Source organism: uncultured Ligilactobacillus sp. (genome assembly GCF_948826705.1).
GTDB lineage: Bacteria > Bacillota > Bacilli > Lactobacillales > Lactobacillaceae > Ligilactobacillus.
The window spans coordinates 1-54,557 of the sequence record NZ_CAQLEL010000039.1 but is presented as its reverse complement, the minus strand read 5'-3'; the positions used below and the strand labels follow the sequence as shown (position 1 = coordinate 54,557).

51 protein-coding genes and 1 riboswitch are annotated in these 54,557 nt (G+C 41.4%); of the genes, 8 read left to right on the top strand and 43 right to left on the bottom strand.

The genetic code is table 11. From position 1 onward, the window contains the following. Positions 1 to 481 precede the first annotated feature (481 nt). From Q9Q35_RS02430 to Q9Q35_RS02395, 8 genes are all read right to left on the bottom strand, one after another. Positions 482 to 1,102 (bottom strand): histidine phosphatase family protein, encoded by a 621-nt coding sequence (locus Q9Q35_RS02430; protein WP_304651972.1) that lies wholly within the window; start codon positions 1,100 to 1,102, stop codon positions 482 to 484. A gap of 174 nt (positions 1,103 to 1,276) precedes the next feature. After that, entirely contained in the window at positions 1,277 to 2,563 is a 1,287-nt protein-coding gene (gene serS / locus Q9Q35_RS02425; RefSeq protein ID WP_304651971.1) for a serine--tRNA ligase, read from the bottom strand. A gap of 300 nt (positions 2,564 to 2,863) precedes the next feature. Continuing rightward, on the bottom strand, positions 2,864 to 4,348 hold the full coding sequence (locus Q9Q35_RS02420) for an amino acid permease (protein ID WP_304651970.1): 1,485 nt from the start codon (positions 4,346 to 4,348) through the stop codon (positions 2,864 to 2,866). 115 nt (positions 4,349 to 4,463) lie between these two features. Continuing rightward, positions 4,464 to 4,641, bottom strand: a riboswitch (Lysine riboswitch). A 51-nt stretch (positions 4,642 to 4,692) separates the two neighbouring features. Further along, positions 4,693 to 5,415, bottom strand: a complete 723-nt coding sequence (gene budA / locus Q9Q35_RS02415) for an acetolactate decarboxylase (RefSeq protein ID WP_304651969.1) — start codon at positions 5,413 to 5,415, stop codon at positions 4,693 to 4,695. A 16-nt stretch (positions 5,416 to 5,431) separates the two neighbouring features. Next, the gene (gene alsS, locus Q9Q35_RS02410; protein WP_304651968.1) at positions 5,432 to 7,111 is read right to left on the bottom strand and encodes an acetolactate synthase AlsS; all 1,680 of its coding nucleotides are present in this window, start codon (positions 7,109 to 7,111) and stop codon (positions 5,432 to 5,434) included. Between the two features lie 154 nt (positions 7,112 to 7,265). Next, positions 7,266 to 7,796, bottom strand: coding sequence for an Rrf2 family transcriptional regulator (locus Q9Q35_RS02405; RefSeq protein WP_304651967.1), 531 nt, complete (start codon positions 7,794 to 7,796; stop codon positions 7,266 to 7,268). 11 nt (positions 7,797 to 7,807) lie between these two features. Continuing rightward, complete coding sequence (locus Q9Q35_RS02400; protein ID WP_304651966.1) at positions 7,808 to 8,311, bottom strand: GNAT family N-acetyltransferase; 504 nt, start codon at positions 8,309 to 8,311, stop codon at positions 7,808 to 7,810. Positions 8,312 to 8,375: 64 nt separating this feature from the next. Continuing rightward, positions 8,376 to 9,182: a zinc ribbon domain-containing protein gene (locus tag Q9Q35_RS02395; protein WP_304651965.1), complete on the bottom strand. Its 807-nt coding sequence runs from the start codon at positions 9,180 to 9,182 to the stop codon at positions 8,376 to 8,378. Between the two features lie 218 nt (positions 9,183 to 9,400). Here Q9Q35_RS02395 and Q9Q35_RS02390 point away from each other — a divergent pair, with 218 nt between their 5' ends. The 3 genes from Q9Q35_RS02390 to Q9Q35_RS02380 are packed head-to-tail and all read left to right on the top strand — an operon-like array spanning position 9,401 to position 11,751. Further along, on the top strand, positions 9,401 to 10,246 hold the full coding sequence (locus Q9Q35_RS02390) for a sulfite exporter TauE/SafE family protein (protein WP_304651964.1): 846 nt from the start codon (positions 9,401 to 9,403) through the stop codon (positions 10,244 to 10,246). Between the two features lies 1 nt (position 10,247). Then, positions 10,248 to 10,619, top strand: a complete 372-nt coding sequence (locus Q9Q35_RS02385; protein WP_304651963.1) for a DUF1634 domain-containing protein — start codon at positions 10,248 to 10,250, stop codon at positions 10,617 to 10,619. A 22-nt stretch (positions 10,620 to 10,641) separates the two neighbouring features. Beyond that, a complete protein-coding gene (locus Q9Q35_RS02380) occupies positions 10,642 to 11,751 on the top strand; it encodes an LCP family protein (protein WP_304651962.1) in 1,110 nt (369 codons plus the stop codon). 30 nt (positions 11,752 to 11,781) lie between these two features. Here the strand turns inward: Q9Q35_RS02380 and Q9Q35_RS02375 are convergent, their stop codons facing one another. The 5 genes from Q9Q35_RS02375 to Q9Q35_RS02355 all read right to left on the bottom strand — a co-directional run bounded on the left by Q9Q35_RS02375 (position 11,782) and on the right by Q9Q35_RS02355 (position 15,246). Continuing rightward, positions 11,782 to 12,963 (bottom strand): MFS transporter, encoded by a 1,182-nt coding sequence (locus Q9Q35_RS02375; protein WP_304651961.1) that lies wholly within the window; start codon positions 12,961 to 12,963, stop codon positions 11,782 to 11,784. 88 nt (positions 12,964 to 13,051) lie between these two features. Further along, entirely contained in the window at positions 13,052 to 13,252 is a 201-nt protein-coding gene (locus Q9Q35_RS02370; RefSeq protein WP_004050761.1) for a cold-shock protein, read from the bottom strand. Between the two features lie 172 nt (positions 13,253 to 13,424). Continuing rightward, the gene (locus Q9Q35_RS02365; RefSeq protein ID WP_304651960.1) at positions 13,425 to 14,072 is read right to left on the bottom strand and encodes a metal-dependent transcriptional regulator; all 648 of its coding nucleotides are present in this window, start codon (positions 14,070 to 14,072) and stop codon (positions 13,425 to 13,427) included. A gap of 90 nt (positions 14,073 to 14,162) precedes the next feature. Then, complete coding sequence (locus tag Q9Q35_RS02360) at positions 14,163 to 15,053, bottom strand: RluA family pseudouridine synthase (protein ID WP_304651959.1); 891 nt, start codon at positions 15,051 to 15,053, stop codon at positions 14,163 to 14,165. A 13-nt stretch (positions 15,054 to 15,066) separates the two neighbouring features. Beyond that, positions 15,067 to 15,246: a hypothetical protein gene (locus Q9Q35_RS02355; protein ID WP_304651958.1), complete on the bottom strand. Its 180-nt coding sequence runs from the start codon at positions 15,244 to 15,246 to the stop codon at positions 15,067 to 15,069. Between the two features lie 151 nt (positions 15,247 to 15,397). Here Q9Q35_RS02355 and Q9Q35_RS02350 point away from each other — a divergent pair, with 151 nt between their 5' ends. Continuing rightward, the gene (locus Q9Q35_RS02350) at positions 15,398 to 16,039 is read left to right on the top strand and encodes a phosphatase PAP2 family protein (protein ID WP_304651957.1); all 642 of its coding nucleotides are present in this window, start codon (positions 15,398 to 15,400) and stop codon (positions 16,037 to 16,039) included. A 30-nt stretch (positions 16,040 to 16,069) separates the two neighbouring features. On the opposite strand, the gene Q9Q35_RS02345 is transcribed toward Q9Q35_RS02350, so the two are convergent. From Q9Q35_RS02345 to Q9Q35_RS02275, 15 genes are all read right to left on the bottom strand, one after another. Next, positions 16,070 to 17,656 carry an APC family permease gene (locus Q9Q35_RS02345; RefSeq protein WP_304651956.1) on the bottom strand — a complete coding sequence of 529 codons (1,587 nt, stop codon included), beginning with the start codon at positions 17,654 to 17,656 and terminating at the stop codon, positions 16,070 to 16,072. Positions 17,657 to 17,891: 235 nt separating this feature from the next. After that, positions 17,892 to 19,283 carry a glycoside hydrolase family 1 protein gene (locus Q9Q35_RS02340; protein ID WP_304651955.1) on the bottom strand — a complete coding sequence of 464 codons (1,392 nt, stop codon included), beginning with the start codon at positions 19,281 to 19,283 and terminating at the stop codon, positions 17,892 to 17,894. A 5-nt stretch (positions 19,284 to 19,288) separates the two neighbouring features. Further along, positions 19,289 to 20,161 carry an ROK family protein gene (locus Q9Q35_RS02335; protein WP_304651954.1) on the bottom strand — a complete coding sequence of 291 codons (873 nt, stop codon included), beginning with the start codon at positions 20,159 to 20,161 and terminating at the stop codon, positions 19,289 to 19,291. A gap of 73 nt (positions 20,162 to 20,234) precedes the next feature. Continuing rightward, positions 20,235 to 20,558 (bottom strand): PTS lactose/cellobiose transporter subunit IIA, encoded by a 324-nt coding sequence (locus Q9Q35_RS02330; RefSeq protein WP_304651953.1) that lies wholly within the window; start codon positions 20,556 to 20,558, stop codon positions 20,235 to 20,237. Between the two features lie 13 nt (positions 20,559 to 20,571). Next, complete coding sequence (locus tag Q9Q35_RS02325) at positions 20,572 to 20,889, bottom strand: PTS sugar transporter subunit IIB (RefSeq protein ID WP_304651952.1); 318 nt, start codon at positions 20,887 to 20,889, stop codon at positions 20,572 to 20,574. Between the two features lie 25 nt (positions 20,890 to 20,914). Next, positions 20,915 to 22,348, bottom strand: coding sequence for a PTS sugar transporter subunit IIC (locus tag Q9Q35_RS02320; protein ID WP_304651951.1), 1,434 nt, complete (start codon positions 22,346 to 22,348; stop codon positions 20,915 to 20,917). A 307-nt stretch (positions 22,349 to 22,655) separates the two neighbouring features. Further along, positions 22,656 to 23,444, bottom strand: coding sequence for a tol-pal system YbgF family protein (locus tag Q9Q35_RS02315; protein ID WP_304651950.1), 789 nt, complete (start codon positions 23,442 to 23,444; stop codon positions 22,656 to 22,658). Between the two features lie 39 nt (positions 23,445 to 23,483). After that, positions 23,484 to 24,299, bottom strand: a complete 816-nt coding sequence (locus tag Q9Q35_RS02310) for an alpha/beta hydrolase (protein ID WP_304651949.1) — start codon at positions 24,297 to 24,299, stop codon at positions 23,484 to 23,486. A 56-nt stretch (positions 24,300 to 24,355) separates the two neighbouring features. Next, entirely contained in the window at positions 24,356 to 24,697 is a 342-nt protein-coding gene (locus tag Q9Q35_RS02305; protein WP_304651948.1) for an AzlD domain-containing protein, read from the bottom strand. Between the two features lie 2 nt (positions 24,698 to 24,699). Next, complete coding sequence (locus Q9Q35_RS02300; RefSeq protein WP_304651947.1) at positions 24,700 to 25,467, bottom strand: AzlC family ABC transporter permease; 768 nt, start codon at positions 25,465 to 25,467, stop codon at positions 24,700 to 24,702. Between the two features lie 212 nt (positions 25,468 to 25,679). Continuing rightward, positions 25,680 to 27,068 (bottom strand): TrkH family potassium uptake protein, encoded by a 1,389-nt coding sequence (locus Q9Q35_RS02295; protein WP_304651946.1) that lies wholly within the window; start codon positions 27,066 to 27,068, stop codon positions 25,680 to 25,682. 25 nt (positions 27,069 to 27,093) lie between these two features. After that, positions 27,094 to 27,342 carry a hypothetical protein gene (locus tag Q9Q35_RS02290; RefSeq protein WP_304651945.1) on the bottom strand — a complete coding sequence of 83 codons (249 nt, stop codon included), beginning with the start codon at positions 27,340 to 27,342 and terminating at the stop codon, positions 27,094 to 27,096. Between the two features lie 76 nt (positions 27,343 to 27,418). Then, positions 27,419 to 28,678 (bottom strand): ABC transporter permease, encoded by a 1,260-nt coding sequence (locus tag Q9Q35_RS02285; RefSeq protein ID WP_304651944.1) that lies wholly within the window; start codon positions 28,676 to 28,678, stop codon positions 27,419 to 27,421. Continuing rightward, on the bottom strand, positions 28,668 to 29,567 hold the full coding sequence (locus tag Q9Q35_RS02280) for an ABC transporter ATP-binding protein (protein WP_304651943.1): 900 nt from the start codon (positions 29,565 to 29,567) through the stop codon (positions 28,668 to 28,670). Before Q9Q35_RS02280 ends, Q9Q35_RS02285 begins: the two co-directional genes overlap by 11 nt. Before the next feature lie 10 nt (positions 29,568 to 29,577). After that, positions 29,578 to 30,081, bottom strand: a complete 504-nt coding sequence (locus tag Q9Q35_RS02275) for a DUF1836 domain-containing protein (protein WP_304651942.1) — start codon at positions 30,079 to 30,081, stop codon at positions 29,578 to 29,580. Positions 30,082 to 30,239: 158 nt separating this feature from the next. Between Q9Q35_RS02275 and Q9Q35_RS02270 the strand changes: the two genes are divergently transcribed. Next, a complete protein-coding gene (locus Q9Q35_RS02270; protein ID WP_304651941.1) occupies positions 30,240 to 31,070 on the top strand; it encodes a DegV family protein in 831 nt (276 codons plus the stop codon). A gap of 254 nt (positions 31,071 to 31,324) precedes the next feature. Here the strand turns inward: Q9Q35_RS02270 and Q9Q35_RS02265 are convergent, their stop codons facing one another. The 9 genes from Q9Q35_RS02265 to Q9Q35_RS02225 form a co-directional block, all read right to left on the bottom strand. Then, entirely contained in the window at positions 31,325 to 34,258 is a 2,934-nt protein-coding gene (locus Q9Q35_RS02265) for a YhgE/Pip domain-containing protein (protein WP_304651940.1), read from the bottom strand. A 248-nt stretch (positions 34,259 to 34,506) separates the two neighbouring features. Further along, complete coding sequence (locus Q9Q35_RS02260; RefSeq protein WP_304651939.1) at positions 34,507 to 35,844, bottom strand: serine hydrolase; 1,338 nt, start codon at positions 35,842 to 35,844, stop codon at positions 34,507 to 34,509. Between the two features lie 150 nt (positions 35,845 to 35,994). Continuing rightward, the gene (locus tag Q9Q35_RS02255) at positions 35,995 to 37,146 is read right to left on the bottom strand and encodes a cell wall metabolism sensor histidine kinase WalK (RefSeq protein WP_304651938.1); all 1,152 of its coding nucleotides are present in this window, start codon (positions 37,144 to 37,146) and stop codon (positions 35,995 to 35,997) included. 21 nt (positions 37,147 to 37,167) lie between these two features. Then, positions 37,168 to 37,857: a response regulator transcription factor gene (locus tag Q9Q35_RS02250; protein WP_004050803.1), complete on the bottom strand. Its 690-nt coding sequence runs from the start codon at positions 37,855 to 37,857 to the stop codon at positions 37,168 to 37,170. Between the two features lie 94 nt (positions 37,858 to 37,951). Then, the gene (locus tag Q9Q35_RS02245; RefSeq protein ID WP_304651937.1) at positions 37,952 to 38,668 is read right to left on the bottom strand and encodes a hypothetical protein; all 717 of its coding nucleotides are present in this window, start codon (positions 38,666 to 38,668) and stop codon (positions 37,952 to 37,954) included. A 333-nt stretch (positions 38,669 to 39,001) separates the two neighbouring features. Further along, positions 39,002 to 40,246, bottom strand: a complete 1,245-nt coding sequence (locus Q9Q35_RS02240) for a glutamate-5-semialdehyde dehydrogenase (RefSeq protein ID WP_304651936.1) — start codon at positions 40,244 to 40,246, stop codon at positions 39,002 to 39,004. Next, positions 40,246 to 41,055, bottom strand: a complete 810-nt coding sequence (gene proB, locus Q9Q35_RS02235) for a glutamate 5-kinase (protein ID WP_304651935.1) — start codon at positions 41,053 to 41,055, stop codon at positions 40,246 to 40,248. The genes Q9Q35_RS02240 and proB overlap by 1 nt, the downstream gene beginning before the upstream one ends. 51 nt (positions 41,056 to 41,106) lie before the next feature. Then, positions 41,107 to 41,967 carry an alpha/beta hydrolase gene (locus Q9Q35_RS02230; RefSeq protein WP_304651934.1) on the bottom strand — a complete coding sequence of 287 codons (861 nt, stop codon included), beginning with the start codon at positions 41,965 to 41,967 and terminating at the stop codon, positions 41,107 to 41,109. Next, positions 41,954 to 43,261, bottom strand: coding sequence for a PTS transporter subunit EIIC (locus Q9Q35_RS02225; RefSeq protein WP_304651933.1), 1,308 nt, complete (start codon positions 43,259 to 43,261; stop codon positions 41,954 to 41,956). The genes Q9Q35_RS02230 and Q9Q35_RS02225 overlap by 14 nt, the downstream gene beginning before the upstream one ends. 158 nt (positions 43,262 to 43,419) lie before the next feature. On the opposite strand from Q9Q35_RS02225, the gene Q9Q35_RS02220 reads away from it, so the two are divergent. Next, the gene (locus tag Q9Q35_RS02220) at positions 43,420 to 44,733 is read left to right on the top strand and encodes an NCS2 family permease (protein ID WP_304651932.1); all 1,314 of its coding nucleotides are present in this window, start codon (positions 43,420 to 43,422) and stop codon (positions 44,731 to 44,733) included. A 306-nt stretch (positions 44,734 to 45,039) separates the two neighbouring features. On the opposite strand, the gene Q9Q35_RS02215 is transcribed toward Q9Q35_RS02220, so the two are convergent. The 5 genes from Q9Q35_RS02215 to Q9Q35_RS02195 all read right to left on the bottom strand — a co-directional run bounded on the left by Q9Q35_RS02215 (position 45,040) and on the right by Q9Q35_RS02195 (position 50,825). After that, complete coding sequence (locus tag Q9Q35_RS02215; protein WP_304651931.1) at positions 45,040 to 45,993, bottom strand: ABC transporter ATP-binding protein; 954 nt, start codon at positions 45,991 to 45,993, stop codon at positions 45,040 to 45,042. Positions 45,994 to 46,010: 17 nt separating this feature from the next. Next, on the bottom strand, positions 46,011 to 47,099 hold the full coding sequence (locus tag Q9Q35_RS02210; RefSeq protein ID WP_304651930.1) for an ABC transporter ATP-binding protein: 1,089 nt from the start codon (positions 47,097 to 47,099) through the stop codon (positions 46,011 to 46,013). 8 nt (positions 47,100 to 47,107) lie between these two features. Next, positions 47,108 to 48,133, bottom strand: coding sequence for an ABC transporter permease (locus Q9Q35_RS02205; protein ID WP_304651929.1), 1,026 nt, complete (start codon positions 48,131 to 48,133; stop codon positions 47,108 to 47,110). A 5-nt stretch (positions 48,134 to 48,138) separates the two neighbouring features. Then, a complete protein-coding gene (gene opp3b / locus Q9Q35_RS02200) occupies positions 48,139 to 49,068 on the bottom strand; it encodes an oligopeptide ABC transporter permease (RefSeq protein WP_010690316.1) in 930 nt (309 codons plus the stop codon). 119 nt (positions 49,069 to 49,187) lie between these two features. Further along, positions 49,188 to 50,825: a peptide ABC transporter substrate-binding protein gene (locus Q9Q35_RS02195; RefSeq protein ID WP_304651928.1), complete on the bottom strand. Its 1,638-nt coding sequence runs from the start codon at positions 50,823 to 50,825 to the stop codon at positions 49,188 to 49,190. Positions 50,826 to 51,220: 395 nt separating this feature from the next. Between Q9Q35_RS02195 and hflX the strand changes: the two genes are divergently transcribed. Together hflX and Q9Q35_RS02185 are read left to right on the top strand one after the other, a co-directional pair. Beyond that, on the top strand, positions 51,221 to 52,480 hold the full coding sequence (gene hflX, locus Q9Q35_RS02190; protein WP_304651927.1) for a GTPase HflX: 1,260 nt from the start codon (positions 51,221 to 51,223) through the stop codon (positions 52,478 to 52,480). Between the two features lie 236 nt (positions 52,481 to 52,716). Continuing rightward, on the top strand, positions 52,717 to 54,036 hold the full coding sequence (locus Q9Q35_RS02185; protein WP_304651926.1) for an APC family permease: 1,320 nt from the start codon (positions 52,717 to 52,719) through the stop codon (positions 54,034 to 54,036). 93 nt (positions 54,037 to 54,129) lie between these two features. Here the strand turns inward: Q9Q35_RS02185 and Q9Q35_RS02180 are convergent. Further along, positions 54,130 to 54,557: SIS domain-containing protein (locus Q9Q35_RS02180; RefSeq protein ID WP_304651925.1), on the bottom strand; the 428-nt coding region annotated here is incomplete at its 5' end.

The window sequence follows — 54,557 nt, the reverse complement described above, 5'->3', positions numbered from 1 at the left end:
TTAGGCACGCCGCCAGCGTTCATCCTGAGCCAGGATCAAACTCTCAATTTAAAGTTTGTGACTCTTTATTTTTACTAGCGAATTGACTTCGCAAAATGTTTATTGCTCTTATCACTTAGGTAAGAGACCCTGCACATTTGCTTATCGAAACTTTGTTCAGTTTTCAAAGATCTACTTTTTATAAATCAGCTGTTTAGCAACAACTTCTTTATTATATCATCTCGCAGAATCGATGTCAATAATTATTTTTAAATAATTATTTAACCATCATTTCTAGGCGACTTATTTATCTTACCAAACCATCAAATGATTTGTCAATAAATATTTTGTTTTTTATTATCGTTGATTTCAACAACAACTTTTATATCTTATCATTATCAACAACTCAATGTCAATAACTTTTTTTAAGTTGCTGTCGTCATCTCAACGACAAATAATATATTACCAAGTCTTACTGCCAACGTCAACAACTTTTTTAAATTTATTTTAAGTGCGTTGTATCATTCCATTTTTGAAGTTCAAATATCGACTGATCTTTGGCTTCTAAAACTGTTACCGACGTATTAGCAACTAATCCTTCACGGCGAATGGTATTGAGATCTTTTCCTAAAAGATGTTTAACGCCAAATGTTATCACTAACGCATGTGCCGTCACTAAGACATTACCTTTAGGATAACGCTCAGCGATCTGAGTCAAAGCTCTTTTTACACGTTTTGCTAATTCAGGATAGTTTTCCGCCTTGATCGCACTACCATCAAAATTGAGCGGATCATTCAAAAATGTCTGCCAAATAGGGTCAGCTTGATGTTTAGCCGCTAGATCACCATCCCAGATCCCAAAATCAAATTCTCTTAGATCATCAAAAGTCTCAAACTGTAATGGCGTCTTAAATTGAGCTACGATATTTTTACCAGTATCTAAAGCTCGCTTTTGCGGACTGGAAAAAGCCGCTACAAAATCGATATCAGCTAAAGCTTTACCAGTTCGCTTTGCATCGGCTATGCTTTGAGGCAATAATGGTGAATCATGTACAGCACCTTGCAAACGGCCATCACGATTGTACTCAGTTTTACCGTGGCGTACCAAATAAAAAGTTGTCATCTCCTATACATCCCTTCAAAAAACACTTGTTACATTTTACGCTATTCGATTTATTCGTGCAACTTCTATAACATGTTCGACAATACAACAAAGGACCCATCACGATATAAAATCATGATAGGTCCCTTATCGTTCATGCAACACTGCCACATTATCGCACGAGCATCTTAATAATTATGCTTTTGGATCATCTTTTGTGATCTTTTCTAAACCACCCATATATGGACGCAAAGCTTCAGGGATCGTAACTGAACCGTCTTCATTTTGGTAATTTTCCAAAATAGCAGCTACTGTCCGACCAACAGCTAGACCTGAACCATTTAGAGTATGCACGAATTGCAATTTGCCATTTTCATCACGGTATTGGATATGTGCGCGTCGTGCTTGGAAATCTTCACAGTTAGAACAACTTGAGATCTCACGATAAGTATCTTGTGCAGGCATCCAAACTTCAAGGTCGTGTGTCATAGCTGCACTAAAGCCCATATCGCCTGTTGATAAAGTGATCACATGGTATGGTAAGCCCAATTTTTCCATGATATCGCCGGCATTTTGGGTCATTTTTTCTAATTCGTTATATGATTCTTCTGGCTTAGAGAACTTGACCATTTCAACTTTATTGAATTGATGCATCCGAATAAGGCCACGCGTATCACGCCCTGCACTACCAGCTTCGGAACGAAAGCTTGGTGTCAAAGCTGTAAAGTAGACTGGCAATTGGTCTGTTGGGATAACTTCATCACGGTAATAGTTAGTCAATGGAACTTCCGCAGTTGGGATCAAAGTCATATCTTCACCATTTACTTGGTAAACATCTTCTTTGAACTTAGGGAATTGCCCCGTACCATACATCGTCTTTGCATTTACGATATATGGTGGTAAAACTTCAGTATAGCCTTCCTTAGCGTGTTCATCCAACATAAAGTTATAGACTGCACGTTCCAAACGAGCACCCCAACCTTTGTAGTAAACAAAACGCGCACCAGAAACTTTAGCTCCACGTTCAAAATCTAAGATACCTAGATCTTCACCGATATCCCAGTGAGCTTTAGGTTCAAAATCAAATTTACGTGGAGTCCCCACTTTACGCAATTCAACGTTGTAATCTTCATCAGGACCGACTGGGATCGTTTCGTTAGGCAAGTTTGGTAAGCGCGCAGCCATATCATGAACGAGCTCTTCAACTTCGGCTAATTGCGCATCGAGTTGCTTGATCTGACCACCGACTTCACGCATTGCTGTGATCGCTTCAGTCGCATCTTCTTTGTTACGCTTAGCTTGCGCGATCGCTTCGGATACTTCATTACGCTTTTGCTTCAAGGATTCTGATCTCACCAAAAGTTCACGGCGTTCTTTATCTTTTGCCAATAATGTATCGATCGTTTCAGCTTCCACACCACGTGTTGCTAAACGCGCCTTGATATCATCTGGATTTTGACGGATCATTTTAATATCTAACATACTATTGCCCCCTAATTTAGCTAATAATTTTATCTAATCGAAAAAAAGAGCCTTTCCATCCCCTAAATTGGGACGAAAAGACTCTTTTCGCGGTACCACCCAAGTTCGACATAACGTCGCACTCACATACAAATAACGGTTTTCCCGTGCGGCATTACCCGCCCATACAAGGTCACGCTGGAGTTTCGGCGTCATGGTTTGCAGCAACCACCATGTCTCTGTCATGCCTACTTATGGCGAACTCAGATGTTTCGATTATTTATACCAGTATCATAATATTTATTTTGTAAAATAGCAAGCCTATTCTAGACTTTCATCGATTTTTTCTTGCGTTTCTATTTTTTCTTTGGAAATATCATGTGGGGTCAGATCCACTTTATCCAATGGAATAACTTTAGTCTTATATTTGATCTTATAGTAAGCATACAAGATGATGAACAATGGAACTGACATATAAGAGACCCCGATCGCTTGCCAGTTAAAGTCCTTGAATGATTGGATATCTTGACCGATGATGACTAAGATACACAAGATCAAAGCTAAGATCGGACCAAATGGGAACCACTTAGCCTTGTATTTCAACTCACTTAGATCATGCCCTTGCGCTTTGAAAGCACGGCGGAAACGATAATGTGAGACTGCGATCCCGATCCAAGCGATAAAACCAGTCAAACCACTGGCACTTACTAAGAAAGTATAAACTTGGTTACCAAAGATACTTGCTAAAAAGGTCAACAACCCAATGATCGTCGTCCCGATCAAAGCAAAGATCGGGATCCCACGTGAGTTGACCCGCGCAAACATCTTCGGTGCATCCCCATCGACACCTAAAGCAAACAACATCCGAGTCGAAGCATACATCCCTGAGTTAGCAGCCGATAAGACCGACGTCAAAATAACAGCATTCATCACCGAAGCAGCTGAGGCAAGTCCTGCTCGCTTAAAGACCAAGGTAAATGGACTGATCGCGATATCACTTGCTTCAGAACCTAATAAGTTTGGACTAGTATAAGGAATGATGCAGGCGATCACAAAGATCGAAAGGATATAAAAAAGCAAGATCCGCCAAAAGACTTGTTTGATCGCTTTTGGTAAACTCTTTTCAGGATCTTTAGTCTCACCCGCTGTGATCCCGATCAATTCAGTCCCTTGAAACGAGAACCCAGCCACAACAAAGACGCTCAAGATCGTTGGGATCCCCCCAACAAATGGTGCATCGCCTTTAGTGAAGTTTTCTAAGTAAGTTGCATGCCCACCTAGAATACCAAAGATCGTCAATAAACCAACTGCTAAAAAGACAATAACTGTCACAACTTTTATCAAAGCCATCCAGTATTCAGCTTCCCCAAAAGATTTAACTGATAAGGCATTGATCAAAAAGATGAGTAGTAACGCTGATAAACTAAAGACCCAAGCTGGAACATGTGGGAACCAAAATTTCAAAACTAATGCAACTGTCGAGATATCGACCGCTAATGTGATCGCCCAGTTGAACCAATAATTCCATCCCATCGCAAAACCAAATGCTGGATCAACAAAGCGGCGCGCATAAGTCGCAAACGAACCTGTCACGGGAAGATAAGTTGCCATTTCCCCTAATGATGTCATCAAAAAGTAGACCATCAGACCGATCCCTAGATACGCCACTAAAGCGCCCCCAGGTCCAGCGGTCGAGATCGCTGATCCACTGGCCACAAATAAACCAGTTCCGATACTACCACCAAGTGCGATCATCGACAAATGTCTTGTCTTCAATGATCGCTTCATTGTGTTCTTCTCTGCCATGAAAATTCCTCCTATTTTTTAGAGAAGTCGTGCAAGCATATAAAAAGCGCACCTCCGAGACATCGAAAGTGCGCTTTGATAATCTATCAATTCATTCTTGTAGCAAACTGCCACTCATCTCGATAGCGCTCCGTAGTTTATAACTACGACAGTTCCCGATCTCTTAAACCGGGCCCCAGCCTAGACAAAATAAAGTTTGCCCGGCTTCGGCAAATTCCCCTTTCACTAGGTTTTAGCGTTGCTTTATCAACTCCACCTAGCTACTGATGGTTTTTGCGACCTCTTCTTCGACGTTTTCAATTTCCAATTTTAACTTGGATGCGATCTAATTGCAAGCCATATCTTTAATTTTGTCCCTCAGCTTGCTTTATCTGAGCATGTAGATCCGCGATCGCTAAATCTTTATCTAAAAATTCTTGATCTGCCACTGGGAAATGTTGTTCGATCGTAGCAAACGGCTGTAATTGGACCGTAGCTTTCTCTATTTCAAAATCAAGTAAGTGGCCTCCCATTGATCTATCGTCGGCTAAGAAATGCAAGTGATAGCCGGCTGCTGCCATCCCTTGAAACATTTCTGGCGCAAAATAGCCGATGACCGTGCCAGTGATCGCTTCAGCATCAAACAAGGCCTGCTCATCAGCCACTTGCGTCAATGTCTTATAAGGGCGTGTTTGCTTTGCAACAGCGCGCGTTTTGACTTTGTTGAAGCGTCCCGTGATCTTAACTGCAAAGAACAGATTTTTGTACGGATAATCAGCCAAGATCTGTTCACCCAACTGCTTTTGTGTCAAAGCTCTAGCCATAAACGTATCTTTTGCTTGGTCAAAGTGGACCGTAGCAAAAGGAACTTTTTCTTCTGGCTTTAAGACGCGGACCTCACCTGTACTTTGGACCAAATAAGGTGTGTGGTCTAATAAGACCATTTCACCATCTAGCCCACTAGCAGTCCCGATCCCAAGATCACCATGCTCTAACAGTTTTGCTACTGTCAATGTACCTTCAAATAGACCAGGAACTAACATCCCTAAGGTCCCGTGTTGATAGACTCGACTTTCATATTTTTCCATATATCCTCTACCTCGATCAATGTAATTGGTCTTCCAAGATCGTCTTACCTAGCTCTTGGTTGAAACTGTAATCGACCGGTACGTCCACGATCGTTGGTCCCTGTTCTTTGAAGGCCTTATCTAATACTTCTTCTAATTCAGAGGCTTTGTTGACACGATAACCCTTAGCGCCAAAACTTTCTGCATATTTCACAAAATCGACTGGACCAAATTTGACAGCAGCAGACTTGCCATATTTCATCTCTTCTTGGAATTTGACCATATCGTAGTTACCATCATTCCAAATGATGTGTACGATATTTAAATTCAACCGGACTGCAGTTTCCAAGTCTTGTGATGAAAACAAGAAACCACCATCACCTGAAACAGAGACCACTTTTGTATCAGGACGGACCAAAGCCGCTGAGATCGCCCACGGTAAAGCCACCCCTAATGTTTGCATCCCGTTACTAAAGAGTAAGTGGCGTGGTTCATAGCTTCTAAAGTGACGTGCCATCCAAATATAGAAACTACCAACGTCGACTGTCACGGTCATTTCATCTGTGACCCGATCTTGTAAAGCTTGGATGATACTCAATGGATGACTTTGAACTTGATCTTTTGTAACTTCAGGCGGAACATCACGTTTTTGCAAAGTCTTACGCAACGAATCCAAGTAAGCCTTTGATCCTTCTGGGACTGAGTAGCCCTTCATGTATGGCAACAAGAAATCTAATGTTTGGGAAATGTCACCAACTAATTCACGTTCTGGTTGATAATTCTTATCGATCTCAGCTCGCATCGAATCGATAACTACGATATTGGCACTGCGATCAGAATTCCAGTTACGTGGTTCATATTCGATAGGATCATATCCGATCGCGATCACAAGGTCACTTTTCTTGAGCAATTGGTCCCCAGGTTGATTTCTAAATAGGCCGACCCGACCAAAGAAGTCATCTTCCAATTCCCGTGGGATGATCCCAGCACCTTGGAAAGTTTCGACCACTGGTAAATGTGTCGCAGCGATCAAACGGCGGATCGCATCTGTTGTTTCAGGATCAGAAGCCCGCATACCTAACAAAAGTACTGGTAGCTTGGCTGCTTTGATACGTTGGGAGAGTAAAGTCGATTCGATCGGACTAGCTGGTCCCAATTTTGGTGCTTCAAGTGGCTCGATCACACTGGTCTTCACCTTACCGTCTGTCACGTCTTGTGGTACTGAAACAAAACTTGCGCCTTGCTTAGAGGCTTCAGCTTCTTGGTAAGCATTGGCGATCACTTCTGAAACATTTTCTGGTTCTTGGACTTCAGCACTGTACTTCGTGATCGGTTCAAACAAAGCTGCATTTTTCATGCTTTGGTGCGTCAAGCGCAAAAGGTCTGTTCGTTGTACTTGACCAGCGATCGCTAAAACAGGATCACCTTCCGCTGTAGCAGTTACCAAACCAGTAGCCAAGTTGGAAGCTCCTGGACCTGACGTTGCGATCACGACCCCAGGTTTACCTGTGATCCGCCCTACACCCGCAGCCATGAAAGCCGCATTTTGCTCATGACGCGTCAAAACAAATTTTGGTGTACGTGGATCTTTAGGATGTTCGAGCAATTCAAAAACCCGGTCGATCTTAGCTCCCGGGATCCCAAAAACAAATTTAACATCATGATTGATCAAACTATCAACGATCGCATCCGCGCCATAATATTCTTTTTCCGACACACTTAATTCCCCCTACTCGATTTAAACGTTTTCTCATTTCTAACTATAACTATATACATAACACAATTTATTTTCAAGTAGAGTGCAAGTCAAAGTATTAAGCGTTATTTCAGATAAACAAAAAACGCGTCGGGAACACCCGTACGCGTTTAGCTCATAATTTCAAACTATTTTTTATCTTCTTGACCAAGGCTTCGATCTGGTCGGGGTCGCCACCGCCCAAATGATTCCAATCGATCCGAGGAATCATCTTAGTGTTAAAAGTCTCACATAGCAATTGATAGATCGTGACCTGGGATAAGTGGTTTATCCAAAGTGCATCTGCCACGGCAAAAGCTCGTTGGATCGCACTACTACCTTCTTTAGCCAGGGGCTTAAAATCCGAAAAGACCGCATTGAATAGATCAGTACTTGGATAAGATACAAGCGGCCCTTCGACTACTTCAACGATCTGCGCTAAGTTGATCTTGGCTGGGTCACGAGCTAATCTAAAGCCACCATTATTACCTGAAGCTGAAGTCACTAAACCACCAACGACCAATTTACGCATCAATTTACGAAGATAGGTCTGTGAGCCTTTGAGTCGGGCGTGGATCACAGTTGAGGATAAGGGAATATCTTGTTCTTGCGTCGCTAGCAACGCTAAAATACAAACTGATTGTTCAAACCCTCGCTTTAACTGCATATTTTCACCCCCTATAGTTGCTTATAAAATAACAATTGTGAACGATTTTCTTGGACAACGAACCACTCATTGACAACATATTTTTCGATGACTTCAAAACCACAGCGCTCTAGTAATTTGATCGATGCTTGATTTCGCTTGGCGACTCGTGCTTCTAGTCCGACCGCACCTTTGCTTTGGGCGAGCTGGCTAAGTGCTCTAAGCGCTTCGGTCATATAGCCTTTATGCCAATAATTCTGATTTAGCACGTAACCTACCTCAAAGACCAGTCCAGCTTGGTGGGCAGAAGCTTCATATAGACCGATATTGCCAATGACTTTTTGCTGTTCTTTGAGTTCGATCACAAATTGCTTTTTACTTTGTAACATTTTCCCAAAAAATAGCGCCTGCATCAATGTATCACACGGCATAAAGCCCGCATCTTTGGCCACTTGTTTTTGACTAGTGTATTCTAAAACATCGGCTGCATCTAATGGATCAAAGTTTCTCAACAAAAGGCGCCTTGTCTCTAGCATCGCACCCACCTCGTTTGGCGACATTCATTATCTAAATTATACGCTTGCCTTACTTTAATTACCATCATCTACCCGGTTTATTTTGATCATTTTGTCGCTTTTTGCTCCGCGCTTCAAAGGTGTAGTCCAAATTCGTCACTTTTTGTGGGCGCGTTGCTAAAAATAAGCAAATGATCTCACCAACTACTGTTAAAGCTAAAACAACATAGAGCACAGGGATCTCAGCATCCCGAAAACGACGGATCAAACCAGTAAACATTTCTAAAATGTAAAAACACATCAAAAAATAAACCATGATCTCCATTGCCAGCATTGCAGAATCCGGTGCCACTAACTGCCAAATTTGGACAATAAATGCAAGTGGGAACGTCAACAAGACCGTCAGCATCGTGACCCCTAAATAGCCCCACCAAAAATCGGCTCGGCCCATCCGTTTATCAGTTCTAAACGTGTCACGTAACATCAATTTAGTAGATGCGATCAAGTTAGGCTCGGGATTCTCATTTTTCCCAAAAGTCCGGTTTTCTTGTGCAACTTTGGCTTTAGCTTGCCTTTTAGCCAGATATTTTTCATTTTCCGCTCTGATCTGATCAACTAATTCAGCTAGATTCTGTGCATCTTTTTCAAGCTTAGGCTCGGGCGTGGCCTCAGCTTTCTTTTCCTCAGTTTCTCTTGGCGTCTCACGGTACTCAAAGATCGCTTGATCATGACCACAATAAGGACAATAGTTGGAATTGACGGGGATCTTTTCTTCGCACTTGCGACAAGTTTTTTTCTCACCATCTAGCTCACGTTCCTGTAAGACACCGCAATAAGGACAATGCATGCGTGCTTCATCGATCTTGCGACCACAGCGTTGACAATAAACCATAATTTTTTGCATCCTTTCGTTACTTGTTTTTACTATTATAACGTAAATTCTTTTAACGGGGCTAATAGTCTTAAACCTTTAAATCGCTTTGAGTAGAGCCTTACCCTTGTTATAATGATTCACGAACATACTTTAATAAATTATTAAAATTTATACTGTGATAATTTGCTAAAATTAATATGTTTAGTATTTTAAATAGATAAAGGGGTAGTTTTAATATGCTACATACAGCATTACTTATGCTCGGTGTCGGTATTTTTGCCGGTATCATGGGATCTATTCTCGGAATCGGCGGTGGAATGATCGTTACCCCGATCGTCACTCTTGCGATGGGTCTTGATATCAAATATGCGATCGGTGCTAGTATCATCGCTGTCATCGCCACCAGTTCTGGTTCAACGATCGCTTTTCTAAAAGATGATGTGTTGAACTTACGAGTCGCGATGTTTCTTGAGATCGCAACTACGATCGGAGCGATCATCGGAGCCTTATTGACTGGAGCCTTTGATCCGATGATCTTATATGTTCTTTTTGGCAGTCTGTTGGTCTTCTCTAGCTGGAACATGTACCGTAAAATACGAAGTGGCCAAGAAGTCTTACAACAAGTCAAGGCCGATAAATGGGCCGATAAATTCAATCTTAATAGCTCTTATTATGATAAAAACACTAAACAGCAGATCGATTATCAAGTAGAAAACGTCCCCGGTGGTTTCTTGATCATGCTTGGAGCAGGTCTAGCATCTGGGATGCTTGGGATCGGCTCAGGTGCCTTTAAAGTCATGGCAATGGATGGAGCAATGAAGATGCCACTCAAGCCTTCAAGTGCTACCAGCAACTTAATGATGGGCGTTACGGCTGCGGCTAGTGCAACGGTCTACTTCTTTAATGGTTCGATCAGACCTGATCTAGCCGTTCCTTTAGCCTTAGGGATCTTAGGTGGTTCAACGATCGGGACTCGGATCATGCAGATCTTACCTTCAAAGATCATTCGCCTGATCTTTATCCCGATCCTACTTTACTTAGGGTTACAAATGATTCTTAAAGGATTTGGGGTGACGATTTAAAATGTCAAAAAATAACTCTACACGAAAAGAAATGTTAGCCGTCGAGATCGTGATCGGTAAAATAATGCGTATCGGCGTCTTATTCTCAGCTGCCGTAATGATCTTAGGCTTTGCTATGTTTTTGATCACAGGCCACAGCGGTTATCCTGATACGAGCTTTCCAACTACTTTACCTGCGATCTGGCAAGGACTCATAAGTTTTAAAGCGTATGCTTATATGATGGCTGGGATCTATCTTTTGATCTTGACTCCTGTTTTACGCGTGGTGATCTCGATCTATGCATTTTACCAAGAAAAAGATATGCTTTATGTCAAAATAACCAGTTTGGTCTTATTGATCTTGATCATTAGCGTTATCGTAGGCCACCATTGATTTTAAAGAAAGGACTAATTTTATGCCAAGCAACGATAAAAATCACCCTGATGACCGCTCCACTAGATCCAGCGCTGCGATCCCCAGTCGCCGTGAAACTTATCATTATCAAAAATCACACAAAGCTAGAAAACAACGCCACGCAAACTCTAGTTCCAAGCGCCGGGGATGTTTCTTTTGGACACTATTAGTCATTGTGGTCGCACTGATCTTTGGCGGACGCTATGCTTATCAAAAATATACTAGCGCCAAAAAAGCAGCTGATTCGATCTATAATTCTTCAAATATCACAAAAGCTCGTGATGTGAATTCGACCCTAAAAGATGGTCACCCGATCTCGGTCCTTTTAATGGGGACTGATACTGGTGCTTTGGGACGGACTTTCAAAGGTCGGACCGACACAATGATCATAGCCGTGCTGAATCCTGAAAAAAAGAAAATGACCGTGGTCAGCCTGCCCCGTGACACTGAAGTAGCTGTCTTTGGCCATGAAGAATACTTCCCCAGCAAACTAAATGCCGCCTATGAATACGGTGGTTCAGCCACAGCTGTTAAAACCGTCCAAAAATATCTCAACATCCCGATCGATTTTTACGCTACGATCAATATGGGCGGTTTGGAAAAACTGATCAATGCTGTTGGAGGCGTCGATGTCGACCCACTGCTAACGTTTAGCTATGATGGACAAAGCTTTGAAAAGGGCAAAAAGACCCATATGAACGGTAAACGCGCCTTAGCCTACGTACGCATGCGCTATGATGACCCTGACGGTGATTATGGCCGGCAAGCGCGGCAACGCCAGGTCTTGACGCAAGTTGCGTTTAAAGGTGCAGACCTGACTAACTTGATCAATGAAAAATTCCTTTCCACGATCTCAAAACAAATGGTGACTGATCTAAGTTTTGATGATCTCGTGATCTTAGGTAGTAAATATCGCGTTGCCACTCACGACATGCAAACCGACAGCTTACGCGGACAAGGGCAAATGATCAACGGTGAATCATTCGAAGTTCCCACAACAGAAGAAAAACAACGGATCACCGATCTCTTACGCTCAGCTCTCGACTTAAAACAAGCTTCGACTGGTAATACCCTTTCAGATTCTGCCCAGATCGACATTGAAAGTAATTAAAATAAGCTCTCACCAAGATCTGGTGAGGGCTTATTTTTTAACTAAATTGAACTGAGCTACCACGATCACAAAGAGCGTTGCGATCCCCATTAAAGCTATCATCACAGTAAATAACATGTTATACGATGAATTATCCACGATCAAGCCACCAGCTAAGGGGCCGATCGCCCGACCTAAAGCGGCAAAAACACTGACTGCGCCTTGATATTTGCCCTTTTCACTTAAAGTACTCAAGTTATCAACAACAGCTGGGATCGTTGGAAAAGTCAAGATCTCTCCCAAAGTCACGATCACCATCGTTAAGATAAAGTGTGGATAATCGGTAGCAAATAATAATGTAAAAAAGCCAAGGACAAATAGGGCTGACCCTAAATAAAGCTTATAGATCAGCTTTATCTTTAAAATATCATCCAATAGCTTATTTAGTATCGGCTGACCACAAACGATCACGAGCCCATTGATCGTCCACAAGAAGCCATAACTCTTAACAGAGATCCCCAATGATTCCATGTAGATCGACAAATTGCTCTGCCATTGCGAATATCCGGTCTCGATCGCAAAAAAGAGAATTAAGATCGCCAAGATGACCCAGACATAGCGCAGTGGCGTCTTATCATGACCTTTTTTAGCCACCTGTTCTTTGACCAATGCTGCTTTTGGCACATAATAATGACGGTAGACCACGAGCCAAAAGAAAGCAAATAAGATAAAGTTGATGATAAAGATCCATTCGATACTTATCTCGACGAGCATTCCAACCAGTAACGTTCCGATCACGACACCGACATTTTGCATGAAATATAACATATTAAAAACTTGGCGTGAGCTTTTTTCTTTGATCCCAGTGGCTAATGAGTTTTCGATCGTGATCGCGATCCCCCCACCAAAGTTATCCAAAAGTAATAACACCGCAAATATAGGCCAGCCATTGAAAAAGATCAATAAAAAGACTGCTAACGTCGATAAAAAGATCGCTCCTAGCAACCAACGACGGGCATTTTTACGATCTTTATCATACATCTGCCCACCTAAATAACTACCAACGATCAGCGCTAATGAGTTGATAAAGAGCACTGTCCCAGCTGTAGTCAGACTTTGGCCAAGATAGTTGTGCATGTAGATCGTAGTCAGTGGCCACAATAAACTACTGCCGACCGAAACGATAAAACTTCCACATAATAACCAGCTTAATTTTAATTCCTTTTTAGCCATAAATTCCCCCTAAAATAGCAAAAAAGAGACCGTACAAGACAGCCTCTTTTCGATTCAAAAGTCTAAGCCTTATTACTTAGACCACTTATTAGTCTTTTACTACGTTAGCAGCTTGTGGTCCGCGTTCGCTTTCTTCAACATCGAAAGTTACGTGTTGGCCTTCATCTAAAGTCTTGAAGCCTTCACCTTGGATAGCTGAGAAGTGTACGAATACGTCGCTACCATCTTCGCGTGTGATAAAGCCAAAACCTTTATCTGCGTTAAACCATTTAACTGTTCCTTGTTCCATAATAATTGAACTCCTCCTTGCGCCGATCACGGCACATTAAAAATATATTGTAATTCCTCTAATCAGCGCATAATGGAGAAAGTTATCAAAGATAAATCCTAGCCACAATAGCCTATACAGAAATACGACTATAATTATAGCACACGATTTTTTTTAATGATACTAAAAAGACTTATTTGACAAAAATATAATGTGCAGCCTTATAACCAATACTTGTTTCTTGCCCATTTTGGGTAAAGCGTAAACGGATCGGGCCTTCAAACGGTGCATGTTCCAACACCTCTAAAGTGTCTCCGATCTTAATATCGATGTCATCTAAGTAAGTCAAAAGATCATGATTATCGGTAAAACGATCGACTGTGATCGTATCACCTGCTTTAGCTTCAGATAATGTCAAGTGACTTTCTTCTTCATAGTGTCCGAGTTTATCGGGGATCACCCCACCATGCGGACAATATTTAGGATGGTCCAAAAATGCTTCCAGATGATCCATCAAGTTATCACTGGTCACATGTTCCAAAACTTCGGCATCACTATGCACATCTTGTAACTTATAATTTAGCTTCTCTACTAAAAAAGTCTCCCATAAGCGGTGGCGTCTAACCAATTTTTCAGCTACCTTTACACCTTCATCAGTCAAAGAGATCCCGGCATAAGGAGCATGTGTTGCTAGCCCTTCTTTCACTAGCTTATTGACCATTTCCGTCACCGAACCAGCCGCAATATTTAAACTCATCGCGATCTGTTTATTTGAGACTTTCTTTTCTCTTCCGCCTAATTCAAATATTATTTTTAGATAGTCTTCTTTTTTCGGTGTCATTTCAAGTACCTCGAAACACTTTATTTATTCCAAATAGAACTTACTTATCTATTATAACAGAACTTTGGTAAATTACAGGCTTTCAGACTGCTAGTTTCCAAATTCTTTAGCGATGACTAAGCGCATATCCTGTGGAAGCGAACTAGAAAATTCTAGATATTTACCTGTAAATGGATCAGTAAAACCCAGTTTACCGGCATGCAAGGCTTGGCGCATGATCAGATCGCATTTTCCACCGTAAAGTCGATCTCCTAAAAGCGGATGTCCATGTTCACTAAAATGGACTCGGATCTGATGCGTTCTACCTGTGTGCAGTTTGACTTGAACAAGCGATACTGATGCTGAACTTTTTTCAAGCCAGTATTCACTTTTAGCAAAACGCCCACTAGGATCGATCTGATATCTGATCTCATCAGCAACACGAGCGATCGGTCCTTCAATAAAGCCATGCTCTTGTTTGACCTTTCCATGAACTAAGGCAAAATAACGCTTATCCATTCGATGAGAGCTAACTTGGCTAGCGATCTGCGCTTGAGCAAAGCTGTGCTTAGCAAACAAGACTAAGCCACTAGTAAACCGATCTAAGCGCGTAATGATCCGCGGAGCTTTAGTCAATGAATTTTGTTGGATAAGATAGCCCTTGACGCGATTGACCAACGTATCTTTTTGATCACTTGGACCAGGAACACTCGTCAGACCGGCTGGCTTATCAACTACCAACCAAAATTCATCTTCATAGACGACTTTTATTGGTCCATAACTGACCATAACATTTTCTTCATTAGCATCTGGTGGTAACTCAAGGGTCACTGTCGTTGGTTTTTGCAATAAAACAGTGAGTTTAGTTATTTTACCGTCAAGCATAACTCTCCCATGTCCTTTTTTAAGCTTGCCATATAACCGCTGGCTGACTCCTTGCTTATGTAAAAAATGTTTCAACGTTTGTGGTTTTTCATCTTCTTTTTGCCAGGTGATTTTCATTTGATCCCTCTTTCTAACGCCAATAGATCATTATCAAAATGTCAAAGATCATCACAAAAAGTAGCAATAATAGCATAGCTTTGAGCCAAAAATCTTGTGCAACGATCAATGGTGCTAATAAATTACCCAAACAGTACCAAGTGACCCCAAGTAAGATAATTATCATTTCAGCATAATTTCGTTTAGGCAACATCTTTGTCCCCCCTTGCCTTTAAAGCGATAACACATCCACATCTTTACTATACCAACTAGACTTATCAGGTGCAATCACTTGTATGAATTGTAAGTTGATTTATAGTAAAATGTAAACTAGTTTACTAATATTACGAGAGAAGTGAATTTTTGTGACACACCTTACCTATAAAAAATACCGTCCCTTATATGCAACGATCTATCTAGTGGTCTTCATCATTTTAGCAACTTTGGTCAAACTAAAGTCACCACTCATCACTAGCTTTGATACTGCTATCCAAAAGCTCCTCTTGCCGATAACTACTCCGGATATGACCGCTTTAGTCGATAAAATAACTTTCTTAGGTGGACCAGAGATGTCATTTGTCTACTGTTTATTGCTTTGCCTGATCGTTTACTTGCTTCATGATACATCTGATGCATTGTGGGCTTTAAGTACTGTTGTTTGTTGCAATTTGATCAACTGGATCGTAAAAAATGTTGTAGCTCGGATGCGCCCAAGTGATCGTCTAGTTGAGATCAGTGGCTATAGTTTTCCCAGTGGTCATACTTTTGGAACTGCTCTATTTGTATTGTTAGTCTTCTTTTTATTTTTACCACATATCCAAACAAAGGGGCTAAAAACTTTACTGCATATAGTTGGGGTCCTTTGGATCATCATTATCGCTTTGACGCGGATCTATCTTCATGTTCACTATCCGACCGATACGATCGCAAGTATTTTTTTAGTCGGTTTTTTGTTTGAATGTTCTTTGATCATCACTGATAATTATCAGCGCCAAAAGAAAGCTTAAAAAGGTTTGGTCAGAGCGACCAAACCTTTTTTACACTCTAGCATTTAATTTATCAGCATCGATCAGATCAGGACTATCAGGCATGCGACTTTTTAGGCCCCAATAATAAAAGACTAGGCTCACACCAATTATGATAAAGAAATCATAGGGATATTTGATCCAATCTTGCCCGTTAAAACCTTTGCTCCCTGCATAAGACATCACCGACAAAAAGACCAAATGCGCTAAGAGCCAGCCACCACTTTTTAGCTGGTGTTTCCATGAGATCTGACCATTTTTGTGATCATAATACATATACAACGGTAAGCCCAATAAGATCGCAAAAATAACTTGAACTGTCGTCGGCCACATTGCCCAATAGATCGCTAAACTTGCGATCACAAATGTCACTGGTGCGATCACTGGCATCCATTTAGACTGCACTGGTCGTGTATAATTTGGCCGCAGCTTACGAAATGACATCACGGTCACTGGTCCAGTAGCATAAGCGATCAAGGTCGCTGTTGCCATCACACTGGCTAGTAAGCTCCAATCACGAAAGACCATAACTAACAAAGCACCCACTGCAAAATTTGCTAAATAAGCAAAACGTGGATTGCCATAAGTACTATCAACTTCGCCTAACCACTTTGGGATCCGGCGATTCAAAGTCATTGCCGCTAAAGTTCGACCTGAAGTAGCTGCAAATGAGACCCCTGTGCCAAAAGGTGAAACAAACGCATCTAAATACAAGAGGACAGCTAGCCAATGAATCCCAAGTAAGATAGCGATATCAGCAAAAGGCGAATCAAAATTCAAACCACTCCAACCATATTTTGCCAATTGAGTTGGAGTGATCGCGCCGATATAAGCGATCTGTAACAGGATATAGATGATCGTTGCAACTGTTAATGAGATCGTGATCGCCCGAAAAATATTTTTTTGTGGATCTTTGATCTCACCTCCAATGTTGATCACCGTTTGAAAAGCATTATACGATAAAATGATCCCCGAAACTGTAGTCGCTTCAAAGACAGGACTTGAACCATTTGGCATAAATTCATGCCATGTGCTCCCAAAGTTTTCTACATAAAAACCTGAACTCACTAGTAAAATGATCGTCAATAAGGGGATCGCGATCTTAAAGACCGAGATCAAATTCGTAAAGCGCGTTAAAACACTGACTGACCAAAAGTTCAATAAGGTAAAGACGACCATAAACAAAAAGACTACGATCAAGCCCTTACCCGTGATCTGACCGTTTTGCATAAAATCATTGGTCCAATTAGCCCATTTCCAAGGCCACGTACTCATATATTGGACTGCAGCGACTGCTTCGATCGGGATCAAAGCTACTAACGATAGCCAATTAGCCCAAGAAGCGATAAACCCCACCAAAGGCCCATGGCTATACTGCGGATAGCGACTCATTCCTCCACTTTCAGGCAACATAACACCTAATTCGATGTAATTAAAAGCCACGATCCCGATCACGACCGCTCCAATAACCCAGGAAATAACAGCCGCTGGACCAGCCACACTAGCCGCCTCACTTGAGCCAAAAAGCCAGCCCGATCCGATCAAAGAACTAAGCGCTAACATAGTAGCTGAAAATAAACTTATACTTCTTTTTTGCACGAATTGCACCTCAAATAAAATCAAGTGCAAAGTGGTACTTTGCACTTGTGGATATCATTATGTTATCATTTATTAGAATGTTGCGCAATTTTTCTTTGGTATGCATTAAAAACAACTGAGTTTTCTACTTGCTAGCTCAACTACTCTTTTTCTGACTATATGCTCCATAACTCGTAGCCAATACTACAAACACACAAAACCCCTAAACTGATGATACCTAGCTTAGGGGCTTACTTTATTCAAAACTATTCTTGTTGCTCAATTCATTGAACCAGTGTCCTGACTTTTTCAATGTTTTGATCTGAGTATGGATATCATCGCGGATCAAACCATAGCGATTACGGTACGCATTCTTCCACGACCAACAATCGATCCCTGTCCAAACAAAATAACCATGACAGTTAGAACCTGCCTTTATCCCACGATGCAAAGCTTTGAGATGCTTTTTCATAAACTCGATCCGATAATCATCACAAACCATCCCTTTTGCATCCATGAAACGCTCTTCACCTGAGACACCCATCCCATTTTCAGAAACGAACCATTCGATATTGTGGTAGTTATCACGGATATTTACCGCAATATCGTATAAAGCTTCTGGATAGATCTCCCACCCTTTATCGACATTCATCACTCTACCAGGCATCTCATACTCATCAAAGTAAATATCTGGCATCCAAGGCTGTAAGCTGTCTGGCGAAACAGCGGGGGCTTTGACTCTAAATGGATGATAGAAATTGACGCCTAAGACATCAACGGTCTGTTCTTTTAATAACTGTAACTCGGCTGGCGTTTGTTCCCATAAGACACCATCACGCTCTAAGATCTCAACTAATTTTTGCGGATAGTGTCCTAAAACAGCTGGTTCTAAAAACATCTTATTGGCCCAAAGTTCAGCAAACTCAGCAGCCTCTTTATCAGCCAGACTATCACTAGCTGGATAGGCTGGTGTCAGATTCAGGATCGTCCCGATCTTTTTAGACTCATCTTGTCCATAAAGTTCACGGAAAGCCTTGATCGCTTTGGCCGAAGCTAAGTTCAAGTTGTAAGCTACTTGAACTGCCAACGGGCCATCGACTTTTAGCGGATAGTGGAATTGATAGAGATATCCCCCATCTAAGATCACTTTAGGTTCGTTAAAAGTAAACCAATGATCGACCCGATCGCCGTAAAGTTCAAAACACTTCTTGGCAAAGCCACAAAAGAGATCGGTCACATGCTTAGACTCAAAGCCACCGTATTTATGCTGTAGTTCAACTGGCATATCAAAATGACACAAATTGATATATGGTGTGATATCGTTAGCCAACATGGCATCGATCACACGGCTATAAAAGTCAGCCCCTTTTGGATCGACTTCACAAGTTTCAAAGTCCGCGATCAAACGGCTCCATTGGATCGAAGTTCGTAAAGCTTTGATCCCAGCTTGATGCATCAGCTTTAAATCGTTTTCATAATCATTGTAAAAATTAGACGTCGTATCTGGGCCTACCCCAGCATAAAATTCATCTGGTGCTTGCGTATACCAATAGTCAAAAACATTTTGATGGCGTTTTTTAAAATTACCTTCTGATTGCGGACCAGATGTTGCTGCTCCCCAAACGAAATTCTTTGGAAATGTATACATCGTTTTCATGCCTCCATTTTGTGTTCAAAATTGATCGCAGCGCCTAAAAGATTTGCCTGCTCATGATATTTGCAAACTGTTATTTCAGGCAATACTTCAGCGATCTCAACGTGTTCTTTGATCTTAGCTAAGTGTGCGCGTAGCATCGGTAAAAGTTGTTCATTTTTCGAGATCGCGCCTCCGATAATGAAAAGCTCTGGGTCAAAACTATACTGCAGATCATAGATCAAAGTCGCTAATGTCTGCATTGCTTGCTTGACTTCGGCTTTAGCTAGCTCATCACCAGCTAAAGCTTTTTTGAAGACTTCTTTACCACTGCTATTTTGTCTTGTTTTAGCATTGTAGCGCTTGGCTAAACTAACGGGCGAAACTGCTTGACTGACAGTCATTTCTTGTCCGAGCAGTAAGTAACCGACCTCACCTGCCAAGAGATGGGCACCGTGACAGATGCGTTTATTTTCAACCAAAGCACCACCAACACCAGTCCCGATCACTAAAAAGATCGCATCTTTGACATCTTTGCCCGCTCCATCGACCATTTCAGCTAAAGCCGCACAATTGGCATCATTTTCTAAACTGACCGGTAAGCCAAAACGCTTTTCCAATTCGGCTTGGATCTTAAAATTGTGGATATAGGGTAATGCACTTGCTCCTTTTATCACACCGCTTTTTTGGTCGACTGCTCCCGGGCTGCTGATCGCAATTCCTTTTATCGGGTATTGTTTTTTTAATGTCTCAACGACAGCTTCCAAGCAAGTATAAAATTCGGCTAACGTTTTAGGTGTTGGCTTTGCTGGCAAAACTTCTAAATTTGGACCTTGTTTTAACCCAAATTTGATCGTCGTGCCACCAATATCGATCAAGATCAAGTTCTCCATGGCACCCTCCTAATTGTATATACTTTTATCTCTAGTAAAAAAGGTGCGCTGTATGCTTGGCGCACCTTTTTAATTATTTACCTGCTTTATCTAAGCGTTTGTAGACGGCAATGATCTCTTTTGCTAGATCAACAAATGTGATCCCTGTCATCAAATGATCCTGTGCGTGGACCATATATAGATCGATCTCAGTGTGTTCACCTTGAGCTTCTTTGGTCAACATATCAGTCTGTACATTATGTGCATCCACGATCGCTTGATTTGCGTCTTTGATCTTTTCTTCAGCCAAAGAAAAATCACCGTTTTTAGCAGCCGTGATCGCTTCGACGGCACAGTTTTTCGCATTGCCACCCGCCATGATCAGTCCCATGACGATCTGCATTCTTTCATCTGTCATCTTGCACTATCCTCTATCCCATAATTTTTTCGGCTTCATCAAGCACGTTTTTACCGTTCATCATGCCATAATCTGTCATATTGATAACTTCCATTGGCACGCCAGCAGCATCACATTTCTTTTGGACATCAGCTTTCATATATGCCACTTGTGGTCCTAACATCAATACATCTGGCTTTTTAGTTTCAAATTGATGATCGATATCAGCTACTGATTTAGCAAAGATCTCATAGTCTTTCCCACGATCCTTTGCTTCTTCTTGCATTTTTGCAACTAACATTGAAGTTGACATACCTGCTGAGCAGGCTAACATAATAATTTTTTCAGCCATTTTGATTCATCCTTTTCTTAAATAATTATTTTGTTTCATTTGCTGCTTCTTGTTGACAGAGATATTTATCGTACTTCTTAGCAAATGGCCAGTACATCGCAACTGAGATCAATAAGACGATCGCTTGCCATAATGCCATCTTCCAGCCCCCGATCAAGAAACCTGAAATGATCGGTGGTGTCGTCCATGGTGCAGCAGCCCCAGTTGGTGGAACTAAGCCAAAGTAGATCACCAAATAAGTCGAAAGTGCAACGACAACTGGTGTCATGAAAAATGGGATCGCTAACCATGGATTCATGACCAACGGGATCCCAAACAAGAAGGGTTCGTTGATGTTAAAAATACCTGGTACAGCTTCAACTTTACCTAGTGACTTGAATTGGACTGATTTGGCTGCTGTCAAGGTAAAGACAAGCAACCCGATCGTGATCCCAGAACCAGTTAAGTTGATAAAGTTGTTGTAAAATTCGTTTGTTACGATATGAGCACCATTTTGCATGGTCAATTCGCCCTTAGCCAGTAAAGCAGCGTTATCAGCAGTATTTGGTAGTAAGAAGGCACCACCGATACCACCCATGATCAAACCACCGTGGACCCCAAAGAACCAGAAGAACACGACCATGAAGGCTAAGATCAACGCACCACCAAGTGAGTCAGAAAGCCCTTGCAAAGGAGCTTGTAAAACATCGTAGATCCATTGCAACATATCGGTGTTGAACACTTTAGCAAAGAATGCATAGATCAACATCGAAACTGTGATGATCACACCAGATGGGATCATTGCTGAGAACTGGTTAGCTACGTTAGCTGGTACTTGTTCTGGCAAGGTGATCTTCCAACCAGCCTTAGCCATCGCAGTATAACTCCAACCAACTAAAAGACCGACAATGATCGCTGCGATCATCCCTTGACCACCTAACCAAGTCATGTTGATCGCACCAGTCACAGGTGAGGTCAAATAATTTTGGATGATCTGTGGTAACTTATCGATCTGTTCAGCAACTTGTGTACCGGTATAAACGACTTTGCCAGCAGCATTTGTGATCCCAGCACCATCTTTACCCATTGCTGAAACTAAGGGACTGTTAACGACTAAATTTTGTAATAACAAGAAAACTGAGAGGGCTGTTAGGCCACAAGGTAGAGCTTCTTGTTTTTCATTTCTTGCATACACATAAGCGATCCCAATTACTGTCCAAATCGAAATAATGGCAAATGTTGTTTGATATGCTTGGTTAAAGAAGACTGACCAGCCAATATCTTTGAACCATTCTTGTACCGCTGGGATCGGGAAGGAATTCAAGATCAAAAAGATCGATCCGATAATGATAAATGGTAAAGCATAGACCATACCATCTTTTAAGGCTACGATCGCCTTTGTATTCACAAATTTCATGATCGGAGGTAATATCTTAGCATTGATGAATGCCCCAAATGAGCTTTGCTTTTGTTCTGCCATCTGTTTCATCTCCATATTCTTTTAGTTTATATTAACCGTTTACAAAAGCATACACGCATCATGGGCGCCCAAAATGCAAAATACATTTTTTGTAACCGCTTAATCATCTTTTTACACATTTAGTATATATTCTCTTTTAGAATTAGTCAACTCATATACTTAAAAAGTATATACTAAATAAAAAATAGAGTTACAAAAAATATTTTAACTAATTTTGTTATATCACAAGGTCCGATCAATAACAATCAATATACTCAAAAGTGTTCTTGAAATTCAGCGCACAAAAAAGGCCGTCCGACGACGACCCTTACTTATATTCTTCGGCGAGTTCAGAGACCGATTTTTGTTCATCACGCGCCTGCAAGATCACTTTGATGACTTGCTTATCATCTAGATCAGTAACATTGACTCCATTTTTTTGGAGTTCTACTTTTGCCTGCTTGAGTTGAGCTTTTGAAATGTTATTTTGTTGAGCTAATTGAGCAGCACTCAACTCATCTTCCACGGGTGGTTGGATATTATAGCCCAACGCCCGTAGTTCTGCATCATTTGAGCGTTTTAATGCCTGCGCTTTTTGGTAAATATCATCATAGTAATTGTCTTTAATGCTACCATAACCTAAGATCACCGCAAGTTGAGTATTAGATGACGTATATTCGTAGTTTTTAGCTAATGAATCAGCTCTAGCATAGATCTGTTCAAAACTCTTTAATTGGGCGATCACTTCCTTAAGCTCCATCTGCTTTTCAGAAGCTCGCTTGACCAAAATACCTAGACCAAAATTTTTAGACGCAACTTGCTGAAAACTTGTCCGGGCTTTGCTGTATTGTTTATCTTCGATCTGATCGAGCCCTTGTTCATAGCATTTAGTTTGTTCGAGGTAGACCTTAGCCGTTTTGGCATTAGGCTTTTTCTTCAACGCATCTTGAAAGGAGATCTTGGCGGCAGAATAATTGCCATCATTAACATAGGCTTGCCCCAATTCCAGAGCTGACTTATAACTTTTAGCGGTCTCAACTCTTTTAGTCACACCATAGCCCACAAAGATGAACGCTAAAAAAAGGCCGATCACAGTCCACCATAACCATCTTTTCATCATTTCGCCTCCTATCCCGTTTATTATAGCATTTATCGGCTATTTTGACTGGAAGTTTTCCCCTGCTAGCCACGTTTCAACTAAACTGATCCAACTTTGAACAGCTGGTTCAATATAGTTGGCTTTTTTAGCGGTTTGTTTTGTCCCTAGACTAAGGCCATGACGTCCATATGGATAAAGATGCATTTCAAAAGCGACATCATGTTTACGCAAAGCTTGTGCAAATAATAAACTATTTTCTACTGGGACACTTTGATCAGCGACCGTATGCCAGATAAATGTTGGAGGTGTAGCGGCTGTGACGCGCTTTTCTAATGATAAGAATTCACGAAGCTTTAGATCTTCACCGACTAAGTTATCAAATGAACCTCTATGGCTAAATTCACCTGCTGTGATCACGGGATAACACAAGATCATCCCATTTGGTTTGATCATGTCTTTTACATAACCATGATCAATAAAAAGTCCATTTGTCCATAAAGTCCCCAAACTCGCTACTAAATGCCCACCAGCAGACATCCCCAAAATAATGATCTTATCCGGGTCAAGATCGAATTTTTTAGCATGCGAACGCACATAGCGGACACTTTCAGCTAATTCAAGCAAAGCCACCGGGTAACGCACTGGGGCACAGCTGTACCGTAAAACAAAAGCTGCTAGATCCATCCCTAAAAATTTGAAAGCCACTGCCTCAGCTTCACGATCACTTGTCATCCGATAAGCTCCACCAGGACAGATGATCACGGCTGGACGCTTACGTTTAAGGTCGATCTCAGGGGAATTATCGGGAACATAACCCGTCAATGTAGCTGTTGTTGATAGGGGTGTCGTCATTTTCTTTGTAAAGAATTTCATTTTATTCACCTCAAAAAAAGACCATCACCCTTTGGCAACAGTCTAAACTTTCATAATTACACTGGTAATACTAAAGCTAATAATGCAACTGCGATCAAACCAAAAACGACTGAAAGTCCCATTGAACGTGAGCGGTAAGCGACACCGATCACGATAACAGTTGCAAAGATCTTGGCTAGATAGCCTAAACCAACAAAAGAGTAATCCTTTGTATTGATAAAAATATCTTTAACGACCAAAGCCGTAAATAAAGATACCGGCACATATTTCATCCACTCATTGAACCATTGTGGGATCTCACGGGTAGAGAAGATACGCAACGGAATGAAACGGGGCAAAAATGCCACCACCATTGATAATAGGACTAAAATCAAATGATCCATACTCGACATATGCATAACTATTCTCCTGACTTGCTGATGACTTTGCGACTTGCTTTAGGCTTGATCTTTTTGAGTAAGAAGCCTTTTGCATGCCCGTGCTTGACTAAATAATCTTCGACCATAAATCCGACCAATGAAGCAAGCAATGTTGCCACCACAAGTCCCATCGTACTCTTGATCAAGACCATTGCGATGATCGCCAAAACAGCTGACAAAAGACTGATAAAGATCGTTAAAACATTCTTGATCTGCATGACGATCATGTATAAGAAAAGTGCCGTCAAAGCAAAATCAACGATGTCCAAATTGATGTTGATCATATTACCGATCAAACTACCGACTAAGTTAGCACCTGTCCAGAAAAGTAATGAATAATGTTCGACCATAAGTGCATCTTTAGGTGTCCAACCCTTATCTGTCGCAAATTTCAAGTAGTTGACAGCATAGTTCTCATCATTTAACGAAGCTGCAAAAAGATAGAGGAACTTTTTGCTCGTCCCCCGCATATATTGCGATAAACTCGAACCAAGTAAGGCATAGCGTAACTCGAGAAAGAACAACATGATCAAGATAGTATGCATTGGGGCATTTGCCACCAACATTGAGGCGATCATAAACTGCGCCCCACCAGAAAAGACCAACAACGAGACCAACGTTGTTAAGATCCAGCTAAATCCAGCTGCATGCAGTAAGATCCCACATGCTAACCCGATCGGAATGTAACTCAAACATAATGGCATTGAGATATCCAGGACCTCACGCCAACGTGGTTTTACATTTTCCAATTCAATTGCCTCCAGTGAAATTTAGTGACCCAAGCCACCAAAAGAATATGAAGTGCCAAAAACACTCCATGTATATAGATAAAAAACTCCCTGTAATTTTGATTATAACACATTATTGTTAATGACAAAAACCATGGCTAAGTCACTTTTAGAGTTAATTTTTTGTATACAAAAAAGGCACCCCTTATCAATTCTAGGGCGTACCTCTCACACTAACCGATAATGATTTTCTCAGTCGGCATCTTATAACTCAGATCACGATCACGCTTTCTGATAAAGAACATCAAAGTATACAACATCCCGATCCGGCCGACAAACATCAAGACCATGATCACGACCTTACCAACTGTCGACAAGCTATCCGTGATCCCAAGCGATAGCCCTGTCGTCCCAAAGGCTGAAGCCACTTCAAAGACTAATGACAATAAGGGAGCATCCTCAGTGGCTGAGAGGATAAAGACAGCTGAAATACACAACAATGTCGATAAGCTTACGACCACGATCGCTTTTTGGATATCTTCGCGACTGATCCGCCGATTGAAGATATTGATGTTATTGCGCCCACGAATAAATGAATACAGATATAGGATAAAGATCCCGATCGTCGTGGTCCGCACTCCACCACCGACAGAACTTGGGCTAGCCCCGATAAACATCAACAGTGCCAATAAAAGTAAGGTCGTGTGATTAAAATCACTCATGCTGTTGATCTGAAGCCCCGCATTTCGCGAGGAAACACTGTAAAACATGGCTGACATAAAATTATGAACACTGTCTGATCGCAGATGTAAGCCTCCATTTTCTGAAAGATAGAGCAAAACTGTTCCTGCGATCGTAAAGATAGCTGCAAAAAAGACCGCTAACTTACAAAAGAGGGAAAATCTAAACTTACGCAACCCGCGATAACGCAATTTATAGAAAAACCAAGCTTCGATCTCAGTCAAAACAGGATATCCGATACTACCGATGATCACTAAGACCATAATGATCACTAAAAAACCATAGTCTTGACTAAAAGGTGCGATCGAATCACCAGTAACATCAAAACCTGCATTGGTCACCGCACTGATCGAGATGTACATCCCATGGAAAAGAGCAGCGGAAAAACTATCATAGACGTGACGCCACATGAAATACAGGGAAAACAACAGTCCAAAGACTAATTGGACCATGATCATCAATCCAAAGACCGAAGTCACTAATTTGACCATCCCACTTAAGCGCGGTTGGTTCATATCAAATTGGATCAGCTGACGTTGATGTAACCCGATGCGTCGACCCGTCAAGACCATCGCAACGGTGGCCAACATCGTGACCCCAAAGCCCCCAACTTGGAACAGGACTTCTAGCAAGATGACACCATACTCATTATAGACTTGGTCAATCGGAAAAGTCGACAGACCCGTCACACTGATCGTCGAGATCGCCATGAACAAATTATCTAAGATCGTCGTTTCTGGTGCATCAGGCAACTTGATCCATGGTAAACACAATAGACCAAAAGTAATGATCGTCGCGATGCCGTAATATGCAACTAACAATTGGATCGGGGTCGCTTCACGATACTTGGCCCTGATCTTTTTCTTTAACCTATAAAACATTTTTAAACTATCCTAACTTGGCGATCTATTTGATCACCTGCATTTTTGAATAACTGATCACGATCTTTTGTTTCAACTCGATCGCCGTAACTGTATTCTCAAATTCAGGGTCAAAGATGATGATCGCCGAATTACGCAACTGCTTTTCGACGGTCCCCTTGTAGTGATGGCGCTGATAAACAAACTCGACATGGGTCCCAGGGACAAACGGCTTACCTTTAGCTGAAATTTCGATCTTCTTTTCTTCATTTCGCCGTGGCTTTCTTTTTTCCATCTTTTTCATCTCCCTTACTTAAATACGTCTCCATTATAACGCAGATCCAACTTGATTTAAGAGATGAGATCCCCTATCAAACATCTTTTCTGAGCATCGTCAATGATTGGCGTAAGGAAGCCCAGATCCCTTTTTGATTGTAGACTAATACATTTACTCGATACATTCTAGCAGAAAAGGCAGCTAAGACCAAGGTGCTCAAGACTAAAATAACCAGGGAAATACTTGCACCCATGATCCCTGCTGTTCCATTGGCTAAAACGATCGGCATCAAGATCATGGAGAAAAATGGAATATAGCTACAGATCGTCACGATAAAGTTGCTTGGATCATTTGTAGCAACGACTAAGCCTAGCATGTAACCTGCCATCACCAAATACGTTACTGGCATGATCGCTTTTGGTGCATCCTCGGCCCGATTGACCAAAGAACCACACAAAGCAGCTAAGACCGCATAAAAGAGGGCACCAGCCAGAATAAAGAAGATCAACAAGATGATAAAACTCGGTTCGATCCCGGTGAAATTTAAATTAGCTAACATTTCATTTAGGCTACTGCTATCACGCATGACAAAGGCTCCAACTCCGAGCAAGAGCCCCGTTGCTACCAATTGAGTCAAAGTGGCTAAGATCACCCCTAATAATTTACCGTAGAAATGTGTCTTAGCATTTGTACTGGATAAGATGACTTCCATGATCCGCATTCCTTTTTCACCCGCGATCTCTTGAGCAATCAAACTCGCATAGGTCAAAACTAAAAAGAACGTGAAGATACAAGCTGCATAACTCAAGGCAAATTTGACCCCTGAGCTATCATTTGACGTCTTGACTTTGCCATCATCAGTAAAGAAGATCTCTTTACCTTCAAGCTTAGCTGGTTGCAATAGTTCGAAAACTTGGTCTTGTGTCAACTTATATTCACCTGCTTTAAGCGAGGTCTGTAAGCCATTTAGTCCCTGTTGGAGATTAGCCATCGTAGCATCGTCGGGGACATTTTCGCCATAGACAGTGCTGGTCAACTTACCATTTTTTTGAGTCAAGACTAAGTAATGATCTAACTTTTCAGCTTGTACCTGCTTTTGAGCCTCCTTGACTGAATCCACCTGTTTTAACTTCAGATCAGGCAATTTTTGTTGCACTAAAGCTTTGGCTAAAACTGGTTGATCGGAATAGATCCCGATCTTAGTCGTCTCTTGTCCGCTATCCATGATCGCACCGATCAAAAAGCCGACCAATACCACGATAAATGGCATAAATACCCCGATCAAAAAACTCGGTGATTTGACCGTTTTACGATATACATCACTTGCGATCACCCATAATTTCTCAAAATTCATCTTTTTCACCCGCCTTTAGTTTGAAGATCTCTTCTAGTGTCAACGTTTCTTGGCTAAAGGTCGGGATATATCCATCCTTTGTTGCCAGTTCAAACAATTTTCGTCCAGCTGCTGGGTCAGACAAAGTTATCTCTAACCTTCGTCTACTCTCTTTGACATCCACTACCCCTAAGACCGCTTGAACCTCAGCTTTAGTCAATGGTGATTCCAAAAAGACTTTGATCTTACCAAACGAATCTTTGATGTCTTGAACTTTGCCCGCCAAAACTTGCCGACCATCTTTGATCATCACTAGGCGATCACAGATCTGTTCTACATTTGCCATGTTATGACTTGAAAAGATCACACAAGAACCTTGTTTGCGCAAAGCGATGATCGCATCCTGCATGATCTGAGCATTGACAGGATCTAGCCCACTAAAAGGTTCATCTAAAATGACTAATTTGGGCTCATGGATCAAAGTGGTGATCAACTGGACTTTTTGTTGATTTCCCTTGGATAAAGATTTGATCTTATCAGTCTTTTTACCTTTAACTTGCAAATGCTCCATCCAATAATCGAGTTTTCCTTTGATCTCACGTGGTGTTTTTCCACGTAATTTCCCAAAGTACATGACTTGTTGTTCGATCGTTTCTTTAGGATAAAGGCCCCGTTCTTCGGGCAAATAACCGATCAGATCTTTTTGTTTTTCACCGATCTTTTCGCCATTCCAGAGAACTTTCCCTGCTGTTGGTTGCATCAAGCCCAACAACATCCGAAAAGTCGTCGTCTTGCCCGAACCATTTTGACCCACAAGCCCCAAGATCTCACCGTCTTTTATCTCAAAAGACAGATCTTGTACGGCTTTTAGAGTGCCAAAGTTTTTAGCTAAGTGTTCCACCGATAACATTTATTCCACCTCAGTTTCTTTGTCGTACCATCTGAAAATATTTTTCCAGATAGATCTTATGTGCAGCTGCAATGATAATATTGTACAACATGACCTTTTGCTCGGAACGCTCCCCCGTTTCAAAACTCAACGCTTGCTCTTCAAAGACTGCGAGCAATGTCTGTTCCAACTCTTCACGAAAATACGTGTATGCGGTTTGGATCGGATACGTCTCGCGTTGTACTTTGACAAGCAATTTTAAATCATCTAAGGCTAAGACCGTCTTAGAAATGGTGATAAAAAAAAGATAAGCGATCTGCTCGCGCGAATATTGTTTCTTTTCTGGTCGAGCGATCATTTTTTTCTTAACATAATTGCTGATCATTGATGGGGTCAGTTCACTACCTAAAAGTGGTTCTAGATACTTGTTGATAAATGTAGCTGTCTGTTCCAAATAAAGTCCCACATCAGGTATCTCTTCAAAAGTAGGAAGTTTAAAGTAAGTAGCATTCTCCTGTTGTAAAATTTTTTTCATTGTTTACATCCTTTCCTAAATTATAGCTTATCCTTTCTTGTTCACGCTATCAATATCTTTTGACAAATCGATAACATCTGTTTATACTCAAATATACCATAAGTTTTTTAAAAACCGATAAAAAAGTATACAAAAACTTCTACAAAGGAATAATAGAGATGAAATATAAGATCATTGCCGATTCCGGCTCAAATGTAACAACTTTAGCAGACACGGATTTTGCCAGTGTACCGATCACGATCATGGCTGGTGGCAAAGAATACATCGATGATATCGACTTAGATGTCTTAGCGATGACCGATGAATTACGCGAATTATCCACCAAGAGCAGTACTGCTTGTCCCAATATCGATCAGTGGCTAACTGCCTTTGGTCAAGCTGATATCATCGTGGCCGTCACGATCACTGGCGCGTTATCGGGGAGCTATTCTGCTGCTATGCAAGCACGAAAACAATATTTAGAAAAACATCCTAACGCCCAGATCCTTGTTTTAGATTCGCAGTCAGCTGGACCACGGATGCAACTTTTGCTCGAATACGCCGCTAAATTATTCGCAGCTAATGCACCTTTTAACGAGATCAAAAGCAAATTAACGGCTTATCAACAACACACGGGGCTTTTGTTCTCACTTGAATCCCTGACCAACTTAGTCAATAATGGACGGATCAGTGCTACGGCAGCTATGATCTCAAACATGCTCAAGCTGCGCATCGTCGGAACTGATACTAAAGGAAAACTTACTCCTGTCGGCAAAGCCCGCGGACAAGCAAAAGCTATCAGTCTATTGTTAAAAGAAATGCAGGCGCAAGGTTTTAACGGTAAAAAAGCCTGCATCGCCCATTGCTTCAATGAAACTGGGGCCAAGTTACTTTCCCAAAAGATCAAGGAAGCTTATCCTGATTGTGCGATAACGCTCACTACAACTCGTGGTGTTTGCAGCTATTACGCTGAAGTCGGGGGGTTGATGGTCGGCTTTGAAAAACAATAATATATACTAATCGCCTAGAGTATCACTATGATGCAAAATACGCATCTGAGTTATATAGCTTAAACGTGTTCGACAACTCCTTGTAAATAACGAGAGTGCCACTATGATGCAAAAATACGCATCTGAGCTATATAGCCGAAACGTGTTCGACAGCACAACTCCTAGTAGATAATAAAAGAACCGCTATGATGCAAAATACGCATCATAGCGGTTCTTTTATTATCTATACGGAGCTACCCGTGCTGTCGAACACTCTAGTCGTTTAAGTTTTGATCCTCTACATCAACGTAAGTAACTTTACTACGTTCAGCATTCATTGCTACCCAAAGTAAAGCGATCGAAGCGATGATATAGATCAATTGGACTCCGACAGAGATCCAAACTTGATTTGCACCTAGACCTGATGTCAATGATTCACGGAAACCGTAAACTGAGTAAGTCATTGGCAAGAATGGATTTACCATTTGGAAGAACCCGCCCATCGCACGGGTAACTTGAATTGGGAAGGACCCACCACAAGAACCTAGCTGGATGACCAAGAAGATGATCCCTAGGAAACGTCCGATATTGCCAAACGCAACTGCCAAGAACATCACGATAAAGGTACTTGCAAGGGCAAAGAACCAAGCATTGATCAAGGTTGCCCCTAAGTGATCTGGGTGTAAGCCAGCTGCCATCATCAAGAGAACTTCAACTACTGAAGTCCCAGTAGCAACAAGAGCACCAACTGAGAGCTTGCTCAACCACCATTCTGTTGCACTAGCATCTGGATCGGATAAGCGACGTACTGGGTAAACTAAGTTGAAGACCAAAGCACCAACATACAATGCAACTGATAGCATGTATGGAGCTAAAGCATAACCATAGTTTGGTACATAACTGTAACTCTTATGCTTGAGTTCAGTTGGAGAAGCAAACATATTTGAAGTCTTAGAAGATAAGTTCTTCGTATTATCGTTTACTTGTTCTGAACCTTGTGCCAAGACCTTAGCTAATTTACTATTGCCTTGTTCTAATTGAGTAGCACCAGCAGCCAATTTAGGTGAGTTAGCGTTCAATTGTTGGGTCCCATTAGCTAATTGGTTCACGCCAGATGTCAAAGTAGGAACTTGAGCATTCATTTGGCCTAAACCACCGGCTAATTGACTTGCACCACTGCGTAAAGCAGCTGAGTTAGCAGCAAGTTGGCTCGTACCAGCAGCAAGTTGGTCGATACCGCCTGTCAATGTTGGCACTTGTGCGTTCAATTGGCCTAAACCACCAGCCAATTGGTTTGCGCCTGATGTCAAAGCACTAGAGTTAGCTACAAGTTGACCTGTACCAGAAGCAAGTTGATCGATCCCACCTGTCAACGTTGGTACTTGACCATTCAATTGGCCTAAACCACCGGCTAATTGATTTGCACCTGATGTCAAAGCTTGGTTATTAGCAACTAATTTGCTTGCACCAGCATAAGCTTGGTCCACACCTAATGTGTATTCATTAACACCAGATTTCAAAGTTGCTGAACCAGTAGCTAACTTATCAGCCCCTGCTCTCAACTCTTCTAATTGTGAAGTTAGCCCTTGAAGATCATCCAATTTGGAAGTATCTACTGTATTCAACTTGTCTAGCAAGGCATTTACTTGTGTGACATATCCTTGCATTTGTTGAGCATTTTGCAAGAGCGGTGCTAAGCTATTTTGTGCTTGTGTCAATTGTTCTTTAAATGTTTGTGCTGCCGCACCAGCTGCTTGAATGTTTTGACCAGCTGCTTGGTTCTTAGCGATCGCATCAGCTAATTTTTGTTGATCTTCAGCAGATAACTTATCTTTATTAGCTGCAAGCACTTCACCAACTTCTTTAGCTGATCCGGAAATATTGTTTCCTGCGCTGCCTAAATTCGTTGTTAGCTCTTGACTGAACTTATCAGCACTTGAATTGATCCCACCTAATAGAGTAGGTAAACCGTTCATTGTATTTTGCAATTCTTGCAATTGTTTTTGGATCGCAGGTGCATTTTGTTTCAATTGCTTCAAACCTGCGATCGCTTGTTTAGTATCATTAGAGTTCAACTGATCAATAATAGTAGCTGTCTTAGAATTGATCATGTTTGCCAACACTTGGTTACCAGCAGCTAGATCGCTAGCACCTTGTCTAAGTGCATCTGAGTTAGCATGTAATTTAGCTAAACCACCATTTAATTGAGCTACTCCAGCAGTATAAGTGTTCAAACCACTATTCAATGTATTTGAACCAGTAGCTAATTGACCAACACCACTAGCTAATGCGCCGGTACCATTTTGTAATCGTAAGACACCATTATTGACTTGACCCACACCGTTTGTATATGTGCCCAAACCATTTGCCAACGTATTAGATCCAGTGGCTAATTGGCCCACACCACTAGCTAATGCGCCAGTACCATTTTGTAATTGGGAAACACCGTTGTTTACTTGGTCAACACCGGCTGTATAAGTGTTGATCCCATTAGCTAAAGTATTTGAACCGTCAGCTAACTTCAAAACACCTTGGCCCAAAGGTACCACACCAGTTCGCAACTTGATCACACCGTCATTTACTTGGGAGACACCGGCTGTGTAGGTATTGATCCCATCAGATAAAGTCTTTGAACCATCGCTGAGTTGTTTTGAACCCTTAGCTGCCGTGTTAAAGCCCTTACCGACTTGCTTGATCACCCCAAAGACTGTATCTGCATATGACGTTGAAACAGTTTCTTTGACCTGAGCATTAACTTGTTTAGCCCCTTCTTCACTGATAACTTTACCGATATAGTTGAGGGAGTCATTGGTCGTATATTGTAATTCCATCTTCTTAGGATCTTTGTCCAAAACAGTTGTTGCATTCTTGGAGAAGTCCTTAGGGATCGTAATTACCATATAGTATTCTTTATGGCTAAGACCATATTCAGCATCTTTTTTAGAAACAAAATGCCAATCTAAACCATCATTTTTCTTCAAATTCTTGACTAACTGATCACCCACATCGAGTTTCTTACCGCGGAAATTTACCGCTCTGTCTTCATTAACTACGGCTACAGGTAAATACTTAGCATCGCCGTATGGATTCCAAACAGATTTCAAGAAGAACACAGAGTATAAGAATGGGATAAACATAATAGCCAAAATTGCAGCTAAAAGCATCTTTTGACTCTTGATATGTTTAAATTCAGCTTTGATCGTCTTCAAGATAATTTCACTCCTTAACCTATAATAATTTATTGCTGTCTAATAATATACACTGAATGTCCACGAAAAACAAATTATAATATTTTATATATATAATGCTATGTAAACGGAAACACCCTTGATAGACATAGTTTTGCTCCTTAAAATGCTTCAAAATTTTTTTCAAAAGTGCGACAGATATCTCAAAATGTACAAAAAACGACTACTGCGATCACTTGATCTCAGTAGTCGTCGGGTATGCGCTAGTTTTAGAATAAGCTCGTGATCGCACGCCAGCCGATCACAAAAATATTAGCTTTCTTAACTTCTGTAGTCGTTTGAGCATCAGCGCTCAAGTAGTCTGTTCCATCCAAGAAGTACATTGCTTGATCTTTAGCTTTGATCTGTAAAGTACCAACCTTTTGGCCTTTCTTCAATGGAGCTTGTAAACCATCTTTTTTGTATAATTTCTTGTTACCAACAGCTTTAGCACTCAGTTGATCCTTAGAAACACCACTCTTCAACCAAACATCTGTCTTAGATGCCAAAGAAACTTTAACATCTAGGTCTTTACCATGGTAAACCGGTAAAGCATTAGTCTTTTTAAAGGTCGTTCCCTTAGCCAAAGAAGTATAAGTATAATTGTTGTAGCAATATGACATTAATTTTTGCGTTTCTTCAAAACGTGAAAGGTCCTCTTGGCTATCATGTTTAGCGCCTAAGACGATCGTGATCAAACGATGACCATCTTTATTGACTGTTGCGGCAAAACATGCACCAGCTGAATCAGATGTACCTGTTTTCAAACCGTCAACTGGTAGTTCACTATAAGCCTTAGCTAAACCAGGTAGCATCCAATTCCAGTTTTCCATTTCAGTTTGATCAGTTCCGTTATTGAATTTCATCCGAGTGATCTTGGTCGTCTTCAACACTTCAGGATAATCCTTGATCAAACGTTGGCTCAAGATCGCCATATCTTTAGCAGAGAATTTATTTTCCGCATCATCGGCAGCCCCAGGATACTTACCATCCTTGACTTCACCGTTAGCTAAACCATTAGCCGTGTAAAGTTCGACATCTTTTAAGCCCATCTTCTTAGCTTCTTTACGCGCTAGATCGATAAAGTTCTTTTGAGTCCCACCAACAGCATCAGCTAAAGCCATCGCAGCCCCATTAGCTGAATAGATCAAAGTAGCTTGGTATAACTCCCGCACGGTATAACTTTGACCTTCTTTTAATGGAACATTGGAAAGTGTAGTATCTTGGCTGACTTCTTGAGCAGCCTTACCGGGGGTCACTTTTTGATCCCACTTAAGTTTACCGTTATCAATCGCTTGCAATACCATGTAGGCGGTCATCAATTTTGACATGGAAGCTACTGGTAAAGCTTGATCTGCGTTTTTAGCATATAAAATTTGCCCTGTATTAGCGTCGACTGCGATCGCAGCCTTAGCATCGAGCTGTAATGAACTGTCAGTATCAGCTGGCAAGGCTGTATCAGCTTTGGCAGTTGCCACTTTGAGTCCGCTAAAACTAACCACGGAAAATACGATCACAGCCGTTGCTAGAGCTGTGACTACTTTTTGTAAAGATTTTAAAAATGTCATCTTTCTAAGTTCCTCTCACTTAATCTCATCTATAAGAATACCCAAAATATCAAAACTAATCAATAAGAAACATGCTCTTTTCTGCTTACAATACTAAACCAGTTTTGAAGCCCAAAGCACCTCAAAACTGGTCTAATAATAATCATCTAGCTACTGACGTACTAAACTGTCAGCGTGTTTGATCGGAAAATGCATGATAAACTCTGTCAATTCGGCATCTGAAGTTACATAAATATAACCATGGTGTCTTTCAACGATACCTTGGGCGATCGCCAACCCAAGCCCTGAGCCCCCAGTTTCTCGCGATCGCGAACTTTCAGCCCGATAGAACCGATCAAAGACCTGTTCTAATGACTTTTGTGGGATCGGTTCACCATCATTAGCGATCGTTACTTTGAGTTCTTTTTCGCTCACCAGCACAGCTTTAAGATAGATATTCTTACCACCAGCTCCATATTTCAAAGCATTAGACACTAGGTTATTGAAGACCCGAGCTAGTTTTTCACCATCAGCTTCGATCACCAACGGTTCGGCTGGAACATCAACATGGATCGCCATCCCTTTTTTGTTAGCTTCCAGTTCGTAACTAGCTGCCACTTGTTCTAACATCGCACCGATGTCCAACTGCACAATATTTAAGGTTACACCTTCTTGTCTGACCTTAGTATATTCAAACAAGTCATCGACTAAAGATTTCATCTGATTGGCTTTTAAAAAGGCTATATGGGTATATTGCAACAATTCTTCATCATTATTATATTGTTTATTTTCGATCAGGCCTAGATATCCAATGACCGATGTCAATGGTGTACGAATATCGTGACTGACATTTGTCACTAACTCATCTTTTGAACGTTCGATCCGTCGCTCTTCTTCCATCGCATTGATCGTACTATCAACTAACGAGTTGACACTTTCTACGACTCGTTGCATCTGACCACTTAGCTTAAATGGTATCCGATGATCAAAATGCCCTGAAGCAATATAGTGCAACTCGGCAATAACGTGACGCAACTGCATCTGCCGGTAACGCCGCATTAAACGCCAATAGACGATACCACAATCTGCAATGATCATCATCAAGGTAAATAAACCACCCCAGCTCCAGATCTGGAGATCCGTCGGTCCTAAAAATAGCGACATCTTGATCTGAAAGATCCCATTTTGTAAACCTGGATTATTCGAGATCTCCTGATTAACGATCATAAAGATCGACATGTTGAGCAACAATAACAAGATGACCGTTACTATCCCTTCACCAAAGAGCTCACTTTTTTCCCGCGCTGTCAGTGAAAATTTCATCCGCTCACCTCATCAACTTACTTAACGTGATTCGATCTTATAACCTACGCCCCAAACCGTTTGGATAACTTTTTCGCCACCAGTAGCTTCTTCGATCTTATCGCGCAAGTGGCTCACATGGACCATAACTGTTTTAGCCGAAACAACGGACTCTTGTTGCCAAACACGTTCAAAGATCTCATCAGCCGAAAAGACACGGTTAGGGTGACTGGCCAAGAGATATAAGATCCCAAATTCTAAGGCTGTCAATGAGATCTCCTTACCATTGACCGTTTCGACCTCGTGAGAATCTTTTTTGATGATCAAAGAGCCTACCTCGATTTGATCAGGCTCATTATTTTTCACTTCATGTTGTGAACGGCGCAATAATGATTTAACACGTGCCATAACTTCCAAAGGATTAAATGGCTTTGTCACATAATCATCGGCACCTTGAACTAAACCTTGGATCTTATCAAGGTCATCTGTTTTAGCTGATAACATCAAGATCGGGATCTGGCTGTCTTTTCGAACAGCACGCACAACTGCCATCCCATCTAATTGTGGCATCATCACATCTAAGATCATCAGATCGATATCTGGGTTAGTATTGATCTTCGTGATCGCTTCTTTACCATTATAGGCTTTTTCGACATCATAGCCCTCATTTTTAACATATATACTTAATAATTCAACGATATCTTTATCGTCATCGACAATTAAAATCTTCATAATGTCTGGTCCCCCCCTAAAGAAAACTTAATTCTATTTTTATTTTACCAAATACTTTGCTAAATATACTTAAAGAAATTCGTAAAAATCACGACTATTTTACCCAAAATACTTGGTCATGGATAAAGTCAAACGGCCGATGCAAAGCATTCACCTCAAGTGGTCGACTCAACTTAGCAGTTTGCCAAAATTGTGGTGAATTCGTTGCTCCCTTAGCTTCACCGATCACGATAAGATCACCGTGCCACTGATGAGCGCGTAAAAAGTCTAAAATAGCACGATCACAAGTCGTTTGCTCTGGTGCCCACTCTAAAATAATGTTGTCCACCTGCTGATAATAGTTTTGGACTGCTACCAACGCATCACATTGTTTGACATCACACCATGGATGCGGACGCGTATTATCTTGCGCTTGCCAATCAAAGTCATCGACTGCGATAACATTGGGTAGATTAGCCGCTAAAACAGCATTGCCACACATTACTACTAGAGTTTTTCCGGGTTTTAGTTGCTGTTTGAAAGTCGCTAACCATGCCTGCGAAAAAACATGCCAGATCCCAAAATTTTCGATCAGTACTTGGCGCAACTCATTTAAGCAACTAACTAGTTCAAATAACTCAGGATGCTTAGTCATATGTAATTCAAGATAGTGGGTCGAAAAACTCAGCTTCGGTACTTCTTGTGGTATTTCATGTCTACTATAGGCTTTGACCACAGCTTGGACTTGAGTGATCTTTTGGTGGACTGTGGTCAAATTACCACACATCCGGTCATAATATCGTAACCTAGCTAAATACTCATGCCATTCCATCAAACAACTTCCTTATCCAATAAGCTAAAAAAGACCCAAATGACGCGCGGGTCATCGGGTCTTTACTTGGCTCACACTTCTTAAGCCTATTATAACAAAATTATTCTTAAATCAAATCTAAAACACTTATCTTTTTAATCTAGGCACGATCCTTGGTTCTGGATCGTAGCCATTGTCTCATCACGAGAACTCTTGTGGCTACCAATTTTTTGAGCCGATCTGTGTGTAGTAGATCCTTCCACTCTGCCTACTTACTTTAAATAATTAAAACACACTATGACACTTTTGGTGGAGACTTGCTTATCCATACGGCGCTGAACGCTTTGGCTCACTCTATCTTATTTGTCCTTGTCCGCTGATCACGTACTTAGTCGTTGTTAGAGCCTCTAAGCCCATCGGTCCACGCGCATGTAATTTTTGCGTCGAGATGCCGATCTCAGCTCCAAAGCCAAAGACAAATCCATCCGTGAAACGCGTCGAAGCATTGATGTAAACACTTGAAGCATCAACCTCATTTACAAACCGTTGCCCGTTTGCATAACTGTCGGTCACGATCGCCTCTGAATGCTTCGTATTGTGCGTATTGATATGCACGATCGCTTCTGTCAAACTATCAACGACTTTTACCGCTAAAATATAGTCATTATACTCTGTATCCCAGTCGCGTTCACTTGCTGGGACTGCTGCATCCCCTAAGATCTCACAAGTGCGAGCATCCCCGCGTAACTCGACATTGTACTTAGCCAATGCATCTGCGATCTGAGGCAAGAACTCCTCAGCCACATCTGCATGAACAACTAAAGTCTCAGCCGCATTGCAAACAGATGGGCGTTGACACTTAGCGTTGACTACGATTTCTTCAGCCATCGCTAGATCTGCCTGACTATCTATATAAACATGACAATTTCCCGCTCCCGTTTCGATCACTGGCACAGTTGCTTTTTGAACGACGGTTTGGATCAAACGCGCTGAACCACGCGGGATCAAGACATCTAAATAGCCATTCAGCTGCATGAACTTTTCAGCTGTTCGGTGCGATGTTTCTGTGATGATTTGGATCGCTTCTTTAGCGATACCATTTTCAACTAGAACTTGTTGTAAGATCTCAGTCAATTTGATATTTGTCGCTAAAGCTTCCTTACCCCCACGCAAGATCACAGCATTCCCTGCTTTAAAGCACAGACCGGCCGCATCGACCGTCACATTTGGCCGCGCCTCATAGATCATTCCCACGACACCTAAAGGAACTCGACGTTGCACGATATAAAGCCCATCTTGATTGATCCAACCTTTATCAACGTTTCCGATCGGATCTGCCAAAGCCGCGACCTGCTTTAAACCTTCAGCAATATCTTTGATCCGCGCTTCATCTAAAGTCAAACGATCAACAAAGCTTGCCTTCATCTCAGTTGCTTTTTCTAGATCAACTTGGTTAGCTGTAATGATCGCAGGCGCATTATCCACTAAAGCTTGCGCCATCGCCTTTAAGATCATATTTTTTTGTTTGGTGCTCATCTGCGCTAATTTAAATGCCGCTTTTCTTGCAGCAATTCCCATTTTTTCCAAATCAAGTACCATTATTTTTCCTCCTTTACAAATAATGTTCCTAAAGGTTCACCCTTGACGAGATCAAAAATGATCGCTGGATCTTGCCCGTTAGCTAAGATCATCATCTTATCATTTTCAAGCATTCTTTTTGCTGCTTTCAACTTGGTCATCATCCCGCCAGTTCCAAATTTAGAACCCTTGCCACCAGCAGCTTCTAAAGCTGTTTCATCGATCTTTGCGATCCGTTCAAATAGTTTAGCATCAGCATATTTACGCGGATTCTTATCAAAGAAGCCATCAATATCAGATAACATCACCAAAAGATCGGCATCCACGATCGAAGAGACGATCGCTGAAAGTTGGTCGTTATCCCCAAACTTAGTATGATGATCCATCTCATCGACAGCAACTGTATCATTTTCATTAACGATCGGGATCACACCCCATTCCAATAAGCTATTGAACGTATTCAAAGCATTTTTTCGACTCAAAGGGTATTCTAAAACGTCATGCGTTAATAAGATCTGTCCGATCCGTTGACCGTAAAGTGAGAAACGTTGTTGATACACTGACATCAAACCACTTTGGCCGATCGCTGCTAACGCCTGTTGAGCTGGGATCGATTCGGGTCGTTCGTGCAAGCCCACTTGTCCCATACCAACACCGATCGCCCCAGAAGAGACCAAGACGACTTGTTTACCGTCATTGACAAGACCGGTCAAGACATAACACAATTGGTCAATAGCATGGAAATTGACTTTACCGTTGGGGTGGATCAATGTACTTGTCCCCACTTTAACTACGATCCTTTTTGCATCAAGCTGGCGTTTTTTAGCCATGGTTTTTCCTCCAAAATAAAAGTTCTTGATTTAATTATACTATATTTTATACTAACTGTTTTCTTTTAGCTTCTTAGTCTTTTGATTTTGATCTTGTTCTAAAACATATCGGTTGATCAACTCGATGATCTGATCATTTTGAGGCAAGTCAGAATGCTGGGCATCTCTACCAGTCACCGTGATCTGAGTAAAATGCTTCACGATCCCTTGATAGATATATTTCCCCGCTTCAACACTACGCTCAGGAACTAATCCATCAGAGTCATAAGTCTCCGTCCCTGCAACAGTATAAACTGAGAGATCTGTTGGGAGCTTCTTACGATTCTTGATAAAATCAGCTAGCATTTGCGTCTTTCGCTGTAGCGAAGTTTCCGAGAAGTTATATGGCGTTCCGACCGTCATCAAGACTTTTGCTTGAATATCATATTTAGGTAGGTAATTTTCTAAAAAGGCTGTATAGATCAAGCCACCATTTGAATGACCAAATGCTTTGAAGTTATTGAATTCGTATTGCTCACTCAACTGCTCAAAAGCTTTATCGAACATTTTTGCTTGCTTTAAGATATTGCTGTAACCATCTTTATTATTTTCAAACCCGACCACGATAAATGGCTCATTATCTTTAGCATTGATCTTGCCTGAATACTTGATCGTGCCATCGTTATAGACTTTGACTTTCAACAAACTATGCTTTTTTTGGCTTCGACTATTGATCTTTTTGATCAAAGCATCAAAACGATTTTCGGTAGCGGAACTCCCAGGGATCATGATCACAGGTGAAAGACGCGAATTATGCCACCGTGCCAGATCTTTAACATTTTGTCGCGTCCAAATAAATGATGGGATCGCTAGACAAAAAAGGATCAGCAATACCAGTAGTGTTATCCCCATACCACGCTTATTGATCTGCATCTACTTCACCTGCTCTCTTACGTTCATTATCTAAAGCTCCTGCGATCTTCTCTGCAAATCTGACAAAGGGTAGATATAGTAATATGTCACAAAGTAACAATCCAAAAGTAAAGAGCAATACGCCCCAAGAACCATTTGTCCCAATAAAAGCGTATAAAACACCTGGTGTTGTCGTCAAAACCGGATAGACTGCGGGTGGAACTAGACCACTCAATAGCGCTAAAGCTCCAATTACCATATTAAATAGTGGAATAACTAAAAATGGTAACAGATAAAACGGATTGAACAATAGTGGTAGACCGATCATAAAAGCTGCATTAGTATTGAACATGCTCGGTAAAACGGTCCAACTAGCTAGTTTACGCGTATTTTGACGTTTAGCCACAAGAAATATCGCTAAGATCAAACCCAAAGTTGCCCCAGTTCCTCCTAAGGCGCCATAACTAAAATATAGCGTATTAGCATTGAACTTCTCGGGTACTTTAGCTAGATCACTATGACTCAAAGCATAACTCAAATTTTTGAGCGCACTTTGGTCACTATCAAATGTATTGTTGGTGTATGGACCACTAAGACCTAACCAAGACAGCAATAGCGTTATACTAGCAAAAAACATTACCGCCCAAAAACCACTTTGTTTAGCTGCTTGACTTTGAAGCCAACTACCAACACCTTCAAAGATCTGATATTTGAACAAAAACCCTAATAAAATATTGCAAACTACCGCAAATAATAGGGCAACAGTCAATGGTAATAGACCTTTAAATGAGCGGGCTAATAATTCCTGACCATGTTCTGACCTTTTATTTGCTTGTTTACTCAAATATTTAAACACCAGTCCCACACAATAACCGATCGCTAATCCTAAAATCAACCCGGGAAACCCCAACAGATCGAGGCGAAAGTTGAACTGCCCATTATTTCCCGATGACCGCTGATAACAGATAGCTAAAAAGACTAACAATCCAGTCAAACTAGCTAATTGTTCGTCACGTTTAAAAAATTGTGCAGTATACTTTGCTGAAATACTTGCAGCCAGCAAAGCGATCACACCAGCAGTCAACATATAAATACTGCCAAATAACTGATTAGCTGCTCGATAGTGCGGTAACCATTTATCGATCAAGATCAGATTTCCTAGATATCCATCGGGATGTAGTAAAGAAAATTCGATCACTTGCGCAAAGCTTCCCAATAGAATAAATGGAAATAACACTGAAAACGTGCGCTGGATTATTCTAAAAAAAGACCATTTGCGAATTCTTAGACCTAAGACAATAATTCTTTGTTCCATCGCTTTTCCCCCAAAAGTTCATTCTTTGTTCTCTAGTATAGCTTAATTTACGATGCTTTAACATATATAGCACACAAAAGAAATCTTGCATTTTTTAGCAATTACGGTATATTAGATAACGTTGCTTTAAATCAATTTATATTGTGAGGTATTTTTCAGTGAAAACTGCATTAGATAATTTTTTTGATCTGACCGGTCTTAAAACCAACGTAAAACGCGAGATCCTTGCTGGTTTTACGACCTTCATCTCAATGGCATATATTTTATTTGTCAACCCTGAGATCTTAGGTGCTTCTGGTATGGACAAAGGCGCGGTCTTTACCGCAACGGCCCTAGCTAGTGCGATCGGCTGTTTATTGATGGGGCTTTTAGCCAAGTATCCGATCGCTACTGCTCCAAGTCTTGGGATCAATGCCTTCTTTGCTTACTCAGTTTGTATCGGGATGAACATTCCATGGCAAACCACTTTAGCTGGTGTGTTCGTAGCTTCGGTGATCTTTTTACTTATCACTGTTTTTAAATTGCGTGAGTTGATCATTGATGCCATTCCAGCTGATCTAAAGGCAGCGATCTCAGCTGGGATCGGCTTATTTATCGCCTTTATCGGCCTCCAAGGTGGTGGTTTGATCGTTGCTAACAAATCTACGCTCGTTGGCTTAGGGAGTTTTTCTGGCTCAACTTGGGTCACAGTCTTTGGCTTGATCATCGTTTCGATCCTAATGGTCATGCGAGTTCCTGGGGCTATCTTTATCGGGATGGTCCTTTCAGCGATCTTTGGCATCGCAACAGGCAATATTCAAATGCCCCATGCTTTTGTAGCACCAGCACCAAGCATGCATCAAACTTTTTTAGTTGCATTATCACACCTAAAAGATATCAATACACTGCAAATGTGGGTCGTAGTGATCACTTTCTTATTGGTCACCTTCTTTGACACAGCTGGAACTTTGATCGCTTTAGCTCAACAAGCTGGCTTCTTACAAAATAACAAGATGCCTCGAGTCGGGAAAGCCTTGATGTCTGATTCGACCGCCATGCTCTTTGGTTCACTTTTTGGAACTTCCCCAGTGGGGGCTTATGTTGAATCTTCCGCCGGGATCGCAGTTGGAGGACGTTCCGGTTTGACCGCTGTTACGACTGGGCTCTGCTTTATCTTAGGGCTATTCTTCTCACCTCTTTTGACAGTGGCAACTTCGCAAGTTACCGCTCCTGCTTTGATCATCGTTGGTGTTTTGATGGCACAAAGCATGGCCCGGGTAACTTGGACTAGACTTGAGATCGCGATCCCAGCCTTTCTGATCGTCGCTGGGATGCCGCTTACTTATAGCATCTCAGATGGATTAGCTCTTGGATTCATCGCTTATCCGATCACGATGATCGCAGCGCGTAAAGGTAAAGAAGTTCCTGCTTTGATGTATGTTTTATTCTTTGTCTTTGTGATCTTCTTTTGGGTCTTAAACATCGAAAAATAAACAAAACGGACACTATTTTACAGAGTATCTATTTTGTTAGCTGTCGATCCGATTTTCAATATGCTTAGCAACTGTATCATTGCTTTTATCTTGGCTAACACTAAAGACACAACAAAAAAACAGCTCTACCATTAGAAGTAAACTTTCCGATATCCTAAGAATATCAAACGCTCTGAGCTATACAGCCAAACGTGTTGCCAATACGACCATAATAAATAAAGAGGATCCTCCCATGATGCAAGATATCATGGAAGGATCCTCTTTATTTATGCGACACTGACCGCATCGTCTTATGCTCTAAAACTTTTATTTTTCGTAGCTGGCAGCTTTAGCTTGATACATTGCGATCTCATCTTCAGAACAACGAACATAATGTCCCGGCGTGATCTCATGTAACTTGCGTGGCTTGCCTTGCTTATCGTCTTCGATCGAAGCATCGTATTCTTTTTGCTTACGATTGCGTTCAAATTCTGGATCTGGCTCAGGCACAGCTGAGATCAAACTAGCTGTGTAATCATGCAATGGCTTATTGTAAACATCATCTGCTGGTCCCACTTCCAACAAACGACCATAATGCATAACACCGATCCGATCTGAAATGTACTTCACCATGGAAAGGTCATGTGCGATGAAGAGATAGGTCAGCCCCTTTTCTTCTTGCAATTCCTTCAATAAGTTGACGACCTGCGCTTGGATCGAAACATCCAACGCTGAGATCGGTTCGTCAGCGATGATAAAACGAGGTTCGACCGCTAAAGCACGTGCGATCCCGATCCGTTGGCGTTGTCCACCTGAAAATTCGTGGGGATAACGGCTAGCGTGATCTTTGTTCAACCCAACTGTTTCTAAGAGTTCTTCGACTTTAGCCCGACGTTCCTCTTTATTTTTAGCTAGGCCGTGGATATCGATCCCTTCAGCGATGATATCTTCAACTGTCATCCGAGGATTCAAAGAAGCATATGGATCTTGGAAGATCATCTGCATTTCACGGCAAAATTCAAGGTGATCTTTACGTGAGGTCAACTTGCTGACATCTTTACCGTCAAAGAGGATCTGGCCGTCTGTTGGTTCATACAAATGGATCACGCTTCGACCAGTCGTGGTCTTACCTGAACCAGATTCACCAACTAAGCCAAACGTTTCCCCTTCATAAATGTGGAAACTAACATCATCAACGGCTTTGACCATGCTAGGTTTACCCACGCCGAAGTATTGTTTTAAGTGCTTGACTTCAAGCAATTTTTTGCGTTTTTCTGGCATGTTAAATTCCTCCTGGTCTATTCAGCATCCGCATGCTTCATCACTTCTGCACGCCGATTTTTTGCAACTTCTTCTTGTTCTTGGATCTCACGCCAGATCTTTGCTCGCCGTATGATCTCTGCTGGTGGCTCGATCTGTGGTGCATCCGGGTGCAAAAGCCAAGTTGCTGCATAATGTGTATCTGACACCTTAAAGAATGGTGGTTGCTTTTTAGCATCGATCGTCATTGCATACGGATTTCTGGCTGCAAATGGGTCACCTTTTGGCGGATCTAAGAGATCTGGTGGTGTTCCTGGGATCGCTTCGAGTTTGGTACTTGAAAGTGTTGGCATCGAGTTCAATAAGCCCCAAGTATATGGGTGTTTTGGATTGTAGAAGATCTCATCTACAGTTCCATATTCAACGATCTGTCCCGCATACATTACGGCGACCCGATCAGCCATCCCCGCAACAACACCTAAGTCGTGCGTGATAAAGATGATCGAAGTCTCGATCTTTGCTTGCAATTCTTTCATCAAGTTCAAGATCTGAGCCTGGATCGTCACATCCAAAGCGGTCGTTGGTTCGTCAGCGATCAAGATCTCAGGATAACATACCAAAGCGATCGCGATCACGATCCGTTGCCGTTGTCCACCTGAGAATTGGTGAGGATAGTTATTGAAGCGTTTTTCAGCATTGGTGATCCCAACTAATTTCAAGATCTCTAGTGCTTGCGCCATTGCTTTTTTCTTATCCATGTTCTTATGGACCATCAAAGGTTCCGCAATTTGACGTCCGATCTTCATGGTTGGATCAAGGGAAGTCATCGGATCTTGGAAGATCATTGCGATATCTTTCCCACGGATCTTTTGCATCTCTTTTTCAGATTTCTTCAGAAGATCTTGTCCTTGGAACATGATCGAACCACCAACCACTTCGGCATTACTTGCTAACAAGCCCATAATACTCTTAGTTGTGACCGATTTACCTGAACCGGATTCACCTACGATGGCTAACGTTTCACCTTTATTCAAATGAAAACTCACATCGCGAATGGCTTTAACATCACCCGCATAGGTATGGAAATTGATTTTAAGGTTTTTAACATCTAAAATTCGTTCAGCCATACTACAACCTACCTTCTAGTTTTTGGATCAAATGCATCGCGGAGACCGTCACCTAACAAGTTAAATGAGATCATCAACACACACAAGACGATCGCTGGATACCACATTTGATATGGTAAGAATTGGAAATTCTTTTGTCCTTCATTCAATAACACCCCAAGGGACGTTTCTGGAGCTGAGATCCCGATCCCGATAAAGCTCAAGAAAGCTTCAAAGAAGATCGCAGTTGGGATCGTGTACATCGTTTGGATGATGATGATACTTGATAAGTTTGGCACCAAGTGTTTCCAAGCGATCTTAGTTGGGGATTGCCCTAACGTTCGCGCTGCCAAAACATATTCTTGGCTCTTTAACTGGAGCGTCTCGGCCCGGATCATCCGCGCCATCGTCGTCCAACTAGAGATCGCGATCGCCAAAATGATCGATCCGATACCTGGTTTGAAGACCACCAACATCAAAACAACAATGACTAAACTTGGGATGGAGGAGATAACTTCGATGATCCGCTGCATCACGTTATCCGTCCTGCCACCCTTCCAACCCGATACGATCCCGTACGTGACCCCGATCGTCAAGTCAAAGAAGGTAGCAACTAAAGCAACGATCAAGGAGATCTTGGTCCCATAAACGATCCGTTGAGCCAAAGAACGCCCTAAATAATCAGTACCCATAACAAAGTATTTGTCTTTAGATACGCCAGCTTGCGCATATTTATCGACCCAAGCATCGCCGACTTTAGCCTTACCATTGAGCCCATTGATATTTACGCCGGGGATCTTGGCTGGTAAGTTAGCATATTGTGGTTGTGATTTGACCAAAGTATCGCGGTTGACAAATGGTGTCGAACCAAACGCTACAACGATCATAAATAAAATGATAAAGAGCGAAATGACCGCCCCTTTATTCTTCTTCAAACGGCGCCATGCATCTTGGGTAAACGTCAAGGAAGGCGCAGCAATTTTTTCAGCATCAAGCTCTTCTTTTACTTCTAAAGCTTGAAAATCTTCTGGTCGTAATTTCATCTTTTCTTCCATAAAGCTTAGCCCTCGTTTCCAGCAAGTCTGATCCGCGGATCAATGATACCGTAGATGATATCCGTCAATAGGATAACCGCTACTAATCCCGCAGAAAATAGCATCGTAACCCCCATGATCGTTGGGTAGTCGTTAGTCATGATCGATTTAACGAACTGCTCCCCGATACCAGGGATCGAGAAGATATTTTCGATGACCATCGAACCTGTCATCAACGCAACCGTATATGGTCCGATCAAAGTTACTAAGGGGATCAAACTGTTACGTAAAGCGTGATGGTAAACGATCTGGAACTTGCTTAGCCCTTTAGCCTTGGCAAGCTCGATATAATCGGAATTTAGCACATCGACCATCCCAGTTCGCATAAACCTAGACGTTTCGGCAAGTGGTCCTACACCCAAGGCGATCGTTGGTAAGACTGTGTAGGCAAAGCCACCCCAATCAGCGATCGGGAACCAGCCAAGTTTCAAAGCAATGTAGTATTGGAGTAAAACAGCTAACACGAAGTTTGGGACTGATTTACCAATGATCGATAGGATCGTAACGCCAGTATCGATCCAAGTGTTACGGTTGATCGCAGCGATCGAACCAAAGATGATCCCAAAGAAGACCCCAAAGATCATCGCTTGGATCCCTAACTGTGCTGAAGCCCCGATCCGGCTTGAGATCAAATAGGAAACTGGTTGATTACTAAATTGGAATGATGTTCCCATGTCGCCATGTAGCATCCCCCCAATGTAGAGCAAATATTGCATCCAGATCGGTTTGTCCAAACCATATTGTTGGTTCATGATGGCGATCTGTTCGGGTGACATTTTTTCTTGGTTTGAATATGGCGTCCCGGGCATGAGCTTCATCAAAAAGAAGGTGATAGTTGCCACTAAAAATAGCGTCAACGCCATATAGAAAACCCTTTTTAACAGGTATTTCTTCATATCGTATATCCTCTCGTTTCTGAGATGTCTTTTTTGCCAAACAACGCAGGATGAGTATCCTGCGTTGTTTGATATTTTAAATCATTTTAAGTCTGAACTTATCTATCGTCAACTAAAATTTAGTTACCTGAGATATAAGCTTCCTTAAAGTTGTAGTTTACACCAGATGAGTTATAAATAACATTTTTTACAGATGGTTTTAACATCCAAGCTTGTGTCCGTTGGTAAAGTGGCACGACACCTTCATCATTCATCAAGATCTTTTCAGCTTGCACTAAGTCATCCCAACGCTTAGCAGGATCGCTAGCATCAGTTGTCTTAGAAGCTTCGATCAAGCGATCATATTCTTCATTTTTCCATTTACCAGCGTTCAATGAGTTATCAGATGTCATTAAGTCTAAAAATGAGATCGGATCAGCAAAATCAGCGTTCCAAAGCGAGATAACTACATCAAAATCACCAGACGTTGCACGAGCTAAACGCGTCTTAAACGGTACATTTGACACGTTTACCTTTACTTTATCTGAACCAAAAGCATCCGTCAAAGCACTTTGTAAGAATTCAGTCGACTTCTTAGCACCATCAGTATCGTCTGACAAGACAGAAAATTCGATCTTGTCTTTTCCTAATTCCTTCAAGCCTTCTTCAAAGAGCTTCTTAGCATCTTTTTCATCGTAATCAACAGCTGATTTTACATAAGCTGCATCAACAAAATCTTTGCCGTCACGCTCAGCTAAACCACTTGAAACAAAGCCTTTAGCCGGCGTAGAAGAACCAGCTAAAACTTGTTTAACGAATTGATCACGATCGATCGCTTTTGAAATAGCTTGGCGGATCTTTAAGTTTTTGAATTCTTCTTTAGTTTGATTCAACTGAAGATATGCTGTCGTTGCTTCTTTACGTTCTAAGTAACCTGTTTGCCCCTTTAATTGGCGTGCTTGTTCAGAACTTAAGACCGTAGCATCAACTTTACCAGATTGGTATAAGTTATAAGCTGTCGTTGTTGACTTATTGACTTTATAGTTGATCTCATCTAACTTGACTTTGCTCTTATCCCAGTAATTATCGTTTTTCTTTAACTTCCAGGAGAGATTAGAACCTGTCCAACCTTCAAGAACAAATGGTCCGTTATAAACAGCATACTTCGAAGCTGTACCGTACTTATCGCCAAATTCTTCGACCGCTTTTTGATTTTGCGGGAAGAATATTGGGAAGCCCATCAACAGCTTAAAGTATGGGACCTGTTTTTCTAAAGTGACAACGAGCTTGTAGTCGCCATCTGCTTTGATCCCTAATTCACTTGGTTGTTTTTTACCATCAATGATGTCGTTAGCATTGGTGATCCCATCAAAAAGATATGCGTATTGTGAACCTGTCTTAGGATCGATCGTTCGTTGCCAAGAATAGACAAAATCTTTGGCAGTAACTTTATCTCCGTTAGACCACTTAGCATTATCTCGCAAAGTAAAGGTATACGTCAGACCATCGTCGGAAACTTCAGTCTTCTTGGCGATACCAGGTTCTGTCTTAGAATTCTTACCGATACGCAAGAGTCCTTCCATTGAGTTATTGATTTGTGCAAAACTAACTGCATCGGTGGACTTAGAGAGATCCATCGAAGGTAATTCAGCAGTTTCGCTCCAATTGAGCACTTGTTTACCACTAGCACCATCATCTGAGCTCTTGCCACAAGCAGCGAGAAAAACAGCCGACAACGCCACAACAGCGCCCGCTTTGGCTAATTTAGCTAATTTCATAGATTCACAACTCCTTAATAATTGCTTAATGACTCTAAGTAACATCCTACTTTAATAACTTTTGACTTAAATATATATGATAATGAAATTAAAAGCAAGCATTTATTCTAATTCAAAACGTATAAATTTATATATGTAAATTTATATCTCATTCAAAAAAAGTTGATATGCCAACGATTTTTCCATTTATTTCGGCTAATTTTTGTCTAAATTTTTTTTGGTAATTCGGAAATATTTTCGTTTATCCCTAAATTATGCACGGAATAATTCGGAATGTGCAATTAACCAAAACTGAATCCAAAAAAAGTATTTTCTCATTTATACCTCGATCCAACTAATTTACTAGTACAGTGGTATAATTTTAGTAATATCACTTGATCAAGGGGGATCTTTATATGACACCAGTTATCATTGCAGGCATCGAAAATGAACAAGAAAATTTTGACTATACGATGGCAGAACTAGCTTCTCTAGCTGAGGCTGCCAATATGGAAGTCACCCGCCAATTCAAACAAAAACTCGAACGCCCGATCGCAGCTACTTACCTAGGCAAAGGTAAAGCCGAAGAGATCAAAACAGCCGGTACAGTGACCGACAGTCAGATCTTGATCTTAAACGACGAATTGACTCCTACGCAGATCCGAAACTTAGAAAATATCACCGAGATGCGCGTTTTAGATCGCACAGCCTTGATCTTAGAGATCTTTGCAGCGCGGGCTAAGACTAAAGAAGCCAAGCTCCAAGTTCAAGTGGCTAAACTGCAATACCAATTGCCTCGTTTGCATACTGGCCTTACCGATAAGCTCGACCAGCAGACTGCTGGGAACGCTGGTGGTGGCTATACTAACCGTGGGGCGGGTGAAACTAAGCTCGAATTGAATCGCCGGGTGATCGAAAAAAAGATCAGCGCCTTGAATAAAGAACTCAAAACGATCGACAAAGAACATCAGACCCGACGCAAACAACGCCAACGCTCTGGGATCAAGACTGCAGCGTTAGTCGGTTACACCAATGCGGGCAAATCGACCACCTTAAACGGACTCCTTCGGCTATTTGGTGAGACTAAAAACAAAGAAGTCTTTGAAAAAGATATGCTCTTCGCTACTTTAGATACATCCGTTCGCCGTCTCCGTTTTGATGACAATAAAGAGATCTTGTTAAGCGATACGGTCGGGTTTGTCTCCAAGCTGCCACACCAGTTGGTCAAAGCCTTTCATACAACTTTAGCCGAAGCCGCCAACGCCGATCTTTTAGTCCAAGTCGTCGATCTTTCCGATGAACACTATCAAGAGATGATCGAAACGACTGAAAAAACTTTGGCAAAGATCGGAGTGACTGATATCCCGATGCTTTACGTTTTCAACAAAGCTGATAAGCTTGCTGTCAGCTACCCTAGCTTAGCCGGCAAAGAATTGACCTTCAGTGCCAAAGATGACGAATCGTTAAAAACACTAGCTGAACTGTTGAAACAAGAGCTCTTCAAGGACTATCAGACTCATACGTATCTCATTCCATTTGCCAAGGGAAATCTCGTTGAAGAACTCAATCAAAAAGCAACCGTGCTTGAAATTAAATATCTCGCTGACGGTACTAAGATCAAAGCCGAAGTTGCACCGGCTTTGGCTGGTCGTTTAGCTGAATATCAACTTAACTAAAAATAGGCGTATTTCTTCTTTTGTAAAAGCAAGAAATGCGTCTATTTTTTATCACATATCTATAAATATGATCGAATCAACAGTATTTTTTAGCTACTATATCAAATGATCATTCCTATCTTAATTTGTAGACGATCTTGCTTAAAAAAATTATATGAAATTCTAAAATAAACTTTCTTTAAAATCTAAAATATGCTAACTTTTATCTTAAATACTATAAATAAGGTTGGTAATCTATGGAAAAAAATGAGCAAGTTCACTTAGATCGTTCGATCGATCTATTTTCCGCACTAGCTTTAGTGATCGGGACCGTTATCGGCTCTGGGATCTTCTTTAAACAAGCTTCTGTTTTAAGTTATTCACATTCAACGACCATGGCTTTACTTGCTTGGTTCTTCGGAGGCGTTTTGACTTTGACCAGTGGGTTGACGATTGCCGAGATCGGCTCTCAGATGCCACAAACTGGTGGCTTATATATTTACATGCACAATCTCTACGGTAAAGTTTGGGGCTTTTTATCCGGCTGGATGCAGATCACCGTTTATGGACCTGCTGTCATTGCCGCATTAGGTTCTTATTTAGCGATCTTATTACAAGCCTTCTTTGGCTTTCCGGCTAGCTATACATCTTTTGTTGGAGTCTTATCAGTTATTTTGATCTCTGGTTTTAACTTCTTATCTAATCGTTATGGCTCTGCTTTACAGATCGTCACGACACTATGTAAATTGGTTCCGATCGCTGCGATCATCATCTTTGGTCTGCTCTTTGGTGATCAAAATGCAGTGGGCCAAGTTTTAGCTGAGCAATCATCTAGTGTGGCAGGCAATTTTGGGGTCGCAATTTTAGCGACATTATTTGCTTATGATGGTTGGATCTTGATCGCCAATATGGGTGGTGAGATCAAAAATCCACAAAAGATCTTACCGTTAGCGATCGTTTTAGGTCTATCAGCGGTATTGATCATCTATGTTTTAGTTTCCTACAGTATTTTCAAAACGATGCCTGCTGAGATGATCGCTCGCTATGGTGAAAATGCTACTCCACACTTTGCGGAAATGGCATTTGGCAAGATCGGTGGTAAGATCTTAAACATCGGGATCATCATTTCGATCGTTGGCTGTATGAATGGTAAAGTCATGACCATCCCGCGCATCATGTATGCAATGGCTAAAAATAATGAGTTGCCATTTTCAAAGCAATTAGCTTATCTCAACAAGAAGATGCACACCCCAATGGTCTCGATCGCTGTGATCGCGATCATCGCTTCAGGAATGATCTTGACTGTGGATGCTGATCGTTTGACTGAGATCTGTATTTTTACGATCTATTGTTTCTACGTGATGACCTTCTTTGGCGTCTTCAAATTGCGTAAGACAACGCCAAGCTCAAAGCGCCCATTCTCAACGCCACTTTATCCTTTGACACCGATCATAGCGATCTTAGGTGCTGCTTTTGTCTTAGTCAGTGAATTATTCTCTGACCTAAGTGGCGTCGTGATCTCCTTAGTGATCGTCTTATGTGGTCTACCGATCTATTATTATAAGAATAGAGTGTAAGGCATTCTTTGTTGCACACGTTTCAATAGAGTACATCGTACAAAATAGCCTAAGAGACGCGCTTGTGTAATCGCAAACGTGGCTCTTAGGCTATTAGTGTTTATCAAATTTATTATTGGTGATCAACTCGATCGTTTGATCCATTTTAGTGCGGTGATCTTTTTCATCTAAGAGTAGTGTCGTGATGATATCCACAATATAAGTCATCGCAAATTGCGAATTGATAAAGCGGGCGTTATCCACAAAATTGCTATTCTTAACTAAAAGAGCTAGATCACTCAATTGGTATAACGGACTATCCTCGATCCCCGTGATCGCGATCACGGTGGCTCCTTGCTTTTGTCCAGCTTTAGCAGCACTATTGACCTCAGCCGTATTACCTGTTGCGGAAAGCGCTAAGATCACGTCATTTTTTTCAACGATCCCACTACTGATATACATACTATGGCTTTCAGTCATACCAAAAGCTGCGATCCCCATTCTGATCAAACGTTGAGTCAATTCTTTAGCCGTATACCCCG

What these genes read in the sequence shown, in the direction of transcription:
- Q9Q35_RS02230 (WP_304651934.1), bottom strand. Translation starts at nt 41,967, where the DNA reads ATGCAGATCAATAAGCGTGGTATGGGGATAACACTACTGGTATTGCTG.
- Q9Q35_RS02275 (WP_304651942.1), bottom strand. Translation starts at nt 30,081, where the DNA reads ATGAAAAAAATTTTACAACAGGAGAATGCTACTTACTTTAAACTTCCT.
- Q9Q35_RS02305 (WP_304651948.1), bottom strand. Translation starts at nt 24,697, where the DNA reads ATGCATATGTCGAGTATGGATCATTTGATTTTAGTCCTATTATCAATG.
- Q9Q35_RS02340 (WP_304651955.1), bottom strand. Translation starts at nt 19,283, where the DNA reads ATGTATACATTTCCAAAGAATTTCGTTTGGGGAGCAGCAACATCTGGT.
- Q9Q35_RS02310 (WP_304651949.1), bottom strand. Translation starts at nt 24,299, where the DNA reads ATGAAATTCTTTACAAAGAAAATGACGACACCCCTATCAACAACAGCT.
- Q9Q35_RS02240 (WP_304651936.1), bottom strand. Translation starts at nt 40,246, where the DNA reads ATGGTACTTGATTTGGAAAAAATGGGAATTGCTGCAAGAAAAGCGGCA.
- Q9Q35_RS02360 (WP_304651959.1), bottom strand. Translation starts at nt 15,053, where the DNA reads ATGAAAATCACCTGGCAAAAAGAAGATGAAAAACCACAAACGTTGAAA.
- Q9Q35_RS02375 (WP_304651961.1), bottom strand. Translation starts at nt 12,963, where the DNA reads ATGGCTAAAAAGGAATTAAAATTAAGCTGGTTATTATGTGGAAGTTTT.
- Q9Q35_RS02185 (WP_304651926.1), top strand. Translation starts at nt 52,717, where the DNA reads ATGGAAAAAAATGAGCAAGTTCACTTAGATCGTTCGATCGATCTATTT.
- opp3b (WP_010690316.1), bottom strand. Translation starts at nt 49,068, where the DNA reads ATGAAGAAATACCTGTTAAAAAGGGTTTTCTATATGGCGTTGACGCTA.
- Q9Q35_RS02405 (WP_304651967.1), bottom strand. Translation starts at nt 7,796, where the DNA reads ATGCAGTTAAAGCGAGGGTTTGAACAATCAGTTTGTATTTTAGCGTTG.
- Q9Q35_RS02225 (WP_304651933.1), bottom strand. Translation starts at nt 43,261, where the DNA reads ATGGAACAAAGAATTATTGTCTTAGGTCTAAGAATTCGCAAATGGTCT.
- Q9Q35_RS02245 (WP_304651937.1), bottom strand. Translation starts at nt 38,668, where the DNA reads ATGGAATGGCATGAGTATTTAGCTAGGTTACGATATTATGACCGGATG.
- hflX (WP_304651927.1), top strand. Translation starts at nt 51,221, where the DNA reads ATGACACCAGTTATCATTGCAGGCATCGAAAATGAACAAGAAAATTTT.
- Q9Q35_RS02400 (WP_304651966.1), bottom strand. Translation starts at nt 8,311, where the DNA reads ATGCTAGAGACAAGGCGCCTTTTGTTGAGAAACTTTGATCCATTAGAT.
- Q9Q35_RS02365 (WP_304651960.1), bottom strand. Translation starts at nt 14,072, where the DNA reads ATGACACCGAAAAAAGAAGACTATCTAAAAATAATATTTGAATTAGGC.
- Q9Q35_RS02320 (WP_304651951.1), bottom strand. Translation starts at nt 22,348, where the DNA reads ATGGCAGAACAAAAGCAAAGCTCATTTGGGGCATTCATCAATGCTAAG.
- Q9Q35_RS02205 (WP_304651929.1), bottom strand. Translation starts at nt 48,133, where the DNA reads ATGGAAGAAAAGATGAAATTACGACCAGAAGATTTTCAAGCTTTAGAA.
- serS (WP_304651971.1), bottom strand. Translation starts at nt 2,563, where the DNA reads ATGTTAGATATTAAAATGATCCGTCAAAATCCAGATGATATCAAGGCG.
- Q9Q35_RS02290 (WP_304651945.1), bottom strand. Translation starts at nt 27,342, where the DNA reads ATGGAAAAAAGAAAGCCACGGCGAAATGAAGAAAAGAAGATCGAAATT.
- Q9Q35_RS02295 (WP_304651946.1), bottom strand. Translation starts at nt 27,068, where the DNA reads ATGTTTTATAGGTTAAAGAAAAAGATCAGGGCCAAGTATCGTGAAGCG.
- Q9Q35_RS02210 (WP_304651930.1), bottom strand. Translation starts at nt 47,099, where the DNA reads ATGGCTGAACGAATTTTAGATGTTAAAAACCTTAAAATCAATTTCCAT.
- Q9Q35_RS02280 (WP_304651943.1), bottom strand. Translation starts at nt 29,567, where the DNA reads ATGTTATCGGTGGAACACTTAGCTAAAAACTTTGGCACTCTAAAAGCC.
- Q9Q35_RS02325 (WP_304651952.1), bottom strand. Translation starts at nt 20,889, where the DNA reads ATGGCTGAAAAAATTATTATGTTAGCCTGCTCAGCAGGTATGTCAACT.
- Q9Q35_RS02285 (WP_304651944.1), bottom strand. Translation starts at nt 28,678, where the DNA reads ATGAATTTTGAGAAATTATGGGTGATCGCAAGTGATGTATATCGTAAA.
- Q9Q35_RS02390 (WP_304651964.1), top strand. Translation starts at nt 9,401, where the DNA reads ATGCTACATACAGCATTACTTATGCTCGGTGTCGGTATTTTTGCCGGT.
- Q9Q35_RS02330 (WP_304651953.1), bottom strand. Translation starts at nt 20,558, where the DNA reads ATGACAGATGAAAGAATGCAGATCGTCATGGGACTGATCATGGCGGGT.
- Q9Q35_RS02420 (WP_304651970.1), bottom strand. Translation starts at nt 4,348, where the DNA reads ATGGCAGAGAAGAACACAATGAAGCGATCATTGAAGACAAGACATTTG.
- proB (WP_304651935.1), bottom strand. Translation starts at nt 41,055, where the DNA reads ATGGCTAAAAAACGCCAGCTTGATGCAAAAAGGATCGTAGTTAAAGTG.
- Q9Q35_RS02355 (WP_304651958.1), bottom strand. Translation starts at nt 15,246, where the DNA reads ATGTTGCCTAAACGAAATTATGCTGAAATGATAATTATCTTACTTGGG.
- Q9Q35_RS02335 (WP_304651954.1), bottom strand. Translation starts at nt 20,161, where the DNA reads ATGGAGAACTTGATCTTGATCGATATTGGTGGCACGACGATCAAATTT.
- Q9Q35_RS02385 (WP_304651963.1), top strand. Translation starts at nt 10,248, where the DNA reads ATGTCAAAAAATAACTCTACACGAAAAGAAATGTTAGCCGTCGAGATC.
- Q9Q35_RS02270 (WP_304651941.1), top strand. Translation starts at nt 30,240, where the DNA reads ATGAAATATAAGATCATTGCCGATTCCGGCTCAAATGTAACAACTTTA.
- Q9Q35_RS02250 (WP_004050803.1), bottom strand. Translation starts at nt 37,857, where the DNA reads ATGAAGATTTTAATTGTCGATGACGATAAAGATATCGTTGAATTATTA.
- Q9Q35_RS02315 (WP_304651950.1), bottom strand. Translation starts at nt 23,444, where the DNA reads ATGAAAAGATGGTTATGGTGGACTGTGATCGGCCTTTTTTTAGCGTTC.
- Q9Q35_RS02255 (WP_304651938.1), bottom strand. Translation starts at nt 37,146, where the DNA reads ATGAAATTTTCACTGACAGCGCGGGAAAAAAGTGAGCTCTTTGGTGAA.
- budA (WP_304651969.1), bottom strand. Translation starts at nt 5,415, where the DNA reads ATGGAAAAATATGAAAGTCGAGTCTATCAACACGGGACCTTAGGGATG.
- Q9Q35_RS02370 (WP_004050761.1), bottom strand. Translation starts at nt 13,252, where the DNA reads ATGGAACAAGGAACAGTTAAATGGTTTAACGCAGATAAAGGTTTTGGC.
- Q9Q35_RS02195 (WP_304651928.1), bottom strand. Translation starts at nt 50,825, where the DNA reads ATGAAATTAGCTAAATTAGCCAAAGCGGGCGCTGTTGTGGCGTTGTCG.
- Q9Q35_RS02215 (WP_304651931.1), bottom strand. Translation starts at nt 45,993, where the DNA reads ATGCCAGAAAAACGCAAAAAATTGCTTGAAGTCAAGCACTTAAAACAA.
- Q9Q35_RS02395 (WP_304651965.1), bottom strand. Translation starts at nt 9,182, where the DNA reads ATGGTTTATTGTCAACGCTGTGGTCGCAAGATCGATGAAGCACGCATG.
- Q9Q35_RS02260 (WP_304651939.1), bottom strand. Translation starts at nt 35,844, where the DNA reads ATGACATTTTTAAAATCTTTACAAAAAGTAGTCACAGCTCTAGCAACG.
- Q9Q35_RS02380 (WP_304651962.1), top strand. Translation starts at nt 10,642, where the DNA reads ATGCCAAGCAACGATAAAAATCACCCTGATGACCGCTCCACTAGATCC.
- Q9Q35_RS02430 (WP_304651972.1), bottom strand. Translation starts at nt 1,102, where the DNA reads ATGACAACTTTTTATTTGGTACGCCACGGTAAAACTGAGTACAATCGT.